Raw genomic sequence first — 57,671 nt, 5'->3', positions numbered from 1 at the left:
CGGCGACACCCGCGGCGCCGATGCCGGGGTCGTCGGGCATGAAGATCGGCAGCGCGGTCTGCATGCGGCCGTCCTGCAGACGCAGCACGGTCTTCCAGGTGCCGTGTGCAGGAACCGGTTTCGTCGAGACGTAGTGGCCGTCGCCGACGCGCCGCAGCTGGTCGACGACCAGCCCGCGACCGGGGCTGTCCGACCCGACGCCGCCCTGCCAGGCCAGGATCTGCACCCATTCGGGATCGGAGCCGACCAGATCGACCGGATCGAGCCGCACGTCGGCGGTCACCATGCGGCCGCCGTCGACGGGCTCGGCCTCCCGCAGTGCGACGGTCGCGCTCGCCTGCTCCGGGATCCGGATCAGCAGGCCGTTCGTGGTGGCGGCCGCGACCACCAGCACCGCGGCGACGACCATGGCGCGGCGCACCGGCGGACGCGGCAGCGGCTCACCGCGCAGCACCATGCCGAGCAGCGCGCCGACGACACCGCCCGCGATGCCGGTCGGCACCGTCATCGCCAGCAGTTCCGGCCACATCGCCGCCGGCCACGGATCGACGAACATCGCGTCGACCCAAAGGGATTCGAGCCAGACGCCTACGGTCGCCACCGCGAAGCCGGCCACCGCACCCCACCACAGCGGCTTGCGCGCCAAGGGGAGCAGGGCAAGCAGTTCGACGACCACCGCGGCGCCGAGGTAGAGCGGGAAGACGTTGCGCGGCGCGTCGATGATCGGACCGCCGACCAGGAAGGCCACCACCCCGCGCACCACCGCCGCGAAGCCGACCACGACGAAGGTGCTGAACGCGCCGAGCGTCGCGCGCGCGGCGACCAGCGTCACGGTGGCCGCCGCCACGATCAGCATGGGCTGCAGGACCAGCCGGAACTGCTCGACGCCGAAGTCGAACTCCACCTGGAACACCGAGAGACCGATGATCAGTCCGCCGAACGCGAAAGCGCGCAGCGTCCAGATCAGCCTGCCGTCGGCGCGGTCCGGATCGGGCCGGTTGTGACTGCCCTCGAATTCCAGCAGCAGCACGCCGACAAGGGAAAGCCCGGCGCCGCCGATGAGCATCAGGTGCGTGGGCCCCCAGAGCGTGACGTCCTGGCCGAACATCCGGTGCCAGATGTCGTCGAGCGGAAAGCCGATGAGCGCGTAGAGGCCCGCGCCCGCGATGAGGATGCCGCCGACGGGGGCGTACCAGGTGCGGGTGATCCGCACCGCCGCCGGGCCCGGCTTGTCGTCCAACGGCAGCACGATCGCCAGCATTCCGGCCGTGAACAGGAAGAACAGCCCGGCCAGGATGAAGTAGTGCGCCGGGTTGGCGAGCGGGCCTTCGTCGCGGCCGTTGCCGACGTGCAGGCTGACGTCCCAGATGAAGCCGAGCAGCGCGGTGAGGATGGTGGCCAGGAACATCACGATGGGTAGTGCCACCCAGCCGGGCCGGTTGAAGATCGCGCCGAGCCGGTCGGCCGCGGCGCCGAGCCAGGTGATGCGCCGCGTCCGGTGCAGATAGCCGACCCACAGCAGAACCAGCGCGATCAGGCCCGCGGAGCCGGTCATGATCGCCACCTGGTCCAGCGCGGCGCCGCCGCCCTCGGTCCCTTGCGCGGCGATTCGTCCTATCGCTTCGTGGATCGTGCCGGACACGGAAACCTCCAACCGCACTGAGTTTACACTCGTCGCCTATTAATGTTACGAAACGTAGCACATACTGTCGAGGGGGTGGTGTGCTTCCTTCGCTGTGTCGAGGATGAGCAGCTGGTAGCCCATTCCGCCAGTGTGGAACCGAGGCGTCTCGAGCGTCGGCAATGGTGCCGCGCGCGGCGTCGTCCATCCACTGTCAGAGTACGACTGTTCACTCGTTCCATGTGGCGCCGCTCGCGGGTTGATTACCCGGTCGCGCCCCGAAATCTCGCGGCGGAGGCGGTGGTTTCCGCGCGGGAAAACCGGACAACCCCTGTGTGGAATGACCGCGAGAGCGAGAGGGAGGATTCATGGTTTCCCGCGACACGATCGCGCAGCTTCGTCAGGACATCACCACGGCCGAGGATTGCAACGATCGCCAGGCGGCCGAACGGCTGCGCGCCGAGCTGGCGGAGGCCCTGCGCGCCAAGGAGCGAGGCGACGACGACGCGGAGTGGCCGCCTGTCGGGTGATCCAGCGCGTGCGTCCGCTGAACTCTGCCGCGCCCGGACATCGCCGGGCGCGGCCTTCTCGCGTCCGGTTGGTATTTAAATACCATCGACGCTAGGCTGGTATAAAAATACCGGTCGCGCCGCATGGACGGCCCGCCGGTGGTGCTCGGCCGATGCTCCGGCCGGGCGCCGGACATCGGCGCAGTGGAGGTCGGGAATGGTGGAGTTGAAGTCGCCCGCGGAGATCGCGCGGATGCGCGTGGCGGGGGAGTTCGTCGCGGACGTGCTCGCCGAGCTGCGCACGAGGGCGCGGGTCGGGGTCAATCTGCTCGACCTGGAAGCCTATGTGCGCGAACGTATCCGGGAGCGTGGCGCGGTGTCGTGCTATTGGGATTACGCGCCGTCCTTCGGGCGCGGCCCGTTCCGCAACACGGTGTGCCTATCGGTGAACGACGCCGTGCTGCACGGTCTTCCGTTCGACTACGCCCTGCGCGACGGTGATGTGCTGAGCATCGACCTCGCGGTCGGCGTCGACGGGTGGGTGGCCGATTCGGCCATCACGGTCATCGTCGGCACGGCGGCGGCGGAGGACCGGAAGCTGGTGCGCGCCACCGAGGAGGCGCTCGCCGCCGCCATCGCGGTCGCCTTGCCCGGCAACCGCATCGGCGATCTCTCCGCGGCCATCGAGGAGGTGGCCCGCTCCTACGGCTTCCCGGTCAATACCGAGTTCGGCGGACACGGTCTCGGGCGCACCATGCACGAGGATCCGCACGTGCCGAACGCGGGCCGCGCCGGTCGCGGGTATCGGCTGCGACCCGGGCTCACCCTCGCCATCGAACCGTGGTTCGCCCGCACCACCGGCCGCATTTACACCGACGCCGACGGCTGGACCATCCGCTCCGCCGACGGCTCGCGCACCGCGCACTCCGAGCACACCGTCGCCATCACCGCCGACGGACCGCAGGTGCTCACCCGCGCCGCCTGACGAGACCCGTTCCGGTTCACCGCGTTTCGGTAAGCCAACGCTCCAGATCGGCACCGGCGCCGAGCTCCGCGGCCACCGCCGCACGATCCTCGGTCGACAGGTCCAGCGCGCGCACTTCGTCGCGGTACCGTGCGGCGCGCTCGGGGTCTTCCGCGGCGACAGCGATCTCGGCGAGCATCGCGAGCGCCCGCGCGCGCTCCACCGCCGGGGCCGTGCCGGCGAAGCGACCGAGGCCGACTTCGAGTACCCGCGCTGCGGCCTTGTCGTCGTTCTTGAAATCGCGCAGGATCCGCGCGTTGTCGATGACTTTCGCCAGATCCGCCAGCTCGGGCGAACCGCCGTACTCGAGTTTCCTGGGTTCGCCGCGCTGGATGAACAGCAGGGTGTTGCCGTCGGGGTCGACGAGGGTGAAACGGCTCTGTCCCGGGCGGAAGCGGGTGATGCGCGGGCGGCCCTTGGCGGGCACCTTGCCGAAGGCGGCGCGCAACGCGGCGGTGAACTCGCGGTGCCGCGCGGCCACGTCGTCGACCATCACCAGGCAGCCGACCCATTCGGGCGGAGTCTCGAAACCCTCGGGCGGCGAGGTGAAATGCACTGGGCAACCGTGTAGTTCGAGCGCGAGATAGACGTAGGGGCGGACCTGTTCGTGGGTCACGGTGTATCCGATGGCCCGGTAGAAGTCGAGGGTGGTGGCAGGCGATGCGGTCAGCAGCACCGGAACCGGGAAGTCGTCCATGAGTCGTTCCTCCGCGAGGGCGGTAGTCAAGTTTGAGTACCGCCAGGCTAGGATTGTTCGCTCGCGGAAGTCAAATTTGAGTAGCATGAGTCGTTCGTCGCGGCACGGAGAAAGGAGCAACACGTGGCGGCCGTCCGTCTGCTCGTCCTCGGGGTCATCCGCACGCGGCAACCGGCCCACGGTTACGCCGTGCGGCGCGAGTTGCTGTCCTGGCGCGCCGAAACCTGGACCAATGTCAAGCCCGGCTCGATCTACCACGCGCTCAAACAGCTGACGCAGGAAGGGAAGCTGCGCGCGCTCGGCACCGAGAGCAGCGATCAAGGGCCGGGCCGTACGCTGTTCGAACTCACCGAGGCGGGCGAGGCCGAGTTCCGCGGGCTCATGGACGCCGCGCTGGTCAGCATCGACATGGAAGAGCTCGGCGCGGCCATCGCCTTCATGGACGCGCTGCCACGCGCGCACGTCATCGCGAAACTGGGGGAGCAGCGGCGCAACGCGGCCGCCGTCCGCGACGACCTGCTTGCCATGATTCCGACCTACCCCGGCCGCTACGAGGCGCCGCACATGCCCGACCTGCTGGAGCTCTGGAGCGGCGTCTTCGACAACCTGACCCGGTGGACCGACGGTCTGCTGGAGCGTCTCGAGTCGGGTGAGTACCGCATGCCCGAGTGATCGGATTGCGGATACGCTGCGATCATGACGAACTCGCTCGGTGCGGCAGGCTCCGCCGACTACGTGCAGATGACCACCTACCGCAAGGACGGCACGCCCGTCGCCACGCCGGTGTGGGCGGTCGCCGACGGCGACAAGCTGTATGTCTGGACGGTCGCCGACAGCTGGAAGGTCAAGCGGCTGCGCCGGAATCCCGCCTGCACCGTGCAGGCGTGTGACTTCAGCGGCAAGCGCGTGCACGGTGCCGTGATCGCGGGCTCGGGCCGGGTCCTGGACGCCGAGGGCACCGAACGCGTGCGCAAGCTGCTGCGGAAGAAGTACTGGCTGCTCGGGCCGATCATCATCCTGGCGAGCAACCTGCGCAGGGGTAAAGCGGGCACGATCGGCATCGAGTTCACCCCGGACGCGTAACCCGGGCCGAATGCCCGGAAAGTCCGGAATAGGCAAGGCGGACACGGAGATTCCGGGGGACCGGCGGTGCGGCGATCGCGGCTCGGCTATTGTTCGTCGGGCATACCGGGGTAGTCCCCAGGCGGACACGATGTCTCGACCCTGCCCCGGGGGGAGGGATCGTTCATGACAGCACCGACTCGGCCGCCGCGGGCCTCACAGCCCTATCCGGTCGCCGAACATCCGGATACCGGCGAATTCACCGACAGCGGCTGGCTTCCCGTGCTCGTCGCCGCCTTGGTCGGCGCCGTCGCCATCGCGATCGCCGGTGTCATCGCCGGACTCGTGGTGGTCAACATCCGTGAGAGCGCGGTGGCCGACAACCCCGTGCGGACACCGGCGGCCTCGGCGCCGATGGCGCAGTCCCCGGCGCCGGTCGCGCCGGTTCGCGCCGTCGAGCCCGCGCCCCAGCTGCTGGACCAGGTGGACCTCCAGCGGGGCGTGCAACTGGTCCTCATCGACTCCTACGGCATGGACGACGTCCGCGACGTCCGCTGCCCCTCGGGTCAGACAGTCACGGTCGACGCGACCTTCGACTGCCTCGTGAAGGTCGGCAGCACACAGAAGTCCGTGTCGGTCACCATCACCGACACCGACGGCACCTACGAGGTCGGCCGCCCGTACTGAGGCCGTCGCCGCGACGATCCCACCCCGCTCGGGCCGCCGCGAGCACGCGGGCGGCCCGGCGTCGTGTGTCAGGTCGCCTGGCTGACCGAGGACATGTGGAAGTCCGGAATCCGCAACGGCGGCATGGCGGTTCGGGTGAACCAGTCCTTCCACTCCCTGGGCAGCGCGGCCTGGGTGGCGCCCGCCTCGGTGGTCCTGCGCAACAGATCGATCGGGCTCTCGTTGAAGCGGAAGTTGTTCACCGCCGCGGTGACCGCTCCGTTCTCCACCAGATACACACCATCCCTGGTGAGGCCGGTCAGCAGCAGACTGGCCGGATCCACCTCGCGGATGTACCAGAGCGTGGTGAGCAGCAGACCGCGTTCGGTGCGCGCGATCATCTCGTCCAGGCTGGCCCCGGAACCGCCGGTGAGCAAAAGGTTCTCGCCGGGCACGGTCGCTGGCACGTCGAACTCCATCGCCGTGGCGCGCGGATAGACCAGCGATTCCACGACGCCCTCGCGCAACCAGTCCACCCGCTCGGCGGGCAGCCCGTTGTCGAAGACCGACAGCGTCTCCGACGAGGCGGGCGTCGCGACGAAGGGCCGATACTCCAGTCCCGTCGCGGCGGGATCGGAGTACAGCGTGAGCGGAATGTCGGTGAGCCGCTCGCCGATTCGGGTGCCGCCCGCGCGGGCGAAGGCGTTGTGTCCCTCCTGCGCGCCGCGGCCCTCCATCGACCACGCCAGGTAGATCATCAGGTCCGCGACCGCCGAGGGCGGCAACAGCGTCTCGTAGCGGCCCGCGGGCAGCTCGACGCGGCGGCCCGCCCAGTCCAGGCGGCGGTTCAGCTCGGCGAGCAAGCCCGGTGTGTCGACATCGGTGAAATCCGCTGTGCCGACGCCGACCCAGGCGCTGGCCAGCTCCGCGCCCGCGCCGCGTTTGCCGTTGATCTCCACCGAACCGGTCGGCTGCACGAAGCGGCGGCGGATGCCGGTGGAGGTGCCGAGCCAAGTGGTGTGCATCTGGTGGTGGGCGAAGCCGTAGAGCTGGTCGGCGCCGTCGAAACCGGCCGACAGGTCACGCGCCAGATCCGCGAACACCTCGATGCCCGTGCTGCCGGGCGCGTCCGCCCAATCCGGGGCGCGCGCGTCCGATTCCAGCAGCGGCATGGCGTCTTTCGCGGGTTCGGCCGTGCGCGCCGCCGCTTCGCTGGCCCGCACGACCGCCTCGATCTCGGACGAGTCGACGCTCGTGGAGCTGACGCTGCCGACCCGCGCCGCGTGCGGTCCGTCGCGGAAGATCGAGACCACGGCCCAGTCCCGCGACACCGAGGAGCCGTTGGTCGTCATCGAATTGCCCGCCCAACGCAGCGAGGCCTCGTGCGCGTCGGTGACGATCACCATCGCCTCGTCGGCGCGGGAGAGCGCGAGCGCCCGCTCGACGACCTCGCCCGAGGGCACCACGCCGCGCGCGTGCACCGTGTCGATTCCCGGCTCGCTCACCGGCCCGCCTCCGTCCTGGTGTTGAGAACGTTGATGCCGCGCACCAGGATCGACGGACAGCCGTGGCTGACCGCGGCCACCTGACCGGGCTGTGCCTTACCGCAGTTGAACGCGCCGCCGAGCTGCCAGGTGGACGGGCCGCCGACGGCCTCCATCGCGCCCCAGAAGTCGGTGGTGGTGGCCTGGTAGGCGACGTCGCGCACCTGCCCGTCCAGCGCGCCGTTGCGGATGCGGAAGAAGCGCTGCCCGGTGAACTGGAAGTTGTAGCGCTGCATGTCGATCGACCACGACTTGTCGCCGACGACGAACAGCCCGTCCTCGACCCGCGAGATCAGTTCCTCGGTGCTGGTGTCGCGCTCCGGATCGGGACGCAGCGAGACGTTGGCCATCCGCTGGATCGGCACGTGGTGCGCGGAATCGGCGTAGGAACAGCCATTGGAGCGCGCAAGGCCGAGCCGCGGTGCGAACGCCCGGTCCAGCTGGTAGCCGACGAGCACGCCGTCGCGCACCAGATCCCAGCGCTGCCCGGCCACGCCCTCGTCGTCGTAGCCGACGGTGGCCAGCCCGTGGCGCTCGGTGCGGTCGCCGGTGACGTGCATGATCGGCGTGCCGTAACGCAACGTGCCGAGCTTGTCCGGTGTCGCGAACGAGGTACCCGCGTAAGCGGATTCGTAGCCGATGGCCCGATCGTATTCGGTGGCGTGCCCGATGGATTCGTGGATGGTCAGCCACAGATTGCTGGGATCGATGACCAGATCGGTCGGGCCCGCGGTGACGCTGGGCGCCTTCACCTTCTCGGCGAGCCAGCCGGGGATTCGCGCGAGTTCGTCGTCCCAGTCCCAGATTCCGTCCGCGCCGGTGACGTACTCCCAGCCGCGCCCAGCGGGTGCGGCGAGGGTGCGCATGGTCTCGAAGACGCCCGCGGCCGAGTCGACGGTGATCGCCTCCAACTGCGGGTGCAGCCGGACCCGCTGCTGGGTGATCGAGGAGCCCGCGGTGTCGGCGTAGTACGTCTGCTCCTTGACCTGCAACACCGAGGCGGTGACGTGGTCGACGCCGTCGGCGGCGGCCAGCCTGCCCGAATAGTCTTGCAGCAGCGCGACCTTCTCGGCGGTCGGCACGGTGAACGGGTCGAGATCGTAGGCCGAAACCCAGTGCGCGCCCGCGTAGCGCGGCTCGTCGGCCAGCTCGACGCGCTCCCGGTTCAGCTCGCGCAGCGCCTTGGCCACGGTGACCGCGCGGCGCGCCACCTCCGCGGCGGTGTCGGCGGTGAGCGCGGCGTGCGAGGCGAAACCCCAGGTGCCGTCGACGATCACGCGGACGGCGAAGCCGAGATCGGTGGCGTTGCTGATCGCCTCGACCCGCCCGTCGCGCAGCCGGATCGACTGGGTGACCAAACGGTGCACGCGTAGGTCGGCGTGTTCGGCGCCCGCCGCGGTGGCCGCGGCGAGCGCGGCGTCGGTCAGCGCGGACAGTGGTAGCGCGCGGAATTCGGCGTCGATCGCCGAACCCGACGCATCCTCGGAAGTCGCGATGCTCACCCCGGCAACGCTACCGTCTACTCGTCGACCGGTCCGCGCGCCGGCCCGCGGCGGTCCGCGATGTCGCGTGAAATGCTCAGCGGCGCAGCGAAGATCCGGCCGACGCCCGGCCTGACGTGCGCGATCGCGCCGACGCGAACGGCACGCGCGAGACCCGGGTTACCGCATCGGCGCTGCGGAATGCCGTACTGTGCCCGCGTGCCGCCATCCGCCCTCCGTGACCGCAAACGTGAACGTACCCGCCGCGCTCTGCTCGAGGCCGCCGTCGAGCTCTTCGAGACCAGAGGCTACGACGAGACCACGGTGGCCGACATCGCCGCCGCGGCGGAGGTGGGCACGCGCACCTTCTTCAATTACTTCGCCAGCAAGGAAGAACTGCTCTTCCCCGAGCCGGACGAGCGGGTCCGGCTCGCGGTGGCCGCGATCGCCAGCCGCCGCGTCGGCGAGCGTCCGGTCGAGGTGCTGCTGCGCGCGTTGCGTGCGGCGGGCGACAACCCGGGCGAACATCTCGTCGACGATCTCGGCGCCCGCATCGCCGCGGTCCGCGCCCAGGTCTCGCGGACCGTGCCCGCGGTGAGTGGACGCGCCGCGCACGCCCAGCTGGTGGCGCAGCGCGAGATCGGTAGGCAGCTGCACGCCGCGTTCCCTGACGAACTCGACGAGGTCGGCGCGGCGGCGCTGGTCGGCGCGGTGGTCGGCGCGGTCTCCGGCGCGCTCACCGTGCTCTTCCAGCAACCGCATTCGGGACCCGAGGACGGCGAGCGGCTGCACCGGAAGATCCACGAGACGACCTCGAAGATCCTGCGGCCCTGGCTCGCCTCGACCTGCACGGCCCACGCCGAACCGGTCGGCTGAGCGCGCGGCTCAGCCGAACTGCTGCCAGCCCAGGCGAATCACCATCGCCACCACGACGACGAGCAGCACGATCCGGACGAATTCCGCGCCGCGGCTCAGCGCCATCCGCGACCCGGCGATCGCACCCGCGACGTTGGCCACCGCCATGGCCGCGCCGAGCGCGAACAGGATGTGTCCGGTGACGCCGAAGAAGATCAGCGCGCCGACATTGGAACCGCAGTTGATCACCTTCGCCATCGCGGCGGCCCGCACGAACTCGGTGCCGAGCAGGGTGGCGAAGGTGATGATCAGGAAGGTGCCGGTACCCGGACCGAGCAAGCCGTCGTAGAGCCCGATCAGCCCGGCGGCCAGCGCCACCACCAGCACCACCTTGCGGCGGCTCGGCGGATGCGTGGCCAAGGTGACGCCGATCGACGGGCGCAGCGTCACGAAGATCGCGACTGACACCAGCACCACCATGACGATCGGGATGAACAGGTCGCGGTCGATCAGCGAGACCGCCGCGGCACCGACGGCCGCGGTCACGGCGGCGAGGCAGGCCGCGGGCAGCAGCACCCGCCACTGCATCGGCACCTTCTTGGCGAAGGTCACCACGGACGCGGTGGTGCCCGCGACCGCCGCCAGCTTGTTGGTACCCAGCGCGGTCTGCGGCGCGATGCCCGGCGCCACCAGGAACAGCGTCGGCAGGATGATCAAGCCACCGCCGCCGACCACGGCATCGACCCATCCGGCGGCGGTCGCGGCCGCCACCAGCGCCGCCCAGTCTGCGAGATCCACGCCGCAAGACAACCAGACGTCCCATGTTTCCCGGTGCCTGAGACGGTCGGACCCAGCCCGCCGGGAGATGGCCGCAGCGTATGCGGAGGTACGCCCCTTAGTCTGGCCGTCATGCGCCGGTTCAGTCTGTGGCTTCGCGGCAAGCCCCTCGTTGCGGATTCCATCCTGGCGTTCGGGCTGCTGCTGCTGGACCTCACGGCCATCGGCGACACCGACCAGAAAGCCGTGTACCTGGTGGTCGGCGGGCTGCTGCCGATCCCGGTCGCGTTCCGCCGGGCCTACCCGAGGGCCATGGCCGCCACCATGCTCGCCCTCGCCCTGTCCACCACCTTGCTGAGCTACGTGCTCGACGACAAGGCCGTGCACCCGGCGCTGCTCGCGCTCGGGATCATGCTGTACACGCTGGTCGCCTACGTCGGCAGGCGCGAGGGCATGCTGCTGCTCGCCGGTCTGGTGGTCGACACCGTGTCGTCCACCCTGCTGCTCGACCAGCCGGTGTGGTCGACGATCGCGTTCATCACGCTGTACTACGCGCTGTGCTGGACGCTGGCTGAGTTCAACGGCGCGCGGCACGCCTACGACGCGGAAGTCGCGGCCCGGCTCGCGGTCGCCGACTACGACAGGGAGCGGCGCACCCACGAGGCGGTCGCGCTGGAACGCACCCGCATCGCGCGCGAACTGCACGATGTCGTCGCGCACGCGGTGAGCGTCATCATCGTGCAGGCCGACGGCGCCAAGTACGCGCTGCGCCGTGACCCGGACAGCGCCGAACAGGCCGTCACGACCATCGCGAGCACCGGCCGCGAAGCGCTGCGCGAGCTGCGCCGAACGGTCGCGCTGCTGCGCACCGAGCACGCACCGGACCAGCTGCCGCAGCACGGCACGGCGGGCATCGCCAGGGTGGTCGAGATGATGCGCGGCACCGGCCTCGCCGTCGAACTCGAGCTGACCGGCGACATCGACGACGTCGCCCCGGAGGTGAGTCTCGGCGTGCACCGGATCGTGCAGGAGTCGCTGACGAACACGCTGCGCCACGCGGGCGCCCACCCGAAGGCGTGGGTGCGCGTGCAGCGGCGCGACAGCGACGTCCTCGTCGAGGTCACCGATTCCGGCGGCGTCCCGGTGTTCGGGCCCGACGCCAACCCGATCAAGGGCAGCGGCCTCGGGCTGGTCGGCATGCGCGAACGCATCGCGGTGCTCGGCGGGACCCTGGACGTCGGGCGCGCCGCCGACGGCGCATGGCGGGTGCGCGCGACCATCCCGCTCGAGCCCGACGGGGCGGACTGCTGAGGCGTACGTCCGCCTCCGCTACGAGCCGTGCACACGTCGGACCGTTTTCGGCTGCGTCGATCTACGTCTCGATCAGTCGAAGACCGCCGCTAGTTCGCGAAGCACCTCGCTGGCGGTGATCGCATCCAGCTCGCCGAAGGACGTGTCCCCGCACCGCCTCCACCACGGTGACACGGGCGGTGAACTCAGCTCGACCGCCTCGATGACCCGCTCGCCCTCCGGCGCGGGGTCGTCGACGGCGATGCCGTCGTCCAAGTGCAGCAGCACCTGGAGATCGCCCTCGACCGGCCGGTAGAAGTGGTCGTGCACGCCGTCGACCGGAGCACCGCGGCGCCAGCCGAACTTCTCCAGCCGCAGCAGCGCGTGCGTTGGCACCATGCGGTGCGCGAAGCGTTCCAGCGAGGTCGCCGCCCGCTCCCGCTCCGTCAACGCGTGCACTTCCCTGGCGAGTTGCGGAAAGGGTTGGCGCAGTTCGTGATCGGTGAACTGGCTGACCCAGTGCGGCAGCTCCTCGGCGAGCTGTAGCGGATGGGCGACGGCGATGCGCGCCGAGTCGACGCCGATCGTTCGCCCGTCACGGTCGGTGGCGGTGCCGTCCGCCCCGACCCGAAAGGAGATCTCGGGGTTGGCCCGCTCGTCGAAGCCCAGCCACACCAGCCGTTGCGCCGGGTGGCGCAAGAACGGATGGTCCAGGACCGCGACGCGGTGTTGCCCGCCGGTCCATTTGCGCTGCTGGATCATCGCGATCTCCAGAAGCCGAATCTGTTCGCACATCTCTCCACCACGAGAGTCGATTACAGGGAACGCAAGAGAATAGCGACGCGCGCCGACAATCCCGTGAGACGCGCGGGAGGGTAACCGAATCGTCGCCGGGCACCGCTAGATTGGAGCGGTGCCGATCACCGTTCTCGTAGTCGACGACCAAGAATTGATGCGCATGGGGCTGAAGATGGTCCTCGGCGCGCACCCCGACATCGAGGTGATCGGCGAAGCCGAGAACGGGGCCGCCGCCGTCGGCAAGGCCAAGGAACTGCGCCCCGACGTGGTTCTGATGGACGTCCGGATGCCCGTCGTCGACGGCGTGACGGCGACCGGCCGCATCGTGGAGGCGGGCGACGGCTGCCGCGTCCTGGTGATGACCACCTTCGATCTCGACGAACACGCCCTCGGCGCGCTGCGTGCGGGCGCCAGCGGCTTCCTGCTCAAGGACACCCCGCCCGAAGACCTGGTCTCGGCCATCCGCAGCGTGGCGGCGGGCGACGCGGTGGTCTCGCCGAAGGTCACCAAACGGCTGCTCGACCGGCTCATCGCCGACGATCCCGCGGGCATGCGCGACCCCTCGGTGCTCGACGTGCTCACCGCACGCGAGCGCGAGGTGCTCGAGCAGATCGCCGCGGGCCGCTCCAACGCCGAGATCGCCGAACAGCTCTATCTCTCCGAGGCCACCGTGAAGACGCACGTCGGCCGGGTGCTCACCAAACTCGGTCTGCGCGACCGGGTGCAGGCCGTTGTGCTCGCCTACGAGACCGGGCTGGTGCGGCCCGGCGGCTGAATCTCAGCGAGCTATCAGCCGCCCGCGGGAGAAAAACGGCGCGGGCGGGCGTTGGTAGGGGTAGATCGTCCGGAAGGAACGCCATGCCCGCTCTGCTGTTCGTGCTCTACGTGGTCGTCGAGATCGCCGCGCTGTTCGCCGTCGGTCAGCTGATCGGCGTCGCGCCCACCATCCTGCTGCTCATCGCGGGCTCCGCCGCGGGCATGCTGTTGATCGGCTCGCAGGGCAGGCGGGTGTTCGAACAGTTCCGTCGCGCCGGACGCGGTGAGATCGCCCCCGGTACCGCCGTCGCCGACGGCGCGCTGGTCGCGACCGGCGGCGTCCTCATGTTCGTGCCCGGCCTGGTGACCTCGCTGTTCGGCCTGCTGTTGCTGCTGCCGCCGACCAGGACGCTGGTGCGTCCGGTCGTCACCGCGCTGGCCGCGCGCCGCTTCGGCCGCCTGGTGCGCGGTGCGCCGTACCACGGCGTCGTCATCGACGGCGACGAGGTGATCGACGGCGTGGTCGTCCAGCAGTTCTACGACGACGGCCAGGGCAACGCGCGCCGCGCGGTCGGCCCCGCATAGATGCTGCCTCGGAGTCCCATCCGGCGCCGCCGCGGCCCGAATCGCCACGGCCGCCTCCGGTCGGACTTCGGGACAGGGCGTGGGCGCCCGTCCACGGTGATCGACCGAATCCGCGATACGGCAGACTGGTGACCCGTGGGTACCCAGTTGCTGCTCGGCGGTCGTTTCTACAGCTCTAGTTCACCGGACGCGACCGCGATGGCGGTCACCGACGGCACGGTGGTGTGGCTCGGCGCCGAACAACCCGGCCGGGCGCTGCATCCGGACGCCGAGATCATCGACCTGGACGGCGCGTTCGTGGCGCCCGCGTTCGTCGAGCCGCACATCCACGTGACGGCGCTCGGCCTGAAACTCACCGGACTCGACCTGACCGGAACGCGCTCGCTCGCCGAATGCCTCGCCGCGCTGCGCGCCCATACCGAGGCCCAGCCCCGAGGCGCGATCCTCGGCGACGGCTGGGACGAGACCCGCTGGCCGGAGGGCCGCCCGCCGACGGTCGAGGAGATCGACGCCGCCGCGGGCCCCGGCCGTCAGGTGTATCTGGCCCGGGTGGACGGGCATTCGGCCGCGGTGTCCTCGGCACTGCTGGACGCCGTGCCCGAGGTGACCTCGACGGCCGGGTTCACCAGGGGCGAGCCGCTGCGCGCCGCTGCGCACCACCGCGCGCGTTCCGCGGTGCTGGGCGGCCTGGACCGCGCCAGGCGCGACGACGCGCGCCGCGCCGCACTCGACGCGGCCGCCGCCAGCGGCATCGTGGCCGTCCACGAATGCTCGGGACCCGACATCGCGGGCCGCGACGACGTGCGCGAACTGCTGGAATTCGAGCACGGCGTCGAGGTCCGCGCCTACTGGGGCGAGGCCGTGACCAGCGCCGAGGAGGCCAAGGCGCTGGTCGCCGAACTCGGCGTGCACGCGCTCGGCGGCGACCTGTTCGTGGACGGCTCGCTCGGTTCGCGCACCGCGTGGCTGCGCGAACCCTATGCCGACACGCCCGGGACGGGAAACGGATATCTGGACGCCGAGGCCATCGCCGCGCACCTGCGGGCGTGCACCGCGGCGGGCATCCAGGCCGGCTTCCACGTGATCGGTGACGCCGCCATGGACGCGGTGGTCGCGGGCTTCCAGCGGGTCGTCGACGAGCTCGGCGGCCCGGCCGTCGCGGCGCGCGGGCACCGCGTCGAGCACGCCGAGATGCTGGACGCCGAGCAGATCGGCAAGCTCGCCTCCTGGGGCGTGATCGCCAGTGTGCAGCCGGTTTTCGACGCGACATGGGGCGGCGCGGACGGCATGTACGCGGCCCGGCTCGGCGCCGAGCGCGCGGCCGCGCTGAATCCGTTCGCGGCCATGGCCGCCGCGGGTGTGTCGCTGGCCATCGGCTCGGACGCGCCGGTCACCGAACTGAATCCGTGGCTGGCCGTGCGCGCCGCGGCGAACCACCGGACGCCGGGCAACGGCATCTCGCCGCGCGCGGCGTTCGCGGCGGCGACGCGCGGGGCCTGGCGCGCGGGCGGCGTGCGCGACGGCATCGCCGGGACCCTCGTGCCCGGCGCGCCCGCCTCGTACGCCGTATGGGAGGCGGGCGATCTCGTCGTCGCGGCCGCCGCCGACTCGGTGCAGCGCTGGTCCACCGATCCGCGGTCCCGCGTGCCGGGACTGCCGCCGCTGGAACCGGATTCGGCCCCGCCGCGGTGCCTGCGCACCGTGCACCGCGGCGTCACCCTGTTCGAGGCATGACGATGCCCGGCCTGACGCGCACCCGCCGCGCACCGGATCGGCTGCGCGGCGTGGCGGCGCGATCGATGGCCGCGCTGGTCGCGGGACTGCTTCTGTTCGGCAGCTTTCCGCCGCGGCCGTTCTGGTTCCTCGCGCCGGTCGGCGTCGCCGTGCTCACCGCGACAGTGCGCGGCGCGGGCGGCCTGCGCGGCGGCTTCGGCTACGGAATGCTGGCCGGGCTGGGCTTTTTCGTGCCGCTGCTGCCGTGGACCGGAATCTACGTCGGACCGCTGCCCTGGCTGGCGCTCTCCACCACGTGCGCGCTCTACCTCGGGCTGTTCGGCCTGCTTGCCAACCTGATCGGGCGGCTGCCCTGGTGGCCGCTGTGGGTTGCGCTGGCCTGGGTGAGCACCGAATGGATTCGATCGAGCTTCCCGTTCGGCGGATTCCCTTGGGGTCGGCTGGCTTTCGGTCAGGCGGACGGCTGGTTCCTGTCGCTGGCCGCGGTGGGCGGCGCGCCGCTGATCGGGTTCGCGGTGGCGTTGACCGGCACCGGACTCGCGGCCTTGGTCGAACGGCTGGCGGCACTGCGCACGACCGGCGCCCCGAGAGGCGTCGTCGCCGACGACGAGTCGAAGGACGCTGCGGGCGCGCGGAACTCGGCGGACGAGCTGTCCGGAGGTGGTTCGGCGGTCGCGACGAAACCGCGCGTCGGCGCCGCGTCTCGGGCCGGAATCATCACCGCGGCAGCGACTCTGGTCATCATGCCCATCGCCGGTGTGCTCCTCCGGTCCGCGCTGCCCGCCCCGGACGAGGGGGACAGGACGATCACGGTCGCCGCGATTCAGGGCAGCGTGCCGCGCCTCGGTCTCGACTTCAACGCGCAGCGACGCGCGGTGCTGGACAACCACGTCCGCCGCACCGAGCAGCTGGCCGAGGAGGTCGCCGCGGGCCGTGCGCGCAAGCCGGATGTGGTGATCTGGCCCGAGAATTCCTCAGACATCGATCCGCTGCGCAACGCCGACGCCGCTGCGCTGATCACGCGGGCCTCCGAGGCGATCGACGCGCCGATCCTGGTGGGCGCCGTCCTCGTGAACGGCGATCGCACGACGACGAATTCGGTGATGGTGTGGAACGGCGCGGAAGGTCCTGCCGACCGGCACGACAAGAAGATCATCCAGCCGTTCGGCGAATACCTGCCGCTGCGTTCCTTCTTCCGGCTGTTCTCCGAATACGCCGACCGCGCAGGCTATTTCGTGCCGGGCGACGGCGACGGCACGGTGCGCGCCGCAGGCGTCGACATCGGCGTGGCGACCTGCTACGAGGTCGCGTTCGATCGGGCGTTTCGCGATTCGCTGCGGTCGGGCGCGCAGCTGCTCACCGTGCCGACCAACAACGCGACCTTCGGCGACAGCGAGATGACCTACCAGCAACTGGCGATGTCGCGGGTGCGCGCGGTGGAGCACGGTAGGGCGCTGGTGGTGGCGGCCACCTCGGGTGTCAGCGCGATCGTCACCGCCGACGGAGCGGTGCCGCAACAGACCGAGCTGTTCGTGCCCGCGGCCCTCGTCGCGGACCTGCCATTGCGAAGCAGCATCACTTTGGCTACTCGAATCGGCGCCGCACCCGAATGGGTCTCGGCTATCCTGACCGCTGCCGCCGTCGTTGTCGCGTTGTCCCACCGGCGGAGGTCGCGGTCTGTTCACGCGACCGACCAGGGCTTTTCGGTCGACCAATCGGTCGGCTGACCTGGATCACGATCTCCTCGACAACCGAACATCCGGTCTCTTCCGGGACGGGCGAGGCCTCCGTAGCCTGTTTGTGATGTTGCCAAGCGTTTGCTGAGGCGGGCAGCGGGGTCGATTCCGTCCGCGGCGTCAGCCGTCGGACCTCGGTGTTTGTGGTCCGCGACGCCGCTCGACGCGAAAGTTTGCGGAAATGTAGCTGGCCAAAAGGGCGTTCTGCCAACGTCGTTCGATGTGAAACAAATCCAATACGTCGGCCATCCGGCATCTGGGGTGCTCCGAATCATAGGGCGTGGATCACACGTCCTACGGCTCGCGCATGCGTGGCCGCCGTAGGGGGGTCGGGGAGTTGCGTCAGTTGCGGCAGAACGGAGTGATGAATGAGTTCATTGGCCACCGATCGCGTCGACCAATGCACTTCGGGTGAATTTTCGGCACAACCCTTCGCTCTCTCCCCAGCGCAGACGGCCCTGTGGTATGCCCAGCGGATTCGGCCCGACGTACCCTTGACAATCGCCCAGTACGTCGAGATCCACGGCGATCTCGATGTCGGGTGCCTGCTCTACGCGATCGAGCGTTTCGGTGCCGAGACCGAGGTCGGGCACGTCCGAATGGTAGAGATCGACGGTGTTCCGCATCAGCTGGTGGACTGGTCCCGCCGCCCCGGCTGGGGCCGCATCGACCTGCGCGACGAACCCGATCCGCGCGGCGCCGCACTGCGCTGGATGAACGAGCACGCCAGCTCTCCGATCGATCTGGAACGTGATCCGCTCACAACCAACGTGGTGCTGCGCGTCGGCGACTCCGAGTACTTCTGGTACTCGCGCGGCCACCACATCGTGATCGACGGCTACGGCGCGATGAACGCGCTGACCCGAACGGCCGAGATCTACACCGCGGTGCAGAACCACACGGAGCCGTCCGTCTCGCGCGCGACCGGTCTGGCGCAGATCTACGCCGACGAGTCGGCCTACCGCGAGTCCAACCGGTTCCGCACCGACCGCGAGTACTGGCTCGAGCAGCTCTCGGGTGCGGGCGGACCGCTGAGCCTGTCCAGCGTCGCGGTGACCTCCTCGACCCCGGACTCGGGCAGGCACCTGGCCAAGGGCATGCTCGACGACCGCGCCGACACCGCCATGACCGCGGCGATGGCGGCGTTCGACACGAACAACTCGACGCTGTTCGTCGCGGCGCTCGCCTGCTACGTGCGCTCGGTGACCGGCGATTTGGACGTGGTGCTCAGCCTGCCCGTCGCGGCGCGGACCACCGTCGCGCTGCGCCGTTCGGCGGGCGTGCTGTCGAACGTGGTGCCGATTCGCCTGCGCTTCGACGCGGGCACCACCGTCGGTGACGTGGTGCGCTCGACGGAACTCCAGATCACCGGCGCGCTGCGGCACCAGCGCTACCGGCACGACGACATCCGGCGCGACTGCGGCTACTCGAGGGACGCGCGCGGCTTCTTCGGGCCGATGGTCAACATCATGCTGTTCCACAACGAGCTGAAGTTCGGCGAGTCGACCGGCTCGCTGCACGTGCTCGCCACCGGACCGGTGGAAGACCTCTCGATCAACCTCTACAACGGCGAAGCGGACCGCATCCACGTCGACTTCGAGGCCAACCCGAGGCTGTACGCCGACCGCGAGGTCGCCATGCACCACGGTCGCTTCCTCGACTTCCTCGGCACCTTCCTGGAGTCCGAGCCGGAGACCCCTGCGGAGTCGCTGTGCGCGATCACCGACGCCGAGCGCGATCTGGTGCTTCGCGAATGGAACGCCACCGAGACGCCCGTCCTGGAAGGCACGCTGGCGGAGCTGTTCGCCGATCGCGTCGCGATCTCCCCGGACGCGACCGCGCTCGAATTCGAGGGACACGCGCTGACCTACCGCGAGCTCGACGAGCGGGCCAACCGGCTGGCGCGGCTGCTCATCGCGCGCGGCGCGGGACCGGACACGGTCGTCGGTCTCTGCCTGCGGCGCAGCATCGAACTGGTCGTCGGCATGTACGCGATCGTCAAGGCAGGCGCGGCCTACCTGCCGCTCGACCCCGACCACCCGGCCGACCGCATCGACGGCATCCTCGGCCAGGCCGCCCCGGTGTGCCTGCTCGGCGCCGAGCGCGACGGGCTCGCCCTTCCGGTGCGCACGCCGGTGCTCATGCTCGACACCTTGGACACGTCCGGCTACGACGCCGCCCCGATCACCGACGCCGACCGGTTGGCGCCGCTGCGTCCCGAGCACCTCGCTTACGTCATCTTCACCTCGGGCTCGACCGGAAAACCCAAGGGCGTCGGCGTATCTCACGAGGCCATCGTGAATCGGCTGCACTGGATGCAGCACGAGTACCCGCTCGACCCTACCGACGCGGTCCTGCAGAAGACCCCGGCCACCTTCGACGTCTCGGTCTGGGAGTTCTTCTGGCCCTTGCAGATCGGCGCGCGGCTGGTGGTCGCGGCGCCTGACGGTCACCGCGACCCCGCCTACCTCGCGCGCGTCATCGCCGAGAAGCGCATCACCACGGCGCATTTCGTGCCGTCCATGCTTTCGGTGTTCGTCACCGATACCGACGTCCGCGGATGCGCCTGCCTGCGCAGGGTGTTCTGCAGCGGTGAGGCGTTGCCCGCCGCCACCGTCCGCGATTTCCACGCGGTGCTGCGCGGGACCCAGCTGCACAACCTGTACGGGCCGACCGAGGCCGCCGTCGACGTCACCTACTGGCCGTGCCCGAGCGCGCCGGAGACCGTGCCGATCGGCTCGCCGGTCTGGAACACCCAGACCTACGTGCTCGACGAGCAGCTGCGACCGGTGCCGCCCGGCGTCGTCGGCGAGTTGTACCTGGCCGGTGTGCAGCTGGCCCGCGGGTACCTCGGCCAGCCGCGGCTGACCGCCGACCGGTTCGTGGCCAATCCGTTCACCCCCGGCGCGCGCATGTACCGCACCGGCGATCTCGCCCGCTGGCAGCTGGAGCCGACGGCCGAGGGCCGCGGCGTGCTGGAGTACCTGGGCCGCACCGACTTCCAGGTGAAGATCCGCGGCCTGCGCATCGAGCTCGGCGAGATCGAGGCCGCGCTGCTCGACGACGAGCGCGTCACCAGGGCGGTCTGCGTGGCGCACGCCGGGCGCACCGGCGACGAACTGGTGGCCTACGTGGTCGCCGCGCCGGGCGCCGACGACGAGCGCATGGACACCCAAACCCTGCTGGCCGCGCTGCGCCGGACGCTGCCGGCCTACATGGTCCCCTCGGCGCTCATCGAACTCGACGAGCTACCGCTCAGCGCCAACGGCAAGATCGACCGCAAGTCGCTGCCGATGCCGACGCTGGTCGCCAGGACGATGCCGGTGACCGCCGCGCCGCGCACCGAGGTGGAGCGGGCGCTCGCCGCGATCTTCAGCGAGGTACTCGGCATCGACGCGATCGGGCTCGAGGACGGCTTCTTCGACCTCGGCGGCAACTCGCTGATCGCCGCACGCGCCGTCGCGCGCATCAACGTCGCGCTGGGTACCGCGCTGACCATCCGCGACTTGTTCGAGGCGTCCACGGTGGCCGCGCTCACCCAGCGCTTCGCCTCGCACACCCCCGACACCACCTCGCCGCGGTTGCTGCCCGCCGAACGGCCGGAACGGATTCCGCTCTCGCTGGCCCAGCAGCGGTTGTGGATCCTGAACCGTTTCGCCGAGCACGCCGCCGCGTACAACATGCCGCTGGCCGTCCGTCTCGACGGACCGCTCGACCACGCGGCGCTGCGCGCCGGACTCGTCGACGTGATCGATCGCCACGAGAGCCTGCGCACCACCTTCCCGGAGGCCGCCGACGGTCCCTACCAGCTGATCCACCCGGCCACCGAGATCCCGCTGACCCTGGACCCGATCGACGCCATCGGCGCCGACGTGGCCGAGCTGGCCACCGAGTTCGCCGGGTACGGCTTCGATCTGCGCAGTCAGGCGCCGATCCGGGTCGCCCTGTGGAAGACCGGCCCGCAGCAGCACGTGTTCCTGATCGTGCTGCACCACATCTGCGGTGACGGCTGGTCGGTGACGCCGCTGGCCAAGGACCTGATGGCGGCGGTGGCCGCACGGGCGGAGGGCGCCGCGCCGCGGTGGACGCCGCTGCCGGTGCAGTACGCCGATTTCGCCCTCTGGCAGCGCGAACTGCTCGGCGACGAGAACGATCCGGCCAGCGCGCTGAGCCGCCAGCTGACCTACTGGCGTTCGGCGCTGGCCGGCCTGCCCGATCAGCTCGACCTGCCGCTGGATCGCCCGCGCCCGATGCGCCGCTCCACCTCCGGCGGCCGGGTCGCGTTCACGATCTCGGCCGAAACCCGCCGCGCCGCAGCCGAACTCGCCGCCAGCCACGGCGTCAGCATGTTCATGGTGCTGCACGCGGCGCTGGCGACCCTGCTGGCCAGGCTGTGCGCGAGCTCCGACATCGCGGTCGGCACCCCGATCGCCGGTCGGTCCGATCCGGCGCTCGACGACCTGGTCGGCATGTTCGTCAACACGCTGGTGCTGCGCACCGAGGTCGACGCGGCAGCAGGCTTCGACCGGATGCTCGACGTGGCCCGGGAGACCGACCTGAACGCGTTCGCCAACGCCGACGTGCCGTTCGAGCGGCTGGTCGAGGTGGTCAACCCGGAGCGCTCGGCCGCCCGGCACCCGCTGTTCCAGGTGATGCTGTCCTACGACCGCGCGCCGGAACTCGGCATCGAGCTGCCGAACGTGACGGCGCAGGTGTTGCCGCTCGCGGCCGACGTCGCCAAGTTCGATCTGCAGCTCGAGGTGCACGACAACTTCGGCGACGGTCCGCTCACCGCCGAATTCGGCTACGCGGTAGACGTTTTCGACGAGCGAACGGTCGAGTCGTTCGCGCGTCGCTTCGTCGCCCTGCTCACCGCCGCCGTCGCCGCGCCGGAGGTGCCGGTCGGCGACATCGACATCCTCGACCGCAAGGAAGCGGCCAACCTGGTGCCCATCTCGGCCGCACCCGCCGAGCCGTCGGTCTCGCTGGCCCGCCTGCTCACCGCCACCGCCGAGCGGCTGCCCGACGCCGTCGCGGTGCGCTATCTCGGACAGGACACCACCTACCGCGAGCTCGACGAGCGGTCGAACCGCTTGGCGCGGGTGCTGATCGAGCACGGCGCGGGTCCCGAGGTCGTGGTGGCCATCGCGCTGCCGCGCAGCCTCGACTCGATCGCCGCGGTCTGGGCGGTCGCGAAAACCGGTGCGGCGTATGTGCCGATCGACCCCGGTTACCCGGCCGAGCGGATCGGGCACATGATCGCCGACTCCGGCGCGTTTCTCGGCCTGACCATTCCGGAGTGCTTGGCCGCCATGCCCGAATGGCCCGCGCCGCGCGGGCGGCACCGCAAGTCCTACGTGGACTGGCTGGTGCTCGGGTCGACCGAGCTGGCCGCCGAATGCGACCACCACTCCACCGCGCCGATCACCGATGCCGACCGGCACTACCCGCTACGGACCAGCCACCCGGCCTACCTGATCTACACCTCGGGATCGACCGGCATTCCGAAGGCCGTCGTGGTGACCCACGCCGGTATCGCCTCGCTGGCCAGCGAGCAGATGCACAAGTTCGGCGTCACGGATTCCGCACGCACGCTGCACTTCTCGTCGCCGAGCTTCGACGCGTCGGTGCTCGAACTGCTGCTCGGCTTCGCGGCGGGCGCGACCATCGTGATCGCTCCGGCCGGGATGTACGGCGGCGCCGAACTGGCGGATCTGCTGCGCACCGAACACGTCACGCACGCGTTCATCACCCCCGCCGCGCTGGCCACCGTGCCCGACGAGGGTCTCGACGAGCTCGAGGCCGTGATCGTCGGTGGCGAGGCGTGCTCCGAGGAGCTCGTGGCGACCTGGTCGGCGCGGCACCGCATGCACAACATGTACGGGCCGTCCGAGGCCACCGTCGCCGCGACGGCGTCGGGACCGATGGCGGCGGGAAGTCCGGTGCCGCTCGGCATGCCGGTGCGCGGCATGCGCCTGTTCGTGCTCGACCGGCGCCTGCACCCGGTGCCGCCGGGCACGCCCGGCGAGCTGTACCTGTCCGGTCCCGGTCTGGCCCGCGGCTATCTCGGCCGTTACAGCCTTACGGCGCAACGCTTCCCGGCGAATCCGCACGGCAGGCGCGGCGAAAGGATGTACCGCACCGGTGATCTGGTGGTCGCCGATCCGGCAGGGCGGCTGCGCTTCCTCGGCAGGGCCGACGATCAGATCAAGATCCGCGGCTTCCGCGTCGAGCTCAGCGAGATCGACCACGCGCTGCGCACGCACCCCGGCGTGAGTTTCGCGCTGACGATCGTGCATTCCGGCGATCACGGTGACCCGCGGCTGGTGTCCTACGTGACGGCCGAACACGGCGCGCAGGGCGTGACGCCCGCCGCGATCCTGGAGACGGCGCGACAGCAGCTGCCCGGCTACATGGTGCCCGCCTCGGTGATGGTGCTCGACCGGCTGCCCGTCGCCCCGTCCGGCAAGCTGGACCGAAAGGCCCTGCCGCAGCCGGTGTTCGCGGCCGCCGGTCCGTCGCGCGCGCCGCGCACCGAGGCCGAGATCCGGGTGGCGGGCGTGTTCGGCGCCGTGCTCGGACACCCGGTCGAGGGCGCCGAGGACAGCTTCTTCGACATCGGCGGCACCTCGCTGCTGGCGACCAGGTTGGCGGCCGCGCTGCACGCCGAGTTCGGCGTGGATCTGCCGGTGCGGACGCTGTTCGAGGAGCCGACGGTCGCCGCCGTCGCCGAGCAGTTGGCGGAAGCGCCCCGGACGCAACGGGTGGCGCTGGCTGTGCACACCCCGCGTCCGGGACGCATCCCGCTGTCGCTGCCCCAGCAGCGACTGTGGTTCCTCAATCGATTCTCGCCCGAATCCAGCGCCTACAACATCGCTTTCGTCATTCGAATCGACGGCGATCTGGATGCGCCCGCGCTGCGCGCCGCGCTCACCGATGTGGTGGAGCGGCACGAGGTGCTGCGCACCGTGTACCCGGAGGACAGCGCGGGCGCTCAGCAGCTGGTGCTGCCGATCGGCAGGGCGCTGCCCTCGGTGGAGCCGATCGAGGTCGACGAGGCGGGCGCGAAGGACGCGCTGCGCGTGCTCGCGCGCGGCGGCTTCGATCTGACCAGGGACACTCCGCTGCGAATCGCGTTGCTGCGCACCGGTATTCAGCGCTACCAGCTCGGCATCGTGCTGCACCACATCGCGGCAGACGGCTGGTCCCTCGGCCCGTTGACCCGCGACCTCGCGCTGGCCTACGCGGCGCGCCGCGCGGGCCGCGCGCCCGCGTGGACGCCACTTCCGGTGCAGTACGCCGACTTCGGGCTGTGGCAGCGGGCCTGCCTCGGCGACGAGAGCGATCCGGACAGCGTCGCGGGCGCGCAGCTGGCCTACTGGCGCACCGAGCTGGCCGACCTGCCCGCGGAGTTGCCGCTCCCGTACGACCGGCAACGGCCGCTCGATCCGACCCAGCAGGCGGGCACCGTGCGGTTCGCCGTGCCGGAACCGGTCCAGCGCGCGCTCGCCGAACTCGCACGCGAGCAGGGCGTCAGCATGTTCATGGTGCTGCGCTCGGCGCTCGCCGTCCTGCTTCGGTTCGTCACCGGCGGCCGCGACATCGTGATCGGCACGCCGGTCGCGGGCCGCACCGACACCAAGCTCGACGAACTGGTGGGCATGTTCGTGAACACCATGATGCTGCGCTCCGACGTGGACCCGGACCGGCCGTTCACCGACCAGCTGCGCGCCGACCGCGACACCGAGCTGACGGCCATGGCCAACGCCGACGTGCCGTTCGAGCGCGTCGTCGAGGAGCTGGGCCGGGTCATGGGCGTCGGGGCGAACCGACCGCTGTTCCAGGTGGCGCTGACCGTTCAGGACGGACCCGCGCCGACCCTGGAGCTGCCGGAGCTGGCGCTGAGCGCCGAGGAACTCGACATCGCGCGCGCCAAGTTCGATCTGGAACTGCGGGTCGCGGCCCGCGACACCGGCGCGAGCGACTTCGAATTCGTCTACGCGGCGGAGCTGTTCGACGCCGAGACGGTCGAGACCCTTGCCGATCGGTTCCTGCGCGTGCTGGCCGCGGTCACCGCTGACCCGCGTGCCCTGGTCCGCGAGATCGACGCGCGCACCGAGAACGAGCGCAGGCTGCTCAGCCCGGCGACCGGTGGGCAGACCACGCCGCAGCTCACCTTGGCGGCGTACTTCTCCGCGACGGCGCGCAGGCACGCGCGGCACGACGCGGTGCGGTCCGGCGATGTCTCGATGACCTACGTCGAACTCGACCGGCGCTCGAACCGCCTGGCCCGTGCCCTCGTCGGGCGCGGCATCGGCGTCGGCGATCGGGTCGCGCTCGGCCTGACCCGCTCCATCGACTCGGTGCTCACCGTGCTCGCGGTCGCCAAGTCCGGCGCGGCCTTCGTGCCGGTGGACCCGAACTACCCGGCCGATCGCGTCCGGCACATGCTGACCGACTCCGGCTGCCGGTTCGGCGTCACCGTGTCCGAATACGCCGGGCGGCTGCGCGCGGCGGGCGACCAAGCATCGACCGACTGGCTGTTGCTCGACGAACCGGCCACGACGGCCGAGCTCGACGGGTTGGACGACGGACCGATCGACGACGCGGAACTGTCGCGCCCGGTGCGGATCGCCGACCTGGCCTACATCATCTACACCTCGGGCTCGACCGGTAAGCCGAAGGGCGTCGCGGTCACCCACAGCGGGCTGTCGAATTTCGCCGACGAGATCCGCGACCGGATGCGGGTCGACCCGGACGCGCGGACACTGCACTTCTCCTCGCCGAGCTTCGACGCCGCCGTGTTCGATCTGCTGCTCGCGGTCGGTTCGGGCGGGACCATGGTGATCTGCCCGCCGGACATCTACGGCGGCGACGAGCTGGCCGCGCTGATGGACCGCGAGCGGATCACCCACACGTTCATGACGCCCGCGGCGCTGTCCACCATCGACAACGAACGCTGGCCGCTGCCGCACCTGCGTTCGCTCATGATCGGCGGCGAAGCGTGGGGGCCGGAGCTGGCGGCCCGCTGGGCGCCGGGACGGCTGATGTTCAACGGGTACGGCCCGACCGAGACCACCGTCGTGGTCACCGCCGCCGAGGTGACCGTCGGCGCGCCGATCACCATCGGCACGCTGGTGCGCGGCGCGCGGGCCACGGTGCTCGACGACCGGCTGCGGCCGGTGCCCGTCGGTGTGCCCGGCGACCTGTACCTCGGCGGATTCGGCGTGGCGCGAGGCTATTTCGACCGCCTCGGACTGACCGCGGCCCGGTTCGTCGCCGACCCATTCGGACCGGCGGGCGCCCGCATGTACCGCACGGGTGACGTTGTCCGCTGGAACGCCGCGAACGAGCTGGTCTACCTCGGCCGCAGCGACCACCAGGTGAAGGTGCGCGGGTTCCGCATCGAGCTCGGCGAGATCACGGCCGCGCTCGGCGGGCACCCGAGCGTGCGGTTCGCGCACACCGACGTCCGCCACATCGCGGGCGCCGATCGGATCGTCGCCTTCGTCCAGCCGCTCGATGTGCGGGCCGGCGTGAACACCGAGGCCTTGCGCGCGCATGTCGCCGAACAGCTTCCGGCGCACATGGTTCCGGTGAGCATCACGGTGCTCGACCGGATCCCGCTCACCCCGGTGGGCAAGCTGGACACCGCGGCGCTGCCCGAGCCGCAGTTCGCCGCCGTGTCCGACGGTCGCGCGCCGGAGACCGAACTGGAGAAGCTGGTCGCCGCCGTGATGGCCGAGCTGGTCGGCGCGGAAACGGTCGGCGCGGGCGACAGCTTCTTCGATATCGGCGGAAACTCGCTGCTGGCCACCCAGCTCGTCGCGCGACTGGAGGCGGCGACGAACACCCGGCTCGAGGTGCGCAGCGTCTTCTCCGCGCCGACCGTCGCCGAGCTCGCCGCCATGCTCGAGTCCGGGCCGTCCGGCGCGGACGCGCGCCCCGAGCCGGTGCGCCGCGAGCGGCCCGACCGTATTCCGCTGTCCGCGGCGCAGCAGCGGCTGTGGTTCCTCAACCGGTTCAACGAAGTCGGCCCGGCCGCCGACGGGCCGAACCGCAGCGCGGGCGCCTACAACATCCCGGTCGTGCTGCGCATGCACGGCGAGCTGGATGTCGACGCGCTGGTGCGGGCGCTGCACGACGTACAGGCCAGGCACGAGTCGCTGCGCACGGTGTTCCCCGAGGTGGACGGCGAACCGGCCCAGGTCGTCCTGGATCCCGCCGACGCGGCGGTGACGCTGTTCGTCGCGACGGTCACCCCCGACGGCGTCGACGACGCGGTCCGGAGCTTCGCCGCGCCTGGCTTCGACCTCGGCGAGTCCGTGCCGCTGCGCGCGGCCCTGATCACCGTGTCGGACGAACCCGATCCGGACGGCACGGCTCCGCCCGCCGCCTCGACCGACAACGTCCTCGTCCTCGTCGTGCACCACATCGCCATGGACGGCTGGTCGCTGGAGCCGCTGGCGGCGGACGTGGCCGTCGCCTACCGCGCCGCCTGCGCCGGACAGCAGCCGGACTGGGACGAGCTCACCCTGCAGTACGCGGATTACACGCTGTGGCAACGGGATACGCTCGGTACCGAGGACGATCCCGACTCGGTGCTTCGCCACCAGCTCGACTATTGGCGAGCCACCCTCGACGGTGTTCCCGAACTGCTGAACGTGCCCGCGGACCGGCCGCGGCCGCCGGTGCCGTCCTATCGCGGCGGCACGGTGGAATGCGCGATCGACGCGGTCACCCACCGGGAGCTGCAGGCGGTGGCCACCACCAACAACGTCAGCATGTTCATGGTGCTGCACGCCGCGCTCGCGGTGCTGCTGCACCGGATGACCGCCACCGACGACATCGCGGTCGGCACCGCGATCGCGGGCCGCGGCCACCCGGCGCTGGACCGGATGATCGGCATGTTCGTCAACACGCTTGTACTGCGCACCCGGCTCGATCCGGACGCGCGGTTCACCGACCTGCTGCACAGCGTGCGCGATACCGATCTGGACGCGTTCGCGCACGCCGACCTGCCGTTCGAACGCCTCGTCGAGGTGCTCAACCCGGCCCGCTCGCAGGCGCACCACCCGCTGTTCCAGGTGATGCTCTCGGTGCGGAACCGGCCGCTGCGCAGCCTGGAACTGCCCGGTCTGCGCATCGAGGCCGAGGACGGCGACACCGGCATCGCCAAGTTCGACCTGCAGTTCACCCTCACCGAGGAGCAGACCGCCCAGCGCGAGCCAGGCGGCATCTCCCTCGCGGTGAACTACGCGAGCGATCTGTTCGACGAGCGGACCGCGCACGGACTCGGCAAGCGCCTGGTGCGGCTGCTCCACGCGATCGCGGCGACGCCGACCGCCGCCGTCGGCGATCTGGGATTGCTCGCCCCCGAGGAGTGGACCGGGCTGGCTCCGGTGCGCGGCATCGAAGCCGACCGCCCGATCGTCTTCCCGGAGGTGTTCGAGGCCGCGGCGAACGTCGACCGCACCGCCGTGGCGCTGTCCTCGGACGGCACCCACGTCACCTACGACGCGCTCGATCGCTGGACCAACCGGCTGGCCCGCGTGCTCATCGGACACGGCGTCGGCCCGGAAACCCTGGTGGCGCTGGGCATTCCGCGCTCGGTCGAGTCGGTCGCCTCGGTGCTCGCTGTCGCCAAGGCCGGCGCGGCGTTCGTGCCGGTCGACCCGCTGTACCCGGCAGGGCGCATCTCCCACATGCTCACCGATTCCGGTGCGGCGCTGGGTATCACGCTCGCCGAGTACCGCGACGAGCTGCCCGACGGTGTCGAGTGGATCGTGCTGGACGAACCGCGGTTCCGCGCGGGCGTGCTCGCGGCGTCGGACAAGGCGATCGTGCAGAAGGAGCGGGTGCGCCCGCTGCGGGTCGACAACCCGGCGTACGTGATCTACACGTCCGGTTCGACCGGCACCCCGAAGGGCGTGATGGTCACCCACGGCGGCCTGTCCAATTTCGCCGCCGAGACCGCGGAGCGCTTCGACGTCCAACCCGGTTGCCGCGTCCTGCATTTCGCGACGCCGAGCTTCGACGCCGCGATGCTGGATCTGCTGCTCGCCCTCGGTGGCGCGGCGACGCTAGTGATCACCCCGCCGGGAGTGGTCGGCGGCGCGGAGCTGGCACAGGTGTTCATCGAGGAACGGATCACCCACGCTTTCATCACGACCTCGGCGCTTGGCACGGTCGACCCGACCGGTGTCACCGATCTGGCGCATGTGCTGGTCGGCGGCGAGGCGTTGCCGCCCGATCTGGTCGCCAGGTGGGCGCCGGGTCGCAACCTGTACAACGCGTACGGGCCCACCGAGACCACCATCGTCACGGTGATCTCCCAGCCCATGGAGCCCGGCGGGCCGATCACCATCGGCGGTCCGATCCGCGGCGTCGCCGCGACCGTGCTGGACGCCAGGCTGCATCCCTCGCCGGTCGGCGTCACCGGTGAACTGCACCTGGCGGGCAGCGCGCTGGCCCGCGGCTACCTGAACCGGCCCGGGCTGACCGCGCAGCGGTTCGTCGCGAACCCGTACGGCAAGCCGGGCGAGCGCATGTACCGCACCGGCGACCTGGTGCGCTGGTGGTCCGGCGCGGCGGAGGGCGAACACGAGATCGAGTACGTCGGCCGCACCGATCACCAGGTCAAGATCCGCGGCTTCCGTATCGAACTCGGCGAGATCGACGTCGCGCTGGCCCGCCACCGCGCGGTCGAGTTCGCCACCACCATCGGCTACCGCACGCCCGCGGGCAGCACGGCGCTGGTGTCGTATGTGAAGCCGCGCAACGGAACCGAGCTCACCGCGGCCGAGTTGACCGAGCACGTGGCCGGGCTGGTGCCGAATTACATGGTGCCGCAATCGATCATGCTCATCGACGAGGTCCCGCTGAGCCCGGTCGGCAAGCTCGACCGCAAGGCGCTGCCGGAACCGGTGTTCAGCGCGTCCGGTGGATACCGGGCGCCGAGCAACCCGATCGAGGCGGCGCTGTGCGCGGCCTTCGAGTCGGTGCTCGGGGTGGAGCGGGTCGGCGCGGACGACGCCTTCTTCGAGCTCGGCGGCAACTCGCTGCTGGCGACGAAGGTCGTCGCGCAGGTGCGAGCCGAGGGCATCGACCTGCCGGTGCAGGTGATGTTCGGCGAGGCGACACCCGCCGCCATCGCCGCGCGACTGGCCGGTTCCGACGGCGCGGGGACGGCCATGGCCGGTGCGCTCGGTGCGGTGCTGCCGATCCGGCCGACCGCTCCGGGACGCAAGGCTCCGCTGTTCTGCGTCCACCCGGCGATCGGGCTGTCCTGGTGCTACTCGGGTCTGCTCGCGCACCTGTCGCCGGACCGGCCGCTGTACGGGCTGCAATCACCGCACGTCGCGGGGGAGGAGGGCTTCTCCACCATCGGCGAGGCCGCCGACTACTACGTGGCGCACATCAAGTCGGTGCAGGCCGAAGGTCCGTACCACCTGCTCGGCTGGTCGCTCGGCGGTCTCATCGCGCACGAGATCGCGGTGCGGCTGCAGGAATCCGGCGACGAGGTGGCGCTGCTGGCGATGATGGACAGCTACCAGCTCTCCGACGAATTGCTCGAACACGCCATCCCCGGCGTCGCCGACATCATCGCGGAGTTCGGCAGCGATCTGGACGACGACGAACTCGATCCCACGATGAGCCTGCTCGACGCGGCGGAACTGCTGCGCTCGCGCCCCGGCGCTTTCGCGGCGCTCACCATCGAGCACCTGGAGCGACTGTACGAGGGCTACACCAATGGCACGGTGCTGGCGCACGGCTTCCAGCCGCGCACCTTCGACGGCGACGTGCTGTTCTTCACCGCCGCGGCCGACGAGGTCAACCAGGCCGATCCGGCACGGTGCGCGGCGGCGTGGGAGCCGTTCGTCACCGGAACCGTCCACGACCACGAACTGCCCTGCCGCCATTCGGCCATGACCGCACCCGAGTCGCTCGCCGTGATCGGACCGGTACTGAACCGGCGGCTCGACGGCGGCGCGGGCACAACGAAGGAGGATGCCTAGTGAGTGAGGTGCGGTCATGACTCTCGCGGTGGAGGTGCGCGGTCTCGTCAAGAACTACGGCAAAATTCGGGTGCTCGACGACATCGACCTGGAGATTCCGGCGGGCACGGTGATGGGACTGCTCGGGCCCAACGGCGCGGGCAAGACCACCACCGTCCGGATCGTCACGACCCTGCTGAAGCCGTGCGCGGGTTCGGTGCGGGTGGCCGGGATCGACGTGCTCCGCGACCCGGCGGACGCGCGGCGGCGGATCGGCCTTTCCGGTCAGTACGCGGCGGTCGACGCCAACCTCTCCGGCTACGAGAACCTACGCATGGTGGCCCGGCTCTACGGCATGTCACCGCGCCAAGCCACCAACCGGGCCGCCGAACTGCTCGGCGCGCTCGGTCTCGACCATGCCGCGCACCGCCGCGCGGGCACCTACTCCGGCGGCATGGCGCGCCGCCTCGACCTGGCGGGGGCGCTCGTCGCCCGGCCCGCGGTGGTGGTGCTCGACGAGCCGACCACCGGTCTGGATCCGCGCGGCAGACTCGACATGTGGCGGGTCATCGGCGATCTCGTCGACGACGGCACCACCGTGCTGCTCACCACCCAGTACCTGGAAGAGGCCGATCTGCTCGCCGACCGCATCACCGTCATCGACCGAGGGCGGGTCATCGCGCGCGGTTCGGCCGACGAGCTGAAGACCTCCATCGGCGGCGACCGGCTCACCGTCACCCTGGCGCCCGGCCAGGAGGCCAAGCCCGCGATGACGGTGCTCGCCCAGATAGGCGTCGGCGAGCCGAACCACGAGACCGGCACCGACGAGGTGACGGTCGTGGTCGGCGACGGCTCGCGCACCATGGTCGAGGCGTTGCGCAGGCTCGACGACGCCGGGGTGTGCGTGGTGGACGCGAGCGTGCACCGGCCAAGTCTCGACGACGTATTCCTGTCCCTCACCGGCACACCGGCGCCGACGCCGAGCGCCGAATCGGAAACCGACGACGTACCCGAGGAGATCATGTCGTGAGTCAGCGACGCGAACCGACAACCACTACAGCGGCAGCGCCCCGCGTCAGCGAGGTGGCCCCGTGACGAGTGCCTCCACCGTGGTATGCGACGAGCTCGACAAAGCCGAGGAAACCGCGCAGAAGAAACCGAAAGAGCCTGTGTCCCAAGAGATCACGCCACCCAAACTACGGATCTTCCGGGACAGCGCGATCGTCGCCTGGCGCAATCTGCTGACCATCCTCCGGGTGCCGACGCTGCTGGTGACCGCGACGATCCAGCCGTTGATGTTCGTGTTCCTCTTCGCCTACATCTTCGGCGCCTCGCTGGGCGGCAGCCAGTACCGCGAGTTCCTGCTGGCCGGAATCTTCGCCCAGACGGTCGCTTTCAATGCCGCCTTCACCACCGTCGGCCTCGCGGGCGACCTGCACAAGGGCATCATCGATCGGATGCGCACGCTGCCGATGTCGCGGCTCGCGGTGCTCATGGGCCGCACGCTCTCGGACCTTGCCGTGAACATCCTGAGCCTGGTCGTCATGGTCGTCTGCGGCTACATCGTCGGCTGGCGGATCAACGGCGGAATCGCCGACGCCGCACTGGCCTTCGGGATCATTTTGCTGTTCGCGTTCGCGATGTCGTGGGTCGGGGCGGTCACCGGTCTGTTCTCACCGACCGTCGAGGTCGCCCAGTCCGCGGGCCTGATCTGGTTGTTCCCGCTCAGCTTCATCTCGTCGGCCTTCATCTCCGCCGAGACGCTGCCTGGGCCGCTGCGGACCATCGCGGAATGGAATCCGATCACCGCGGTCTCGGCGTCGGGTCGCAAGTTGTTCGAGAACGATTCCCCACCCTCGTTCGTACCGCCCTCGGGGTGGGCGGCCGAGCACTGCATCGAGTACGCCATCATCTGCTCGGTCGCGATCCTGGCCGTGGCGATGCCGTTGGCGCTGCTGCGCTACCGCAAGGTCGCCAGCCACTGAGTCACCGAACACGACTGAGTCACCGAACACGACGAAGGCCGCCTCCCGATCGGGAGGCGGCCTTTTCGTTCGGCTGCGTCAAGCGCGGCGGCGGGTCTTGAGCAGTTCGAGGCGCTCCTTGAGCAGCTCCTCGAGCTCTTCCTTGCTGCGACGCTCCAGCAGCATGTCCCAGTGGGTACGCGGCGGCTTGACCTTCTTGGTCTCCTGCGTGGTGCCCTCGACCAGGATGCCCTCCTGACCATTGCGGCACAGCCAGGTCGGGGGGATCTCGGCGTCGTCGGCGAAGGGCACGTCGAACTCTTCGCCGTTGTCGGTGCGGTACCGGGCGATCCGACGCGGGGCCAGGTCGTGGTCGCGATCGGTCTCGTAGCTCACCGCTCCGAGCCGACTGCCCCGGAGTACGCGATCTGCCATGGTGTGCCTCTCCCTGTGTGCTCGAGTCTTGTTGCGCTGCGACCGTGCCCGGCGAACGCGTCCTGCGCTCGCTGGACCTCTAGTGCAACGAACGGGCCTGCGTCAATAGTTCCCGACACGGCGACGGTGAACCGTTCCATTGTAGTCGGTGGCTCTGCCGTGCCACGCCACGCGGGCGTCCTGCGGTTTCCTGTGTTGCGGTCCTGCGACGGCGGGGGGTCTGCGGGCCATCTCGCCGCGCGACGCACTAGTGTTCTGCCTCATGTCGCGCCGCTTGCTGTCCTGCTGCCTGTGGTGTGGTCGGGAGATCGTGGAGTCGGAGGCCGGACGTCGTCGCCGGTACTGCCGCCAGTCCTGCCGCCAACGGGCCTACGAACACCGCAACAGCCTCAAAGGCACCGGAATTCCGGAAGACTCCGTCGTGCTCAGCGCCCAGGAGGCCGCCGACCTCGCGGACCGCTGGTTCGCGGCCCGCTGCGCCGCCGAGGACATCGCCACCGCCATCGTCGAAGGCGCCGACACCGCCGAACTCGCCTCCCTCAGCGCCACCCTCGTCACCTTGGCCAGAGAAGCCGAACGCCTGCGCTAGCGCGGCCGCCGATTCCGCACCGGCGGCACTCGCTATGTCGTGGCCGTGTTCAGCGCCCGCCGTTCCGGCACCTCAGGCCCTGTGGCCGCGGTGGTAGATGGTGAAGGTGGTGGCTGTGGCGACGGTGAAGAGGGCGGCGTAGGCCGTGAGGGTTTGCGGGTCGGGGTGGATGAGGGGTTGGGCGCGCATGGCTTGCCAGAAGGTGATGGCGAGCACGCCGGTGTAGGTGAGGGCGAGGACGGCCATCAGGGCGGCACGGGTGGGTTCGGGGCGGAGCCAGCGGTGCCTGCGGGCCAGGCGGGTGAGCAGGAAGGTGGCCAGGAGCAGGACTTGGATGCCGTGCAGGCCGACGAAGTGGGGGACGCGGAGGTCGCCGCCGATGGTGCTCCAGTGGGTGAGCGGCATGCCTTCTGCGGTGTCGCGGATCGCGCGTTCGGCGGCGGGGGCGTCCTCCGGTAGCACGGTGTGGCCGGCGACCAGCTCCACGACCTGCCCGTCGGCGTCACGGACGAGCTGTTCGCCGGTGAACCCCATCAGGTACCCGAGCGCCATGCCCGCCACGGCCAGCGCCAGTCCGGCGTGGACGGCCCGGGCGGTTGGCCGGTCGACCAGCCGCTGCCAGGACAGGATCAGCACGATGAGCAGGTTCGCGAAGAACAGGCCGGGCACGCCGGTGGCGAACACCATCTGGCCGATGGAGTTGACCGGGTCGCCGGAGGAGTTGAAATGGCTGAAGGTGCCGCGCGCGGCCTGGACAACGATGAATCCCACATCGAGCACCCCGGTCACCGCGAACACCGTGCCGAGCCACCACGTGGCGCGAGAACCCTTGTGCGGCAAGGACAACAACCAGGCGAGCGTGATCTCGTATACCGCGAACGCCACCCCGAACTTGAAGGTCTTCAACCACACGGACTCCCCGAGCAGCGTGCGGTCGTCGACGATCATCCCGCCGAGCGAGAACAGGACGAGCGCGGCCATGGCGGCCGAGGACCAGAGCAGGGGACGGTGCGGGCGGCGGGCGTCGCGGGCGAGATCGGGCTGGTCGTCTCCGCTGACGGCGGCGAGTTGGGTCGTCGACATGTCCCGAAGGTAGGAATCGCGGACACCGGAACACGTCCCGCCGCAGCGCTATTCGCATCTCGTACCGGAGTATCAGAAGACTCCGCCGCTCACCCCGGGGCAGGGGGAGCGGCGGCAGAACGCACATGCCCGCGAACGGCGCTGTTCGCGGGCATGGCTGCCGGGAGTGACGACCGGCGGGGATTCGCGAGCCCCTCATCGGGCTCGCGAACCCGAGGGAGGATCACTCCTCGGCGAACCCCACGTGGACGCCTCGGGCGGCGAGCCACGGCATCGGGTCGATCGGGCCGAGAGCGGGATCGTGCACTTCGTAGTGCAGGTGCGGTCCGGTGGACTGGCCACGGTTACCGACGGTGGCGATCACGTCGCCCGCGCTGACCTGCTGGCCGACCTCGACGAGGATGTCGTTGACGTGTCCGTAGACTCCGACGGTGCCGTCGTCCTGCTGGACTCGCACCCACAGGCCGAAGCCGGAGGCGGGACCGGTCTCGATCACGACGCCGTCGGTGACGGAGAAGATCGGGGCGCCGATCGGGTCGCCGAAGTCGAGGCCGTTGTGCTGTGCGCCCCAGCGGGCGCCGAAGGTGGAGGTCAGCCGGCCTTCGACGGGGCGGACGGTGTGCGGGCGGACGGGTTCGGGAGCGGGCGGCGGAACGGCTTCCTGAGCGGCGCGGTGCTCGCCCCAGGCCACGGCCTCGGGCGCCGGAGCCGGGTCGAACGCGGCGTACTGGATGGCGCTCGAGCTCGCGGTGGTCTCGGCGGCCGCGGGTGCGGACGCCTCGTCGGGGTTGGCGGCGGCGAGGACGCCGAGAGAGGCGCCTACGGCGGCGGAGACGGCCACCGCACGGGTGGCGACACGGTGCCGGCGAGAGCGAGTCGCGCCGGGCCGAAGAGCAGATAACAGATCGGTCACGGGCATGACTCGAAGCTAACGGACCGTGATAGTCGAATCGTTATCTTGTGGCTACAGTCACAGATCGGTAAAAGCCCAGCTCGTGTGTCACGAAGAGATAACGGAAGAGCGAGCCTGCGTTATCGACCTGGGGAAATTGGGTAATGGGCGATCTTGACCAGCTAATTGCTAGTTGATCACAATGTTTAAGTGGCGACTAACGGAGTTCGGGCCCTGGAGGCGCTGGCCGAGCCGACGAGGCGGGCGATATTCGAGGCGCTGCCGCATGCGCCGAGGTCGGTGGGGGAGCTGGCCGACCTGGTCGGTGTCAGCAGCTCGGCGGTCTCCCAGCACCTGAAGGTGCTGCGGGCGGCACGGCTGGTCATGGTGCGTGCCGAGGGGACCCGGCGGGTGTACACGCTCGATCCGCGCGGACTCGGCGACGCGCGCGACTACCTCGAACAGTTCTGGCCGAGCGCGCTGGCGGCGTACGCGGCCGCGCTGAGCGAGGCGCGCGCCGAGCGGTGAGTCTCAGCCCACCCTGCGGTAGGTCGGGCGCCGCGCCGCGGCGGAGTTGCGCTGATTGAGCTGCTTCTCGACCGCGCCGACGACCTCGCCCACCCCGATACGCAACAGACCGGGATCGGGCGCATCGGCATACCGATCGCCCATCTGACCCGACCACAGCACGATGTGCCTGGCAAGCAGGTGCGGGGGTGGTCCGCCCCAGCGCGGCGGCGTCGGGCCGAACAACAGGACGGTGCGGGTGCCGAAGGCCGTGGCCAGCCGCGCGACGCCCGTGTCACCGCTGAGTACCAGCGCGGCCTCGGCGACCGTGGCCGCGAGGTCGATGAGGTTCTGCTCGCCCGCGAGCACGTTCGCCTGGGAGAGTCCGGCCCGTGCGGCGACGTTCAGCGCGATGTCCCGCTCGAACTCGTCGCCGGTGAGCACCACCTCGCGGCCGAGCACAAGCAGGTGCCGCACGACCGCGGCGAACCGGTCCGCTGGCCAGCGCCGCGCGGGAGCGCCCGCTCCGACGTGCACGACGACGCAGTCGCGGCGGCTGTTGGTGGACACGGGCGGCACGAGGCCCAGGTTGCGGCGGTCGGCCACGATGCCGTCGGATTCGAGCAGGTGACACCACCGCTCCACGTCGTGCATGTCCGGCTGCCAGATCGGGCCCTCGAGTTCGGGGAAGGCCGGGTTGCGGTAGGTCAGTATCCGCGCCGGGTCGGTCTTGACCAGCTCGACGACGCTCTCGGCGCTCGGCCCGTGCAGGTTCACCGCCAGCTGCGGTGACGGTCCGTCCCAGCGCAGCGCGCTCACGTCGGCGGTGGGGACCATGGAGTCCACCGAGGTGATCAGGTCGACGATCGGCTTGAGCCGGTGCGGCGCGGCGAGGACGATCTGGTCGCTCGGCTTGGCTCGACGCAGCGCGCGCAGCGCCGGGACCGCGGTGAGCAGATCACCGAGTCCGCGTGCCTGTAGCACGAGTACAACCGCCACCCTCTTCTCCTAGCCACCCGAGACTCACGAAATGCGACCCCCACCCCGCAAGTGTTCAAACGACGAGAGCCACTTACGGATGACTTCCCATGGCGCTCGGGCGGTAAACGTGAAGCCCGTCGAGCGTTATCCACGCCACTCTCGTCGGTGCGGCAGTACCCTCGCACGTGGCGGCAACTACAGCTAAGGAGCATCCCATGGTCTCCAAGCTCAACCCGTACCTCGGCTTCGGCGACAACGCGCGCCCGGCCCTCGAGTTCTATCGCGAAGTGTTCGGCGGCACCCTGGCCGTGAACACCTTCGGCGAATTCGGCGACAAGGAATCGCCCGGCGCCGAACTGGTCATGCACGGCCAGTTGGAGACGCCGAGCGGGTTCACGCTGATGGCGTCGGACACCCCGCCCGGCATGGAATACCAGCCGGGCAGCAGCATCTCGATCAGCCTCAGCGGCGACGACGCCGACGAGCTGCGCGGCTACTGGGACAAGCTGACCGCGGGCGGCGTGGTCACCGTGCCGCTGGAGAAGCAGATGTGGGGCGACGAATTCGGCATGTGCCGCGACAAGTTCGGCGTCGCGTGGATGGTGAACATCGTCGCGCCGGGAGACTGATCGACGTCGGGCCGCGGGCTCGAGCGCGAGTCGGCGGCCGGAAGTATCCGTCGTGCGGTGTGTAGCAAATGTCCAGAAAACATGTGCCGCCAGGCATAACATCTGGTCATGACGACAAACAGCGTGGTCGATGGACCTGTTCAGACGCTCGCGAAGAGCGCCTGGCAAGCCGTTCTGGTCACCGGTGTCCTCACGGTGATCATCGGTGTAATGATTCTGGTGTGGCCGGGCAAGACCCTGCTGGTCGCGGGCATCCTCTTCGGCATCTACCTGGTGATCTCCGGTGTGCTGCAGCTGGTGGCCGCGTTCGGCGCGACCAAGAGCGCGGGCATGCGGGTGCTGTACTTCCTCAGCGGCGTGCTGTCGATCATCATCGGCGTGTTCTGCTTCCGCGACGAGCTCGCCTCGATCCTGCTGCTCGGGCTGTGGATCGGTATCGGCTGGCTGTTCCGCGGCGTGGCCATGCTGGTGGCCGCCGCCTCCGATCCCGGCATGCCAGGACGCGGCTGGCAGGGCTTCTTCGGCGTGATCACCGCGATCGCCGGTGTCGTGCTGATCATCTGGCCGGTCAGCTCGGTGGCCACCCTGACCCTGGTCGCGGGCATCTGGCTGATCGTGCTCGGTATCATGGAGATCGTCACCGCCTTCGGTGTCCGCAAGGACTTCGGGCGTCTGACCGAAGCCGCCGCTTGATCGCTGCAAGCGGTCAGCGGGCGCCGGGACCGGGCAGGTCACGCATCGCATCGATCGGCAGACGAACGAGCCCCGCCTCGTCACACCTCGACGCCGCGGCGGACAGCTCCCGCTCCGCCTCCTCCGTCCGGCCCGCGCGGCGTAGCGCGGCGCCGAGCAGCAATTGGGCGCGCACCGCCGCGAGCGGGCGAGGTGCGGACTCGATGCTCGTCAGCAGGGCGCGCGCTCGCTCGCACGCCTCGTCGTACCGGTCCGGCGGGTAGGCCGTGAGCAGCAGCCGAACCGCCGAGTCTTCGTCGATCTCGGCGATGAGCGTGGCGATCCCGTCGTCGTGCCGGAGTTCTCGCAGACCGACGAGGCGCTCGATCTCGCCGCGGGTGAGGCCGAGTCCCAGCCGAATTCGCTCGTTGCGCAACCGGGCCGCGAGGCGCGGCAGCGCCATCCGCTCGGCGCTCGCCATACCGTCGGCCAACCGCTTCGCGGCCGCCCGGAGATCGCCGCGGACGGCTTCGACCCGCGCTCCCGTCGCATAGGTGGCGATCATGAAATCGACGCCGCCGCCGCCTTCGTCCGCCAAGCCGAGACTCTCCAGAAGCAATTCCGCCGCGGTGTCCACATCGCCTGTCTCGTAACGTAATTCGCCGAGCAGCGCGCTCGCGAGCCGCGCCGCGTGCGAGTGCGGGCCCATGGTCGTCGCCGCGAATTCCATCGCGTCGCGGAACGCCTCGTCCGCCGCCGGGATCCGCAGTCGCTCCCGCTCGGCGATGCCCGCGAAGCAGCGGCCGTACACCCGGAGGAAGGGGCCCGTCGCATCGTGATACGGCACGGCCCGCTGCTGCCAGCGGCGCGCGGCGTCGAAGTCGAAGCGGTGAATCGCGGCGATCGCGGCGATGTTGACCGCCACTCCGGCCACCCGCGGTGAGAAGTCGTCCAGGCGTGCCAGCACGGCGCGGACCAGGCGGTCGCCCTCCTCGCTTCGATCGGCGAACATCTCCCTGGTGGCCGCGAGCACTCCGGCCTCGGCCTGCAGGTCCGCTCGTTCGTCGTCTGTCAACTCGGCCTCGTCGAGCGCGGCCGAGAAGCGGGCCAGCGCCGCGACGCCGGGTTCCGTTCTGCGCAGGACGAGATTCACCCAGGCGAGGAACAGTTGGATACGGGGCCGCGACTGGATCGACCGTGCGGGCAGCTTGGCCACGATGCCAACCAGCGTCGTCATCTTGGACCGCTCCAGCAGGTACCCGCCGCCTTCCTCGATGAGATCGGCGGCGCGGTCCGGGTTTCCGGCGGCCAGCGCGTGATCGACCGCCTCGTTGAGCAGCTCGTGCCGCGCGAACCACTCCGACGCCCGATAGTGCAGCGCTTCGATCTCCTCGGGACGATCCCGTTCCAGGCGGCGGCGCAGATATCCCGCGAAAAGCTGGTGGTAGCGGAACCATTCGCGATTCGGGTCGATGCGTTGCAGGAACAACCCGCGGTCCTCGACGTCCTCCAGCAGTGCGCGCCCGTGCTCGTCGCCCGTGACCGAGGACGCGAGCGGCCCGCAGATTCGCCCGCATATCGAAGTCCTGGTGAGGAATTCGAGGAGGTCCGGTTCCAGCGCGTTCAGCACGTTCTCCGCGAGGAACTCGGCGATATCGGCGTGGGCGGACAAGCTGTCGACGAGGTGCGCCGGATCGTCGCCCGCGCGCAGCGACAACACCGCCAATTGCAGCGCGGCGGCCCAGCCGTCCGTTGTCTCCGTCAGTGCTTCGACATCGGCGTCCGACAAGCGCAGCCCCGCCTCCGCCAGGAAGTGCCGCACCTCGTCGACATCGAAACGCAGTGCGCCCGAATCGATTTCCTCCAGCTCACCGTCGATGCGCAGCCGGCTCAACGGAACTCCGGAGCGGGACGTGCTCGTGACGATGATCGGCAGGTGGTGGCAACCGTGCTCGACCAGGAAACGGATGGCCGCCAGCGAGGATTCGTCGGTCACCCGTTGCCAGTCGTCCAGCACGACGGTGATCCGGTCGTCGTGCGAGTGCAGATCATCGATCAGCGCGGTGAGCACGTACCGCTCGGCGTCGTCGGGATGGGCCTCGAGCACGCGATCGAGGTCGTCGGCGAGGTTGGGGCGCGGGCCGCGAATGGCCTCCACCAGGTGCGCGAGGAACCAGGCGGCGTTGTTGTCGTCCTCGTCGACGGTCAGCCAGGCGACCGGCCCGCCCGCGTTCGCGAGCTCGTCGCGCCATTGGGCCGCGAGCGTGGTCTTGCCGAAGCCGCTCGGCGCGTGGATGAACGTCAACCGCTTGCGCGAACCCGAGCGAAGCAGATCGAGCAGGCGTTTCCTGATGATCGGCGTCCGGGCCGGGGTCGGCGGGCGATACTTCGTCGCCGGGGTCGGGGGAGCGGTGGGCCGTTCCCGGTGGCGAACCGTCGGGGCGGGCGGCGTCTTCCGCGGGCCGGGACCGATCGGCAACACCATCACGTCGACCGGCACCCCGCGGTGCTGCTGCACCGAGCGCAATTCGTCGCCGAGGGCGAGCGCCGACTCCGGCCGCTGCGCCGGGTCGCCCGCCATGGCGTGCTCGATGGCGGCGCAGACATCGTCGGGCATGCCCTCCGCGCGCAGATCGGGGACCGGCTGCGCGGCGACCCGGAGGAAATGGGCGAGTACCTGTTCGCCGGTGCGGCGCTCGTACGCGACGTGGCCGGTCAGCGCGCAGAACAGCGTCGCGCCGAGGCTGTACACATCGGAGGCGGGCGTCGACGGCTCACCGCGCAGCGCTTCCGGGGCGGTGAAAGCCGGTGAGCCCGTGATGATTCCGGTCGTCGTTCGAAAACCGCCGGTGATGCGCGCGATGCCGAAGTCGGTCAACTGCGGCTCGCCGTAGTCGGTGATCAGGATGTTGCCGGGCTTCACGTCGCGATGCAGGGTGCCGACCCGGTGCGCGGCCTCGAGCGCCCCGGCCATCTTGACGCCGAGTCGTAGCGTCGCGGTCCAATCGAGCGGGCCGAAGTTCCTGATCCGCTGCTCCAGCGAGCCACGCGCGTGGTACGGCATGACCAGGTACGGGTGCCCGTCACCGGTGGTGCCGACCTGGAAGACGTCCGCGATGTGCGGGTGGCCGGACAGCCGTCCCATGGCCTGCTGTTCCCGGATGAACCGCTGCATGCTCTCCGCGTCGAGATCCGAGGTCAGCACCTTCACGGCCACGATCCGGTCCAGGTCGGGTTGCCTGCAGCGGTACACGACGCCGAAGCCGCCGCGCCCGATCTCCTCCGCCTCCTCGAACCCCTCGGTGTTCAAGTCCACGACGACGCCGGAGGACGGACTGCGCTGTGTCGGCTGCATGTCGGCCATCGTCGGCCTCGATTCCGGGCGAGCTCTGGTGACCCGGCGCTACGGGTCGGTTCCTGCTTCCCGAGGATAACTCCGGATCGGTCCGCGACCACGGCCGCGGACCGCATCGGCCCGGCTCCGCTCAGATCCGCCGGATACGCGCCAGCCAGGCGACCACGTCGACCGGGCCCTCGGTGGGCAGGTCGAGGCGGGCCGCGTCCTCGGCCACCACTTCGGTGACCCGACCGCGATAGGTGGAGGGGACGAGGTCTTCGAGTTCCCAGCCCTCGCCCGCGAACGATTCGCGGATCAGCGAATCGCTGATGCGCGGGCCGAAACCCTCCTCGGTGTCCGACAGCGCGAGGACGTGCACGAGTCCGCCTGGCTTGCACACCCGGTGCAAACCGCGCACATAGGCGGCACGCGCGTCGGGTTCGGTGCCGAAGACATGGAAAAGGGCGCTGTCGACCACGGTGTCGAAAACGCCGAGCCGATCGTCGTCCGAATCGGCGAGCGTGAGCACGTCGACCACCTCGAACCGGGCATTCGGGACACCCTTGTCCGCGGCGTTGCGCCGGGCGTAGGCGATCGCGCTCGGTGACAGATCCACGCCGAGCACGTCGTAGCCCAGTTTCGTCAGCGCGATGGTGTGCTCACCCGCGCCGGTGCCGGGATCGAGCACCCGGCCGCTGATCAAGCCGTCCCGTTCGAGGGCGAGGATCGCCGGTTGCGGTTCCCCGATCACCCAGGGGGCGGTGTCGTTGTCGTAGACGGTGTTCCAGAATTCCGGAGCCTGAGTCATGCTCCCAGCGTGCACCCTGAACCAGGGTTGAGGTCAAGGGTCCGGTGCGGTGGCGGCTACCGCGCCGATCCCGTACGCCCACAGCGTAATGACTAGCCGAACACCGTGGTGCGAAACGTACGCTTCCTCCCATGACCGAGCATCCGAGACTGCACTCGATCCCCGGTGGCCGCGACGACCGAACTCGCCGACCCGCGCCGTCCGCTCCGGAACCGCTGTGGCGCGAGGCGCTCGGCGAACGGTTGCGCGCGCTGCGGCAGGAACAGCGCGAGACGCTCGTGGAAACCGCGGGCCGGGCGGGCATCTCGCCGCAGTACCTTTCGGAGATCGAGCGGGGGCGCAAGGAGCCGTCCAGCGAGATGATCGCGGCGTTGGCCGGTGCGCTCGGCACCACCCTCGGCGGGCTGACCGAGCAGGTCGCCGACGAACTGCGCGGGCGGCACCGCGCCTACCAGCGGCGGTCCGAGGCCGCGCCGACCCTGCTGGTCCGCGCGGCCTGAGCCGGTCATCCCCGCGGCTGCAGCACGGTGTCGACGAGTCCGTAGTCGATGGCTGCCTGCGCGGTGAAGACGCGGTCCCGGTCGGTGTCGTGGCGCAGCCGCTCCACCGACTGCCCGGTGTGCCTGGCCAGGATCGACTCGATCTCGGCCCGCATCCGCACGAGTTCGTCGGCCTGCAGGATCAGGTCCGGAATCGCGCCCTGGCCGCGCGCCGCGGGCTGGTGCAGCACCACCCTGGCGTGCGGGAGCATCGCACGGCGCCCCGGCGCACCGCCCGCGAGCAGCACCGCGCCGACGGCGATGGCCTGGCCGACGCAGGTGGTGTGCACGGGCGCGCCGATGTGCTGGATGGTGTCGTAGATCGCGAGCATGGAGGTCAGGTCGCCGCCCTCGCAGTTGATGTAGAACTGGATCTCCTGTTCGGGACTCTCCGATTCCAGGTGCAGCAGCTGGGCGATCAGCGCGTTGGCGACGCCGGAGTCGATCGGCGTGCCCAGGTAGACGATGCGTTCGGCGAGCAGGTGCGAGTAGATGTCGGTGATGCGCTCGCCACCGCGCGGATGCTGGGCGATGACATTGGGAATGGTGTAAGTACTCATGCCTGCGCCTCGCTGGTGCTCGGCTCCGGCATGTGCACGGCACGCTGGCACATGATTCGCTCACTTCGTTCGCTCATGCCGTGATCCCGATTCGCTGACGTTGGGGGACGACCTGTCCGAAGTTGTCGACGATGTGGTCGACGAATCCGTACTCCTTGGCCTGCGCCGCGGTGAACCACCGGTCGTGGAGGGAGTCCTCGTAGATCCGTTCGTAGGGCTGGCCGGTGTCGGCGGCGATCAGGCCGAGGACCGTTTCCACGGTGTGGCGCAGGTCGTCGGCCTGGACCTCCACGTCGACGGCCGTGCCCCCGATTCCCGCCGAACCCTGGTGCATCAGGATCCTGGCGTGCGGCAGCGCGAAGCGCTTGCCTCGGCTGCCCGACGAGAGCAGGAATTGTCCTGCACTGCACGCCAATCCGAGAGCGAGCGTGGACACCTCGCACGGCACGAGCCGCATGACGTCGCGGATCGCGAGCATGGCGGGAACCGAGCCGCCCGGCGAGTGGATCCACAGCGAGATGCCCGCTTCGTCGTTCTCGGCGGCGAGGGTCAGCAACTGTGTGGCAAGCAGGGTTCCGTTGTCGTCGTCGAGGGGTCCGTCGAGCACCAGGATGCGGCGGCCGAGCAGTTGCTCTCTGGCGCGCCAGCTGAACAGCGGGGTCTTGTCGTCGTGAGCCATGCGTCCACCGTGCCCCAGCCGGACGGTGGAAATCCGCCGTCGCTGCCCTGGGCGGATCTGCTCACAGCAGCGCGGAAGGCGGGTATTCGGATGACGCCACGAAACATGTGATTTCGGCGGGATTGTCGGCGCCGTGCCGGGAAATCGGCGCTCGGAACCGCCTTTCACGGAAATACGGTGCGCGTTGTGCCTGCCTGAAGGCCGCAGTACGGATAATCTCGATATCCGATTCTAGATGCCAGGATCTTCCCAATCGAAGGAAGGATCGGATCGTGAGGAGTCGAATACTCAGCTTGGCCGCAGTTTTGACGGGAACCCTCACCGTGGTCGGCGGCGGGGCGATTTCCGCACCACCCGCGTGGACGGATCCGGCGGCGGAAGCCGTCGCCGATTTCTATGTTCCGCCGCCGGTCGGCGGTGGACCGGGCAATATCCTCCGCGCGGAACCATCGGTGGTGGCGCTGTCGGCTCCCGGACAACCCGGAATGGTCCCGGCGCGCGCGACCCGACTGATGTACGTCAGCAACGATGCCCAAGACGCGCCGACCGCCGTGGTGGGCACGTATCTCGAGCCCGCGGTGCCGTGGCTCGGTCCTGGCGAGCGTCCGCTGGTCGCGTACGCGGGCGGCACCAAGGGGCAGGGCGATCAGTGCGCGCCCTCGAAGCTGCTGTCGCAGGTCGTCTCCTACCAGCCGCCCGGTGACGTGATCTTCGAGTACGACCTGCTCGCGATCACCACGCTGCTGTCGCGCGGCATGTCGGTGGTGATCACCGATTACCACGGCCTCGGCACGCCCGCGGTGCACGACTTCCTCAACCGCAAGTCGCAAGCGCACGCCTTGCTGGACTCCGCGCGCGCGGCGCTGCAGCTGCCGGGCAGCGGTCTCGGCCCGAACGCGCCGGTCATCCTCTACGGATACTCCCAGGGCGGCATGGCCTCCGCGGGCGCGGCCGAACTCCAGCCGGACTACGCGCCTGAGCTGAACGTCCGCGGCGCCTACGTCGGCGGCCCTGTCGTGGACGACCAGTTCTTCATCGGGTACAACGACGGCCGGGCCGCCATGGGGCCGACATATGCCTGGATCCTCAACGGCATGGCCGCCAACTACCCGTCGGTCCGTCCGGTGCTCGACGCCGAGCTCAACGACACCGGCAAGGCGATTCTGAACGAATCGCTCGGCAAGTGCGCCGTCCCCATGGGTCTGGCCCAGTTGCATGGGCACACGTCCCAGTGGACCGCGAGCGGGCAGCCGCTGACCGCCGTGATCGACCAGAACCCGGCGTTGAAGCAGGTATTCGACGAGCAGATCGTCGGCGGACTCACCCCGCAGGTGCCCGTGCTCATCGCCTCGGCGGTGAACGACGAGGGCGCGCCGTTCCCGCCCATCCACGCCATGGCGGCCGGCTGGTGCGGCCGCGGCGTGCCGGTTCAGCTGGAGGCGAACGGTCAGATCCCCAGCATGTCCGGGATTGTCGGCACCCACGTGCTCGCGTTCTTCCCGGCGCTGATCGCCTCCCAGCAGTGGATCATGGATCGGCTCTCGGATGCTCCGGCCCCGACCAACTGCGGGGCGCTGCCGTAGCAGCGGATGCGCGGCACATTCGGGCACCGGACGTATCCCGCTGGGGCGGACGGTGTCCTGTTTGTGCCGCGCATTCATTCGTGTTCGGGGGAGAGCGGCGCGAATCGGCTGCGCGGCATGGTTGCCCAGATTTCGCGCGGGGGAGGTTATCGCGTTGTACGGAAAGTCGTCATTTCGTTGCGATATCGCGATGATTGCGCGCCGCCCGCATCTTCCGGTGGCCGTGGACAGCGGCTCGAGCTCGGGGTGAGTTCGCCGATCTCGTTCCCGGTCGGCTGGCCGTATGCGGGGATTTCCCAGTACGTCACGCGGTACGCGGGTCGAGAAGTCGTCCGGTACACCGATCTCGAGTCTGTCCGCGCGACCGATCGCCGGTGCGCGATATCGGTTGCGGGATCACCCGGTCAGGGGACTATTTTTCCGGTTTGCTGGATTGCTGCCGGGAAACCGCTATCCTGGAGCGACGAGTTTAGCGTAACCGTTTTCTGCGGCACACTCTGTCGGGTGTTGTTCTGTTGGATCAGCGGGATGGCTATGACTGTCTTCAAAAATACGCAAGCACGCGACCCCAAGCGGTACCTCTGGGTATTCGGATTGATCGCACCGGGGTGCGCACTACTTCCCTCACAACTGGTGGCTCATACTGGGCTGGAACTGTTTTGGTGGATCGGTCCGATCATCGTGTTCGTGGCCATTCCACTGCTCGACTGGGCGGTGGGTGACGACGGAAGCAATCCACGTGACGAGGACTACGAGGCATTGTCCAACGATCGTTATTATCGTTGGTGCACATACCTTTTCCTGCCGATGCAGTTCATCGGACTGATGATCGCGGGATACCTGTGGTCCAGAACGGAATTGAGCCTCGCGGACAAGCTCGGGCTTGCCGTGACCCTCGGCGTGGTGTCCGGTATCGGCATCAACGCCGCGCACGAGCTCGGTCACCGGGTCGAGAACCTGGAGCGGTGGCTGGCGAAAATCGCTCTCGCGCAGTCCGGTTACGGTCATTTCTTCGTCGAGCACACCCGCGGCCACCACGTGCGCGTCGCGACGCCGGAGGACCCGGCGAGCGGCCGGTTCGGCGAGTCCCTGTGGGAGTTCCTGCCGCGCAGTATGTTCGGCGGGTTCCGCTCGGCGTTGGCCTTGGAGCGGGAACGCCTGTCCCGCAAGGGCAAACGGTGGTTCACCCTGGAGAACCATCTGCTGCACGCATGGGCGATGAGCATCGCGCTGTTCGGGACGATGATCGTGCTCTTCGGCCCGATGGTGATCCCTTTCCTTGCGCTGCAGGCGCTGATCGGCGCCTGCCTGCTGGAGACGGTGAACTACGTCGAGCACTACGGTCTGCTGCGCGCCCGCCGTCCGAACGGCAACTACGTGCGCTGCTCGCCGCGCGACAGCTGGAACAGCGACCGCCTCGTCACCAACATCTTCCTGTTCCACCTGCAGCGCCACAGCGACCATCACGCGAACCCGGGCCGCCGCTATCAAACGCTGCGCAGCTCGCAACAGGCCCCCCAGCTACCCGCTGGCTACGCCACCATGGTCGTCCTCGCCGCGATACCCCCACTCTGGCGCGCCGTCATGGACCACCGGGTCCTCGCCCACTACAACGGCGACATAAACCTCGTCAACTGCAAACGCCCCGCCAAACGCACCCCCAAACCCGAGTCCTCGCAGCTACGCGCCCCGCTGACCCCGGCACGTACCCTCACGGTCGACGTCGAGGACGATGACCAGTCGGGTCTGTGACAAGCGCATGCGGTGCTGCGCCACGTGACAACTGTCTTGCCATCGCCCCGGCGTGGGACGTGCTCCCGGCATTGACCGGTCACCGGCGCGGTGCGATCGCGATGCCGGATCGGTTCATCCGCGGCGGGTTCTGAGCGAGTCGGGTCACGCGAAGTTCGGCTCGGACGGGCCGCGTGCCGACCGACGGATCGGCGGCCGGCGGTTGGGGGAGCTGAATCGGAGTGCTCGGGCCACCATTCGACCACCGTCGAATCCTCTGTCGACGGTGGTCGAATGGTGGCTGGTGGTTTGTGGTGGGTTCGGTCTGTTCCCGTGACTTCGACCGGTAGGACGGCGGTGGGCCGTCAGGAGGTGCGCGCTGCGGGGTTTCGTCAGCACGCAGCGCCGCCGGTGAAAGTCAGGAAAAGCGAACGGAATTGGTTGGTCGGCGGGATGGTCGGCCGATCGGGGGCACCAGCACGATCATGCCGATGCAGACGGCCGCGAAGGAACCGAGTGCCGCGGATAGGGACCCGGTCATGACCGCTACTCCGCAGCCGAGAGCCAGCGCGATGATGCCGCCGAGCACGGCGGTTCCGCGTTCGATGCCGACGATCTGTGCAGGTCGATCGTTCATCGGAGTCATGCTGGTTGTGGTACCCCTCCTGGCCGTGACCAAAACGTGACTGGCACTTCTGGTTCCGTATCACAAGGGCGGCGGCCGGTTAATCCCGCTGGTGGCCGGGTATCACGAGGACCGTCGCTGTGGAACGAACGGGCGCAACATGTCCGGCGGATCGGCCGGAAGGCGGGAGGTGTACCGGTGATCGATCGCCTGGGTGAGGTGATTGCCAAACGCATGGTCGCAGACGGTGATCGGTCGGTTCTGATCGAAGTCGGCAGGCCGCGCCCGGCCGCGGGCGCCGGAGGTGACGTGTGCGGCTTCCGAATTCAGGGCTGGGGTGAGTCGCGGGCCACCGGGGTGGACGCGTTGGCGGCGTTGTATCGCGCGCTGGTGGAGATCGGCGCGCAGCTGACGCAAGCGAACGAGGCGGGCGCGCAATTCACCGTCGCCGGGCCCGCCGAACTCGGCTTCCCCGCGCCACCCACTCGAAGCGACATCACCCACGACCCCGGAATGGAGTACGAGCTGGGCGATCTGCTCGCGATCCGCACCTTGATCGCCGCCGACGGCCCACACACCATCACCATCGGCCGCCCGGTCTCCTCCTCCGACAGCCAGTTCTACGTGTGCCCGTTCCGCATCGACGGCAGCCGCCACGCCGTAGCCTCCGGTCTCGACGAAATCCAAGCGCTGCTCACCGCGATCCGCATGATCGCCGCCTGGCTCGACCTACCCGGCGACTGGCCGATCAGCCGCCTCTCGTAGAGCCCCGATCTGTCCGGCACTCACCGGTTTTCGACCGATCGACTGCACAGGAGCAGCGGCTCGAGCACCAGCGCTACTCGGCGGTGACGAAGCCATGCTCGACCAGCCAGTCGCGCGCGACCTCGGCGGGTTCGCGGCCGTCGACGTCGACCTGGCGGTTCAGTTCGGTGATCACCTCGTTGGTGAGCAGTGCGGAGATGGGAGTCATGATCTCGGCGATCCGCGGATGCGCTTCGTGGAAGTCGGCGCGCAGCACCAACGCGGCGTTGTACTTAGGGAAGAACGCTCGATCATCCTGGAGGAGAACGAGGTTCAGGGCGGGTATGCGTCCGTCGGTCGCGGCGACCGAGCCGAAGCGGCACTGGCCAGCGTCGGCGGTGGCCTGGTAGACGAGGGCGTCCTGCATGATCTGCTTGCGCACCTTGCCGACGTCGATGTCGTATTTGCGCGCCATTCCCGGATAACCGTCCTGCCGGACGTTGAATTCGGTGCCGACGCAGGTGGCGGCCGCGGCGGCGTCGGTCTCGATCAGCCGCGCGTAGTCCGACAGCGTCCGGACGCCGGTCTGCTCGGCGGTGCGACTGCTGGTCACCAGGGCGTAGGTGTTGTTCATCGGCGCCATCGCCGTCCACACCATCCCGTGTTCCGCGCGGTCGGCGTCGCGGACCGCCTCGAACTGCCCGAGTTCGCTCGGCACCGGAATCTCGTTGCCGAGGTAATTGATCCAGCCGGTGCCGGTGTAGTCGTAGGCCACGTCGACCTGGCCGTGCAATTGCGCGTCCCGAAGGCTGTTGGAGCCCTGGATATTGGTCAGGTCGCGCACATTGGCGCCCGCCGCCACCATGGCGAACTCGATGAGATAGCCGAGGATGTTCTGCTCGCTGAAATCCTTGGAACCCACGGTGATCGTGACCCCCTCGAGTTCCGGTACCGGCTGGATGCTGCCGGGCCCGACGCGCAGCGGCACGGCGCCACCCGACTCCAGACCGCACCCGGCAAGCGCCAGCACCGCCACCGCGAGCACACTCAGCCACCTCATCGCAGGCCCCTCGGTCCGAGAAAGCGTTCGGCCAGCGCGCCGAGCCAGTCGACGAGCAGGGCCAACGCCACCGCGAGCACCGCGCCGACCACCAGGGTGACGTTGTCGCGCAACTTGTATCCGGTGTCGATGAGAATCCCCAACCCGCCCGCACTGACCAGGAACGACAGCGTGACGGTGCCGACCGCCAACACGAGCGAAGTGCGCAGTCCCGCAAGGATGTACGGCACGGCCAGTGGAAACTCGATGCGCCGCAAGACCGTAGCCGCCGACATGCCCTGGCCGCGTCCCGCGTCTACGAGCGTCCGATCCACCTGCTGATAGCCGAGTATCGTATTGCGCAGCACCGGAAGCAGTGTGTAGAAGGCGATCGGCGCGACCCCGATCCAGAACCCGGTGGTGCGCGTCACCAGGTAGCACAGCACGATCAGACCGATGGCGGGCGCGGCCGCGCCGATATTGGCGATGCCGATGAAAACCGGTGCGAGACGGCGATATCCGGGCCTGGTGAGCAGCGTGCCGAGCGGCACCGCCACCGCCACCACGATCAGCACCACTGTCGCGGTGAGCAGTACGTGCTGCCAGGTGACGGTGGCGATGTTGCTCGCGTTGATGCTCGCGCGCTGGGTGGCGGTGAGGTCCCTGCGGAACGCCCACACCAGCACGCCGACGGCCAGCACCAGGACCAGCGCGGGCTGCACGAGCAGTCGCAGCCGCTCGGCTCGGCGTGCGGCGGCGGGGGCGGACGCGGCGGTGACGGTGGCGGTCACGGCGTCGCCTCGGCCGCGGACCGATCCCCGCCGTGTCGCGCCCGCAGCGCGGACAGGTGCCCGACCAGCGTGTCGATCGTGATCAGTCCCGCGTACTCGCCGCGCGCGTCGGTGACGACCGCGGTCGCGGTCTGCTCGGCGAGCAGGGCCTCCAGCGCGTCCTGCAGGGTCGACCGCAGCGACAGCGTCTGACCGATCGGGCTGCCCACCTCGCCCAGCGCCCGCGCGTGCGTCAGCTGCTCGGCCGACACCCAGCGCACGGGCCGCCGGCGCCCGTCGAGAAGCAGCGCCCACGGCCACTCCCGGCCCGCGAGCGCCGCGCGCAACGTCTCCACCGGTTCGTCCTGCCCGGCCGTCGGGCAGTCGCCCAGTTCCACGTCGCCGACCCGGGTCAACGTCAACTGCTTGAGCGAGGCGTCTGCGCCGACGAACCCCGCCACGGTCTCGTCCGCGGGATCGGCGAGGATCGCGGCAGGGGTGTCGTACTGGAGAATCCGGGACCGGTCGCCGAGCACCGCGATCCGGTCGCCAAGCTTCACCGCCTCGGAGAAATCGTGGGTCACGAAAACGATGGTCTTGCGGAGTTCCGCTTGCAGACGCAGCAATTCGTCCTGCAGCAGCCCTCGGGTGATCGGGTCGACCGCGCCGAACGGTTCGTCCATGAGCAGCACCGGCGGGTCGGCGGCCAGTGCGCGCGCCACCCCGACGCGCTGCTGCTGCCCGCCGGAGAGCTGGCGCGGATACCGTCCGCGGAAGGTGTCCGGATCGAGGCCGACGAGGTCGAGCATCGCGTCGACTCGCGCCGCGATCCGCGCGCGGTCCCAGCCGAGCAGCCCGGGGACGGTCGCGATGTTCTTGGCCACCGTCATGTGCGGGAAGAGCCCGGCCTGCTGGATCGAGTACCCGATGCCGCGGCGCAGCTGATCGGGATTCATCCCCGCGGCGTCGCGTCCGCCGATGGTGATGGTGCCGGAGGTCGGTTCGATCAGCCGGTTGATCATCCGCATGGTCGTGGTCTTGCCGCATCCCGACGGTCCGACGAGGACGACGATCTCACCGGCCGGAATGGTCATGGACACCGCGTCCACGGCCGGATCACGCTGTCCCGGATACTGTTTGGTGACCGCGTCGAGCACGATCCGCACGCCGGACACCGCGCTGGCGCCGGTCTCGGTGTCAGTCACGAACCCCCCTCGAGGTGGTCAGTCGTCCCACGAGGACGAAGAGGCCGTCCAGCAGCAGCGCGAGCACGACGATCAGCACCGTGCCGGTCAACGCCTGCGGTACGGCATTGGGACTGCCGAGCCGGGACAGCCCGGAGAAGATCAGATTGCCGAGCCCGGGCCCCTTGGCGTACGCGGCGAGCGCGAGGATGCCCATGATCATCTGCGTGCTGACCCGCATCCCGGTCAGGATGGACGGCCAGGCCAGCGGGAGTTCGATGGCGGCGAGAACGCGCATCCGGTTCATCCCCACACCGCGTGCCGCGTCGACCACCGACGGATCCACCGCGGCGAGGCCGACGATGGTGTTGCGCAGGATGGGCAGCAGCGCGTAGAGCACGAGCGCGGTGACCGTCGGACCGACGCCGAGCCCGAGCACCGGGATCAGCAAGCCGAGCAGCGCGAACGAGGGCACCGTGAGGATCGCGCTCGCCGCGGCCGTCGCCGCCGCCGAACCGAACGGGCTGCGGTAGACGAGCACGCCGACGATCACGGCGATCACCGCCGCGACGAGCAGCGACTGGATCACCGCCGAGACATGCAGATACGAGTCGACGAGCAGCTGATGTCGCCGATCGACGACGAACGTCCACAGTGCTTCCAGGGCCGAACCTCCCGTACAGCGTTGTGCCGGAGTCTATCTCGCACCCTAACCCGGCGCGGTGGGTCCGCACGGGCGAAACGACCGGCACGAAAGGCATATTCGTTGCCGAGAGGACTTCTCGGCAGTTCACGAACTGGAGGGACCCATGGCCGCCCGGTCTCGCCCGCCGCCCGTTCCGGGGTCGGTCGAGATGTCGCGTGCCCCGGGGAGGGCGTCGGCGAGCAGAGCCGCGACCTCGTGCACCGCCGGGCCGAAGGCGAGCGCGTTGTTGACGAAACCGTGCATGTAGCCGTCGAATCGGCGCAGTACGACGGGCACTCCGTCGGTTCGCAGACGGTGCGCGTACGCTTCGCCTTCGTCGCGCAGCGGATCGAAACCCGCCGTGATCACGACGGCCCGGGGGAGTCCGGCCGTGGTTTCGGCGCGCAGGGGTGACACATCCGGTTGGGTGCGGTCGAGGTCTGGTGGCAGGAAACAGCGGTCGAAGAAGTCGATATCGGCCTTGGTCAGCGCGAAGCCCTCCGCGAATGTCTTGCGGGACTCCGCTTTTCCGGTCAAGTCGGTGGGCGGATAGATCAGCAGCTGGAGCAGGGGAGCGGGCCCGCCGTCCCGGCGCATCCGTTGGCACAGCACCGCCGCCAGGTGCCCGCCCGCGCTGTCGCCGCCCACCCCGACGCGTTCCGGTGCGACGCCGAATTCGTCCGCCCGGCCGACGATGTCGCGAAACGCGGCCGCCGCGTCGTCGATGGCCGCGGGATAGGGATGCTCGGGCGCCAGCCGGTAGTCGACTGCGACGACCCGAATCCCGGCCGTGTGCGCCAACGTCCGGCACAGCCCGTCGTGGGTGTCGAGATCGCCGATGACCCAGCCGCCGCCGTGAAAGTAGACGAGCAGGGCGTCCGCCGCGCCGGGATCGTAGAGCCGCGCCCGCAGCGGCCCGGCGAAACCGGCGACGGTGGTGTCGTCGACACGAACGGGAGCGCGCCGCCCCGCCCCGATCGCCGCCATCCGCCGCGCTTGGGTCCGCAGCCGCACCGGGTCCGGCTCGGGCCTCGGCAGCGCGCGGGTGATGCGCAGGAGCAGCTGCGCGTCGAGGTCGAGCTCGTTGCCGTCGCGGTGAATCGCGGGACCGGCGAGTGCGCGCTTGGTGCGATGCGGCAATCGGAGCAAGCCGCGGACCGCCGCCGCGGCCATCCGCGTGGCCGGCGGCACGGCGGGTACCGGGTTGACGGGATCGACCGGCACGGGAGCACCTCTTTCGCGTGGTTCTGGTCCGGGGCGACGGGCTCGTCGCGGCGGTCCGGTGTTGGTCGACCCGAAGGGTTCGTGACCTGTCCCATCGATGCTGCCACTCGGAACGCGGAAGGGTGGCGATTGCCCGCGAATGCGCGCCGCCCGCCTCGCGCCGGTACCCGACTGCCTTGCGCCGCCGTCCGGCGGACGGTGTCGGTCACCGCGTGTGCTCGGTGACGAATTCGTCCGCGCGGTGCGGCACGATCTTGCCGCGCCACCGCCCGGCGGACCCGGTCACTCCGCGGTCGCGGGCACGGACGGGCGGACCCGAGTGAACGCGTACATGAGCACCGCTCCCAGCGCCGCACCCACCGGCCACGACAGCGCCGTCACCTCCTGCGAATCCGGCGCCAGTGCGACGATCACCGCTACCGTCCCCGAAATGCCCAGAGCCGTCAACGCTTTCGGGTTGAACCCGCGGGAGAAGTAGTAGCGCCCTTCCGCCGTGTCGGAGTACAGCTCGGCGACCGCCGTGCGCTGCCGACGCACCAGGTAGTAGTCGACGATCAGGATGCCGAACACCGGACCCATCAGCGCGCCGACGCCGCCGAGGAAGTAGATGATGAAATCCTGGTTCTCCCAGAGCTTCCACGGCATCACCAGGATGGACAGCACGGCGGTGATGATGCCGCCGGTGCGGAACGAGATGTATCTCGGTGCGGCATTGGAGATGTCGTAGGCCGGGGAGACGAAGTTGAGGACGACGTTGATGCCGACGGTCGCCGTCGCGAACAACACCGCGGCGACGACCACCACGATATCGCTGTCGATGTCGGCGACCAGCTGCACCGGGTCGGTCAGCACCTTCCCGTACACCTTCAGCGTGGCCAGCGAGATGATGATGGAAAGGACGACGAACGCGGTCTCGTTGAACGGAATTCCCCACGCGTTGCCGCGCAGCACCGCCTTCTTGCTCGGCGAGAACCGCGCGAAGTCGGCGTAGTTGACGAGCGGACCCGCCATGAACGACACCATGAGGAAGGCGACACCCACGAACGCGGCCACGGTCGCTCCGCCCGACAGCGGCGCACCGGCCCGGGCGTTGAAATCGATGCTCCACTCGGCCTTTCCGAGAATCCAGATGGCCAGCGCGATCATGCCGATCCACACCGCGGGACCCGCGAAGTCCGAGGCCTTGCGCACGACTTCCATGCCGTAGTTGATGATCGCCAACTGCACCGTCCACAGCACGAGGAACGCGATCCAGCCCAGCGTGGACAACCCGAGGAAACCGGCCTCCGTCCACGACGCCAATCCCGGTGCCACCCGGAGTATCAACACCATCAGCGCGGTCGACGCCAGGTAGGTCTGGATCCCGTACCAGAACACCGCGACGATCGCGCGCAGCAGTGCCGGGACGTTGGCGCCGAACACGCCGAACGCGGCACGGGCGAAGACCGGGAACGGCACCCCGACCTTCTGACCCGCGACGCCGACCAGATTGCTGCCCACCCACAGCACGAGCACACCGGTGAACAGGGCGAGCATGGTCTGCCACCCGGTCATGCCGAGTGCGAGCATGCCGACGGCGAACCCGTAGCTGGCGATGCTGTGCGCCGAGGTCATCCAGAGACAGAAGATGTCCCAGGTACGCCAGGTCGCTGTCTCCTTGGTGGTCGGCGCCAAGTCGTCGTTGACCAGCGTGGAACTGCCCGGCGCGCCGGCGGGCGGCCGTACCCGAGTGTCTGTCATCGGATGTCCTTCGTACTTCGGTGGTGCTAACTGTTCCGCGGAAAACCGAGGTCTATGCCGCCGTGGCTGGGATCGAGCCAGCGGGAGGTGATCGCCTTCTCCCTGGTGAAGAACGCGAATCCGTTGGGGCCGTAGGCTTTCGCATCGCCGAACAGCGACGCCTTCCACCCGCCGAAGCTGTGGTAGGCCACCGGGACCGGGATGGGTACGTTCACGCCGATCATGCCGACGTTCACCTGCCGCTGGAAGCGCCGCGCCGCGCCGCCGTCGTTGGTGAAGATCGCGACGCCGTTGCCGTAGGGCGAGGCGTTGACGATCTCGACAGCCTGCTCGAAACCTTCGACCCGCACCACCGAGAGCACGGGCCCGAAGATCTCGTCGCGATAGACCGCCGAGGTCACCGGAACCCGGTCGATCAGGCTCGGTCCGAGCCAGAAGCCGTTGGGGTCACCGTCGATTGCGCTGTCGCGGCCGTCGACCACCACCCGCGCCTGATCGGCGACCGCGGTATCGAGGTACCCAGCGACACGGTCGCGGTGCTCGCGGGTGATCAGCGGTCCCATGTCGCAGCCGCGGCGGCCGTCTCCGGTGCGCAGGCCGGTCATCCGCGATGCGACGCGCGACACCAGGTCGTCGGCGATGGTGTCGACCGCGAGCACCACGCTCACCGCCATGCACCGTTCGCCCGCCGATCCGAAGCCCGCGTTGACCGCCGCGTCCGCGGCCAGGTCCAGGTCGGCGTCCGGCAGGACGAGCATGTGGTTCTTGGCGCCGCCGAGCGCCTGCACCCGTTTGCCGTGCGCGCACGCGGTCCGGTAGACGTAGTCGGCGATCGGGGTGGAGCCGACGAACGAGATCGCCGCGACCCGAGGGTGGGTGAGCAGCGCGTCCACCGCCTCCTTGTCGCCGTGCACGACATTGAGCACGCCCGAGGGAAGCCCGGCGTCGGCCGCGAGTTCGGCGAGCCAGTTCGCGGCCGACGGATCCTTCTCGCTCGGCTTGAGCACCACCGTGTTTCCCGCGGCGATCGCGATCGGGAAGAACCACAGCGGCACCATGGCCGGGAAGTTGAACGGGCTGATGATGCCGACGACGCCGACCGGTTCGCGCACCGAGTACACGTCGATCCCGGTCGAGGCGTTCTGGCTGAACTCGCCCTTGAGCAGATGCGGCATGGACAGCGCGAACTCGACGACCTCGAGCCCGCGGGCGACCTCGCCCGCCGCGTCACCGAGCACCTTGCCGTGCTCGGCGGTCAGGATGCTCGCCAGTTCGTCCTTGCGGGCGTTGAGCAGTTCGCGGAAGTTCAGCAGGAACCGGTGCCGGGTGGCTACGGAAGAGTCGGACCAGCCTGGCAGCGCCGCCGCGGCGGCGGCGACGGCGACACCGACGTCCTCGGCGGTGGCCATCCGGACGCTGCGCTGCGCGACCCCGAGCGCCGGATCGAAAACCGGTGCGGTGCGGTCGGATTCGCCGGTCCACGGCTTGCCGTCGACCCAGTGGTCGACGATATCGGCGGTGGCGGGATTCGTCATCGGA

General features: G+C 69.7%; 44 protein-coding genes (1 of these 44 running past the window's edge). 22 read left to right on the top strand and 22 right to left on the bottom strand.

Annotated elements, in window-relative coordinates:
* Positions 1-1,555 carry the 5' portion of a hypothetical protein gene (locus tag NAM01S_RS30580; protein ID WP_253799478.1) on the bottom strand. Its footprint begins 221 nt before the window's first position, so only the first 1,555 of its 1,776 coding nucleotides appear in the window; it begins with the start codon at positions 1,553-1,555; its stop codon lies beyond the left edge, outside the window.
* Between the two features lie 434 nt (positions 1,556-1,989).
* Here NAM01S_RS30580 and NAM01S_RS35465 point away from each other — a divergent pair, with 434 nt between their 5' ends.
* Together NAM01S_RS35465 and map are read left to right on the top strand one after the other, a co-directional pair.
* The gene (locus NAM01S_RS35465) at positions 1,990-2,151 is read left to right on the top strand and encodes a hypothetical protein (RefSeq protein WP_157107980.1); all 162 of its coding nucleotides are present in this window, start codon (positions 1,990-1,992) and stop codon (positions 2,149-2,151) included.
* Between the two features lie 196 nt (positions 2,152-2,347).
* Positions 2,348-3,115 carry a type I methionyl aminopeptidase gene (gene map, locus NAM01S_RS30575; RefSeq protein ID WP_067791908.1) on the top strand — a complete coding sequence of 256 codons (768 nt, stop codon included), beginning with the start codon at positions 2,348-2,350 and terminating at the stop codon, positions 3,113-3,115.
* 16 nt (positions 3,116-3,131) lie between these two features.
* Here map and NAM01S_RS30570 read toward each other — a convergent pair whose 3' ends face one another.
* Complete coding sequence (locus NAM01S_RS30570) at positions 3,132-3,851, bottom strand: DUF8817 family protein (protein WP_067791906.1); 720 nt, start codon at positions 3,849-3,851, stop codon at positions 3,132-3,134.
* A 123-nt stretch (positions 3,852-3,974) separates the two neighbouring features.
* On the opposite strand from NAM01S_RS30570, the gene NAM01S_RS30565 reads away from it, so the two are divergent.
* From NAM01S_RS30565 to NAM01S_RS30555, 3 genes are all read left to right on the top strand, one after another.
* On the top strand, positions 3,975-4,523 hold the full coding sequence (locus NAM01S_RS30565) for a PadR family transcriptional regulator (protein ID WP_067791904.1): 549 nt from the start codon (positions 3,975-3,977) through the stop codon (positions 4,521-4,523).
* 24 nt (positions 4,524-4,547) lie between these two features.
* Entirely contained in the window at positions 4,548-4,934 is a 387-nt protein-coding gene (locus NAM01S_RS30560) for a PPOX class F420-dependent oxidoreductase (protein WP_067791902.1), read from the top strand.
* A gap of 165 nt (positions 4,935-5,099) precedes the next feature.
* Positions 5,100-5,600 (top strand): DUF4333 domain-containing protein, encoded by a 501-nt coding sequence (locus NAM01S_RS30555; protein ID WP_067791900.1) that lies wholly within the window; start codon positions 5,100-5,102, stop codon positions 5,598-5,600.
* A gap of 68 nt (positions 5,601-5,668) precedes the next feature.
* Here NAM01S_RS30555 and NAM01S_RS30550 read toward each other — a convergent pair whose 3' ends face one another.
* Positions 5,669-7,045: a metallopeptidase TldD-related protein gene (locus NAM01S_RS30550; RefSeq protein ID WP_067791931.1), complete on the bottom strand. Its 1,377-nt coding sequence runs from the start codon at positions 7,043-7,045 to the stop codon at positions 5,669-5,671.
* A 35-nt stretch (positions 7,046-7,080) separates the two neighbouring features.
* Positions 7,081-8,625, bottom strand: a complete 1,545-nt coding sequence (locus NAM01S_RS30545) for a TldD/PmbA family protein (RefSeq protein WP_067791898.1) — start codon at positions 8,623-8,625, stop codon at positions 7,081-7,083.
* Positions 8,626-8,823: 198 nt separating this feature from the next.
* On the opposite strand from NAM01S_RS30545, the gene NAM01S_RS30540 reads away from it, so the two are divergent.
* Positions 8,824-9,480, top strand: coding sequence for a TetR/AcrR family transcriptional regulator (locus NAM01S_RS30540; RefSeq protein WP_253799477.1), 657 nt, complete (start codon positions 8,824-8,826; stop codon positions 9,478-9,480).
* Between the two features lie 9 nt (positions 9,481-9,489).
* On the opposite strand, the gene NAM01S_RS30535 is transcribed toward NAM01S_RS30540, so the two are convergent.
* The gene (locus tag NAM01S_RS30535; RefSeq protein WP_067791896.1) at positions 9,490-10,257 is read right to left on the bottom strand and encodes a TSUP family transporter; all 768 of its coding nucleotides are present in this window, start codon (positions 10,255-10,257) and stop codon (positions 9,490-9,492) included.
* A 111-nt stretch (positions 10,258-10,368) separates the two neighbouring features.
* Here NAM01S_RS30535 and NAM01S_RS30530 point away from each other — a divergent pair, with 111 nt between their 5' ends.
* Complete coding sequence (locus NAM01S_RS30530; RefSeq protein WP_067791893.1) at positions 10,369-11,547, top strand: sensor histidine kinase; 1,179 nt, start codon at positions 10,369-10,371, stop codon at positions 11,545-11,547.
* A 72-nt stretch (positions 11,548-11,619) separates the two neighbouring features.
* Here NAM01S_RS30530 and NAM01S_RS30525 read toward each other — a convergent pair whose 3' ends face one another.
* Positions 11,620-12,321, bottom strand: coding sequence for a DUF4132 domain-containing protein (locus NAM01S_RS30525; protein ID WP_067791890.1), 702 nt, complete (start codon positions 12,319-12,321; stop codon positions 11,620-11,622).
* A 118-nt stretch (positions 12,322-12,439) separates the two neighbouring features.
* Here NAM01S_RS30525 and NAM01S_RS30520 point away from each other — a divergent pair, with 118 nt between their 5' ends.
* The 7 genes from NAM01S_RS30520 (at position 12,440) to NAM01S_RS30490 (ending at position 33,117) form a co-directional block, all read left to right on the top strand.
* Positions 12,440-13,099, top strand: coding sequence for a response regulator (locus tag NAM01S_RS30520; RefSeq protein WP_067791887.1), 660 nt, complete (start codon positions 12,440-12,442; stop codon positions 13,097-13,099).
* Between the two features lie 83 nt (positions 13,100-13,182).
* Positions 13,183-13,665 carry an FxsA family protein gene (locus NAM01S_RS30515; protein ID WP_067791884.1) on the top strand — a complete coding sequence of 161 codons (483 nt, stop codon included), beginning with the start codon at positions 13,183-13,185 and terminating at the stop codon, positions 13,663-13,665.
* Between the two features lie 135 nt (positions 13,666-13,800).
* Positions 13,801-15,399, top strand: a complete 1,599-nt coding sequence (locus NAM01S_RS30510; protein ID WP_067791881.1) for an amidohydrolase — start codon at positions 13,801-13,803, stop codon at positions 15,397-15,399.
* Positions 15,400-15,401: 2 nt separating this feature from the next.
* Entirely contained in the window at positions 15,402-17,126 is a 1,725-nt protein-coding gene (gene lnt / locus NAM01S_RS30505) for an apolipoprotein N-acyltransferase (protein ID WP_067791923.1), read from the top strand.
* A 377-nt stretch (positions 17,127-17,503) separates the two neighbouring features.
* On the top strand, positions 17,504-31,153 hold the full coding sequence (locus NAM01S_RS30500; protein ID WP_084483434.1) for a non-ribosomal peptide synthetase: 13,650 nt from the start codon (positions 17,504-17,506) through the stop codon (positions 31,151-31,153).
* Positions 31,154-31,169: 16 nt separating this feature from the next.
* On the top strand, positions 31,170-32,162 hold the full coding sequence (locus NAM01S_RS30495) for an ATP-binding cassette domain-containing protein (RefSeq protein ID WP_067791878.1): 993 nt from the start codon (positions 31,170-31,172) through the stop codon (positions 32,160-32,162).
* A 172-nt stretch (positions 32,163-32,334) separates the two neighbouring features.
* Positions 32,335-33,117, top strand: coding sequence for an ABC transporter permease (locus tag NAM01S_RS30490; protein ID WP_067791917.1), 783 nt, complete (start codon positions 32,335-32,337; stop codon positions 33,115-33,117).
* A 78-nt stretch (positions 33,118-33,195) separates the two neighbouring features.
* On the opposite strand, the gene NAM01S_RS30485 is transcribed toward NAM01S_RS30490, so the two are convergent.
* Positions 33,196-33,531: an RNA polymerase-binding protein RbpA gene (locus NAM01S_RS30485; protein ID WP_067791875.1), complete on the bottom strand. Its 336-nt coding sequence runs from the start codon at positions 33,529-33,531 to the stop codon at positions 33,196-33,198.
* Positions 33,532-33,793: 262 nt separating this feature from the next.
* On the opposite strand from NAM01S_RS30485, the gene NAM01S_RS30480 reads away from it, so the two are divergent.
* Positions 33,794-34,120 (top strand): hypothetical protein, encoded by a 327-nt coding sequence (locus NAM01S_RS30480; RefSeq protein ID WP_067791872.1) that lies wholly within the window; start codon positions 33,794-33,796, stop codon positions 34,118-34,120.
* Between the two features lie 72 nt (positions 34,121-34,192).
* Here NAM01S_RS30480 and NAM01S_RS30475 read toward each other — a convergent pair whose 3' ends face one another.
* Together NAM01S_RS30475 and NAM01S_RS30470 are read right to left on the bottom strand one after the other, a co-directional pair.
* Positions 34,193-35,203, bottom strand: coding sequence for a class-II aminoacyl-tRNA synthetase family protein (locus NAM01S_RS30475; RefSeq protein WP_218018485.1), 1,011 nt, complete (start codon positions 35,201-35,203; stop codon positions 34,193-34,195).
* Between the two features lie 223 nt (positions 35,204-35,426).
* Positions 35,427-36,122, bottom strand: a complete 696-nt coding sequence (locus NAM01S_RS30470; protein WP_067791869.1) for a M23 family metallopeptidase — start codon at positions 36,120-36,122, stop codon at positions 35,427-35,429.
* 183 nt (positions 36,123-36,305) lie between these two features.
* Between NAM01S_RS30470 and NAM01S_RS30465 the strand changes: the two genes are divergently transcribed.
* Positions 36,306-36,623: an ArsR/SmtB family transcription factor gene (locus NAM01S_RS30465; protein ID WP_084483433.1), complete on the top strand. Its 318-nt coding sequence runs from the start codon at positions 36,306-36,308 to the stop codon at positions 36,621-36,623.
* Positions 36,624-36,626: 3 nt separating this feature from the next.
* On the opposite strand, the gene NAM01S_RS30460 is transcribed toward NAM01S_RS30465, so the two are convergent.
* Positions 36,627-37,601: a glycosyltransferase family 9 protein gene (locus NAM01S_RS30460; protein WP_067791866.1), complete on the bottom strand. Its 975-nt coding sequence runs from the start codon at positions 37,599-37,601 to the stop codon at positions 36,627-36,629.
* 197 nt (positions 37,602-37,798) lie between these two features.
* On the opposite strand from NAM01S_RS30460, the gene NAM01S_RS30455 reads away from it, so the two are divergent.
* Both NAM01S_RS30455 and NAM01S_RS30450 read left to right on the top strand, forming a co-directional pair.
* On the top strand, positions 37,799-38,212 hold the full coding sequence (locus NAM01S_RS30455; RefSeq protein WP_067791859.1) for a VOC family protein: 414 nt from the start codon (positions 37,799-37,801) through the stop codon (positions 38,210-38,212).
* 108 nt (positions 38,213-38,320) lie between these two features.
* Entirely contained in the window at positions 38,321-38,905 is a 585-nt protein-coding gene (locus tag NAM01S_RS30450; protein ID WP_067791856.1) for an HdeD family acid-resistance protein, read from the top strand.
* Positions 38,906-38,918: 13 nt separating this feature from the next.
* On the opposite strand, the gene NAM01S_RS30445 is transcribed toward NAM01S_RS30450, so the two are convergent.
* Positions 38,919-42,248 carry a protein kinase domain-containing protein gene (locus NAM01S_RS30445; RefSeq protein WP_067791853.1) on the bottom strand — a complete coding sequence of 1,110 codons (3,330 nt, stop codon included), beginning with the start codon at positions 42,246-42,248 and terminating at the stop codon, positions 38,919-38,921.
* Positions 42,249-42,369: 121 nt separating this feature from the next.
* A complete protein-coding gene (locus tag NAM01S_RS30440) occupies positions 42,370-43,029 on the bottom strand; it encodes a class I SAM-dependent methyltransferase (protein WP_067791850.1) in 660 nt (219 codons plus the stop codon).
* A gap of 131 nt (positions 43,030-43,160) precedes the next feature.
* On the opposite strand from NAM01S_RS30440, the gene NAM01S_RS30435 reads away from it, so the two are divergent.
* Positions 43,161-43,529 (top strand): helix-turn-helix domain-containing protein, encoded by a 369-nt coding sequence (locus tag NAM01S_RS30435; protein WP_067791847.1) that lies wholly within the window; start codon positions 43,161-43,163, stop codon positions 43,527-43,529.
* 5 nt (positions 43,530-43,534) lie between these two features.
* Here NAM01S_RS30435 and NAM01S_RS30430 read toward each other — a convergent pair whose 3' ends face one another.
* Positions 43,535-44,128 (bottom strand): ClpP family protease, encoded by a 594-nt coding sequence (locus NAM01S_RS30430; protein ID WP_067791844.1) that lies wholly within the window; start codon positions 44,126-44,128, stop codon positions 43,535-43,537.
* 73 nt (positions 44,129-44,201) lie between these two features.
* On the bottom strand, positions 44,202-44,807 hold the full coding sequence (locus tag NAM01S_RS30425) for a ClpP family protease (protein ID WP_067791841.1): 606 nt from the start codon (positions 44,805-44,807) through the stop codon (positions 44,202-44,204).
* 272 nt (positions 44,808-45,079) lie between these two features.
* On the opposite strand from NAM01S_RS30425, the gene NAM01S_RS30420 reads away from it, so the two are divergent.
* Together NAM01S_RS30420 and NAM01S_RS30415 are read left to right on the top strand one after the other, a co-directional pair.
* A complete protein-coding gene (locus NAM01S_RS30420) occupies positions 45,080-46,390 on the top strand; it encodes a lipase family protein (protein ID WP_157107979.1) in 1,311 nt (436 codons plus the stop codon).
* Positions 46,391-46,918: 528 nt separating this feature from the next.
* Positions 46,919-48,142 (top strand): alkane 1-monooxygenase, encoded by a 1,224-nt coding sequence (locus NAM01S_RS30415; protein WP_157107981.1) that lies wholly within the window; start codon positions 46,919-46,921, stop codon positions 48,140-48,142.
* A 397-nt stretch (positions 48,143-48,539) separates the two neighbouring features.
* Here NAM01S_RS30415 and NAM01S_RS30410 read toward each other — a convergent pair whose 3' ends face one another.
* Positions 48,540-48,758 (bottom strand): hypothetical protein, encoded by a 219-nt coding sequence (locus NAM01S_RS30410; RefSeq protein ID WP_143861361.1) that lies wholly within the window; start codon positions 48,756-48,758, stop codon positions 48,540-48,542.
* Between the two features lie 186 nt (positions 48,759-48,944).
* On the opposite strand from NAM01S_RS30410, the gene NAM01S_RS30405 reads away from it, so the two are divergent.
* Positions 48,945-49,511, top strand: coding sequence for a DUF6968 family protein (locus NAM01S_RS30405; protein ID WP_067791836.1), 567 nt, complete (start codon positions 48,945-48,947; stop codon positions 49,509-49,511).
* Between the two features lie 73 nt (positions 49,512-49,584).
* Here NAM01S_RS30405 and NAM01S_RS30400 read toward each other — a convergent pair whose 3' ends face one another.
* From NAM01S_RS30400 to NAM01S_RS30370, 7 genes are all read right to left on the bottom strand, one after another.
* Positions 49,585-50,550: a glycine betaine ABC transporter substrate-binding protein gene (locus NAM01S_RS30400; RefSeq protein WP_067791834.1), complete on the bottom strand. Its 966-nt coding sequence runs from the start codon at positions 50,548-50,550 to the stop codon at positions 49,585-49,587.
* Positions 50,547-51,320 carry an ABC transporter permease gene (locus NAM01S_RS30395; RefSeq protein ID WP_067791833.1) on the bottom strand — a complete coding sequence of 258 codons (774 nt, stop codon included), beginning with the start codon at positions 51,318-51,320 and terminating at the stop codon, positions 50,547-50,549. Before NAM01S_RS30395 ends, NAM01S_RS30400 begins: the two co-directional genes overlap by 4 nt.
* Positions 51,317-52,504: an ABC transporter ATP-binding protein gene (locus tag NAM01S_RS30390; RefSeq protein ID WP_067791830.1), complete on the bottom strand. Its 1,188-nt coding sequence runs from the start codon at positions 52,502-52,504 to the stop codon at positions 51,317-51,319. Before NAM01S_RS30390 ends, NAM01S_RS30395 begins: the two co-directional genes overlap by 4 nt.
* Positions 52,497-53,147 carry an ABC transporter permease gene (locus NAM01S_RS30385; RefSeq protein WP_067791829.1) on the bottom strand — a complete coding sequence of 217 codons (651 nt, stop codon included), beginning with the start codon at positions 53,145-53,147 and terminating at the stop codon, positions 52,497-52,499. The genes NAM01S_RS30390 and NAM01S_RS30385 overlap by 8 nt, the downstream gene beginning before the upstream one ends.
* A gap of 126 nt (positions 53,148-53,273) precedes the next feature.
* Positions 53,274-54,392, bottom strand: coding sequence for an alpha/beta hydrolase (locus NAM01S_RS30380; RefSeq protein ID WP_067791828.1), 1,119 nt, complete (start codon positions 54,390-54,392; stop codon positions 53,274-53,276).
* Between the two features lie 282 nt (positions 54,393-54,674).
* Positions 54,675-56,132, bottom strand: coding sequence for an NCS1 family nucleobase:cation symporter-1 (locus tag NAM01S_RS30375; RefSeq protein WP_067791825.1), 1,458 nt, complete (start codon positions 56,130-56,132; stop codon positions 54,675-54,677).
* 26 nt (positions 56,133-56,158) lie between these two features.
* Positions 56,159-57,667, bottom strand: a complete 1,509-nt coding sequence (locus tag NAM01S_RS30370) for a CoA-acylating methylmalonate-semialdehyde dehydrogenase (protein ID WP_067791909.1) — start codon at positions 57,665-57,667, stop codon at positions 56,159-56,161.
* Between the last annotated feature and the right edge of the window lie 4 nt (positions 57,668-57,671).

This window comes from Nocardia amikacinitolerans NBRC 108937, from assembly GCF_001612615.1.
In the GTDB taxonomy this organism is placed as follows: domain Bacteria; phylum Actinomycetota; class Actinomycetes; order Mycobacteriales; family Mycobacteriaceae; genus Nocardia; species Nocardia amikacinitolerans.
The sequence above is the reverse complement of the archived record's forward strand: the minus strand, read 5'-3'. Positions and strand labels throughout refer to the sequence as shown.

Bases quoted from the DNA above. Each gene is read 5' to 3' on its own strand.
- NAM01S_RS30400 (WP_067791834.1), bottom strand. From the start codon at position 50,550: ATGAGGTGGCTGAGTGTGCTCGCGGTGGCGGTGCTGGCGCTTGCCGGG.
- NAM01S_RS30570 (WP_067791906.1), bottom strand. From the start codon at position 3,851: ATGGACGACTTCCCGGTTCCGGTGCTGCTGACCGCATCGCCTGCCACC.
- NAM01S_RS30480 (WP_067791872.1), top strand. From the start codon at position 33,794: ATGTCGCGCCGCTTGCTGTCCTGCTGCCTGTGGTGTGGTCGGGAGATC.
- NAM01S_RS30530 (WP_067791893.1), top strand. From the start codon at position 10,369: ATGCGCCGGTTCAGTCTGTGGCTTCGCGGCAAGCCCCTCGTTGCGGAT.
- NAM01S_RS30495 (WP_067791878.1), top strand. From the start codon at position 31,170: ATGACTCTCGCGGTGGAGGTGCGCGGTCTCGTCAAGAACTACGGCAAA.
- NAM01S_RS30470 (WP_067791869.1), bottom strand. From the start codon at position 36,122: ATGCCCGTGACCGATCTGTTATCTGCTCTTCGGCCCGGCGCGACTCGC.
- NAM01S_RS30375 (WP_067791825.1), bottom strand. From the start codon at position 56,132: ATGACAGACACTCGGGTACGGCCGCCCGCCGGCGCGCCGGGCAGTTCC.
- NAM01S_RS30475 (WP_218018485.1), bottom strand. From the start codon at position 35,203: ATGTCGACGACCCAACTCGCCGCCGTCAGCGGAGACGACCAGCCCGAT.
- NAM01S_RS30430 (WP_067791844.1), bottom strand. From the start codon at position 44,128: ATGAGTACTTACACCATTCCCAATGTCATCGCCCAGCATCCGCGCGGT.
- NAM01S_RS30415 (WP_157107981.1), top strand. From the start codon at position 46,919: ATGGCTATGACTGTCTTCAAAAATACGCAAGCACGCGACCCCAAGCGG.
- NAM01S_RS30555 (WP_067791900.1), top strand. From the start codon at position 5,100: ATGACAGCACCGACTCGGCCGCCGCGGGCCTCACAGCCCTATCCGGTC.
- map (WP_067791908.1), top strand. From the start codon at position 2,348: ATGGTGGAGTTGAAGTCGCCCGCGGAGATCGCGCGGATGCGCGTGGCG.
- NAM01S_RS30445 (WP_067791853.1), bottom strand. From the start codon at position 42,248: ATGGCCGACATGCAGCCGACACAGCGCAGTCCGTCCTCCGGCGTCGTC.
- NAM01S_RS30410 (WP_143861361.1), bottom strand. From the start codon at position 48,758: ATGAACGATCGACCTGCACAGATCGTCGGCATCGAACGCGGAACCGCC.
- NAM01S_RS30500 (WP_084483434.1), top strand. From the start codon at position 17,504: ATGAGTTCATTGGCCACCGATCGCGTCGACCAATGCACTTCGGGTGAA.
- NAM01S_RS35465 (WP_157107980.1), top strand. From the start codon at position 1,990: ATGGTTTCCCGCGACACGATCGCGCAGCTTCGTCAGGACATCACCACG.
- NAM01S_RS30435 (WP_067791847.1), top strand. From the start codon at position 43,161: ATGACCGAGCATCCGAGACTGCACTCGATCCCCGGTGGCCGCGACGAC.
- NAM01S_RS30370 (WP_067791909.1), bottom strand. From the start codon at position 57,667: ATGACGAATCCCGCCACCGCCGATATCGTCGACCACTGGGTCGACGGC.
- NAM01S_RS30455 (WP_067791859.1), top strand. From the start codon at position 37,799: ATGGTCTCCAAGCTCAACCCGTACCTCGGCTTCGGCGACAACGCGCGC.
- NAM01S_RS30560 (WP_067791902.1), top strand. From the start codon at position 4,548: ATGACGAACTCGCTCGGTGCGGCAGGCTCCGCCGACTACGTGCAGATG.
- NAM01S_RS30485 (WP_067791875.1), bottom strand. From the start codon at position 33,531: ATGGCAGATCGCGTACTCCGGGGCAGTCGGCTCGGAGCGGTGAGCTAC.
- NAM01S_RS30425 (WP_067791841.1), bottom strand. From the start codon at position 44,807: ATGGCTCACGACGACAAGACCCCGCTGTTCAGCTGGCGCGCCAGAGAG.
- NAM01S_RS30525 (WP_067791890.1), bottom strand. From the start codon at position 12,321: ATGTGCGAACAGATTCGGCTTCTGGAGATCGCGATGATCCAGCAGCGC.
- NAM01S_RS30450 (WP_067791856.1), top strand. From the start codon at position 38,321: ATGACGACAAACAGCGTGGTCGATGGACCTGTTCAGACGCTCGCGAAG.
- NAM01S_RS30440 (WP_067791850.1), bottom strand. From the start codon at position 43,029: ATGACTCAGGCTCCGGAATTCTGGAACACCGTCTACGACAACGACACC.
- lnt (WP_067791923.1), top strand. From the start codon at position 15,402: ATGCCCGGCCTGACGCGCACCCGCCGCGCACCGGATCGGCTGCGCGGC.
- NAM01S_RS30515 (WP_067791884.1), top strand. From the start codon at position 13,183: ATGCCCGCTCTGCTGTTCGTGCTCTACGTGGTCGTCGAGATCGCCGCG.